The following is a 54,911-nucleotide window of genomic DNA, read 5'->3' on the forward strand; positions in this document are numbered from 1 at the left end:
TCGCCCTCGTGGAAGACCGCAGCTGGGAGGTGCTCTCGGCCGACCCCGCTGAGAGCCAGATCGAGGCCATTGCGCGCAGCCGCCTCTTCGGCTTCGAGGATGAGGTAGCGATCCGTGTCACCGAAACCGATACCGGAACCCGCATCGACATGCGCTCGCGCTCGCGCCTCGGCCAGATCGACCGCGGCGCCAATGCCCGGCGCATCGAGGCGTATCTCGCCGATCTCGAAACGCGCACCCCGAACTGAGGACCGACGATGAAACACCTGATCCTCCTGAACGACCCACCCTACGGCACCGAGCGCAGCTTCAACGGCCTGCGCATGACCCACGCACTGACCAAGAATGACCCTGAAGCGGAGATCACGGTCTTCCTGATGGCCGACGCGGTGCTCTGCGCCAAGGCGGGGCAGAAGACGCCCGATGGCTACTACAATCTCGAGCGCATGCTCCGCCGTGTCCTGTCCGCCAAGGGGCGCGTCCTGATGTGCGGCACCTGCATGGATGCGCGCGGCCTTGCAGAGGGCGACATGATGGAGGGAGCGACCCGCTCCACCATGGACGAGCTTGCCCAGGCGACGCTCGCCGCCGACAAGGTGCTGGTGTTCTGATGGCTAAGATGCTGACGCTCGCCGCCCTCGCGGCCGACCCGGATCGCTTCCACCTCATCGACGTCCGCGACTCTGAAGACTACGCCGCTGCCCACGTGACGGGCGCCGTGCATATCCCGCTGGCCGAACTCGAAGACCGGGCGGGCGAACTCCCTGCCGGCAAGTCGCCGGTGACCATCTGCGGCAAAGGCGGCGGCCGCTCCGCCGAGGGCGCGGACATCCTGAACAGGCTCGGCCACCCGGACGCCCTTTGGCTCGAAGGCGGCACGACCGGCTGGCTCGCGCAGAACACGTGAACACCAAGAAACCGGAACGGAGGAAACCCCGGATGAAACTGAAACACCTTCTCGCGGCAACGACCGTCGCGCTCAGCGTCTATGCGGTGCCCGTCCTGGCGCAGGACGCGGCCATCGATGCCATGCAGGAATACATGATGTTCTCGGACTACGAGGCTGGCATCATCCTGCCCCAGCAACTCGACCAGACGGTTTTCGAGACCGCGCTCTTCGTCGACACCCGCGACGCGGGCCAGTTCGAGGAGGGCACGATTCCCGGCGCCGTCAACATCGAGTGGCGCGAAGTCCTCGACCGCATCGACGAAATCCCCGAGGATCGGATGACCATTCTCTTCTGCAACACCGGCAGCCTGTCGGCGCAGGCCGCCTTCGCGCTGCGCGTAGCGGGGCGCTCGAACGTCGTTGTCATGCAGACCGGCTACACCGGCTGGCAGCAGGACGCGGCATACAAGCCCTGACCCGGGCAGAGCGACAACGGACGGGAGGCAGGGGCATGCGCGACATCTATCTGGACTTCAACGCCAGCACCCCGGTCGCCACCGAGGTCGCAGAGATCATGCGCCATGCCCTGGAGACGGGGCATGGCAATCCGTCCAGCGGCCACTGGGCCGGGGCTCCCGCCCGCCAGATGGTGGAGGACGCCAGGACCCGTGTCGCGGATCTTCTCGGCTGCGCGCCGCAGGAGATCGTGTTCACGAGCGGCGGCAGCGAAGCGAACAACCACGCTCTGAAGGGCGTGTACTTCGCCAGCGGCAAAGACCGGCCGCATTTCGTCACGTCGAGCGCCGAGCATCCGGCCATAGTGGCGCCGCTTCGGTTCCTCGAACGCCTCGGCGCGCTGGTGACATTGTTGCCGGTCGATGGCACCGGTCTGGTCGATCCCGACGACCTGCGGCGCGCGATCACCACCGATACCGTGCTCGTCACCATCATGCACGCCAACAACGAGACGGGGACAATCCAGCCCATCGCGGAGTGCGCGGCGATTGCGCGAGAACACGGCGTTCGCTTCCACACTGACGCCGCGCAGTCGGTCGGCAAGATCTCGACCCGGGTGGACGACCTCGGCGTCGATCTGCTGACGATGGCCGGGCACAAGTTCCATGCCCCCAAGGGCGTCGGCGCGCTCTTCATCCGCGACGGCCTGCAGCTGGAACCGTTCATCCACGGCGCCGGGCATGAGTGCGGTCGGCGCGCTGGCACCGAAAGTGCAATGCTCACAGCCGCGCTCGGCGTGGCCGCCAGTCTCTCCGCCGACCTGGGGCCGATGGAGCCAGTCCAGGCGTTGCGAGATCGTTTCTGGGCCGCGCTCAAGGATGCGTTCGGCGACGGTGTCGTTCTCAACGGCCATCCCGAGCGCCGCCTGCCCAACACGCTCAACGTCGCCTTCGTCGGCCGCGTGGGCGCGGAAATCCTCGCGGCTATGCCGGAGGTTGCGGCCTCGACCGGCTCTGCCTGCCATTCGGGGCGCGTCGAGCTGTCTCCGGTGCTGGAGGCGATGGGTGTCGCGCCGCAGGTCGGCATGGGCGCGATCCGGTTCAGCCTCGGCCGCAAGACCACCGTGGACGAGGTCGATCACGTCGTGGCGCGCCTGCGCCGGGTGCTGAATTGACGGAAGCGGAGCGGCCCGTCCCGGATGCGAGCGCGGCCGACCCCGCGCTCGAAGGTCTTCCCGACGCTTATGCCGACTGGCGCCGCAGCACGCTCGGCCGGATCACGGACACGCTCGAGGAGCGTCTCCTGATTGACCGGATCGGCACGGTCCGCGGCCTGCGCATCCTCGATGTCGGCTGCGGCGACGGCGTGCTGGCCACCCGGCTCGCACAGGACGGCGCACGTGTTACTGGCCTCGATGCCTCGGCCGACATGATCGCCGCCGCGCGCCGCCGGGCGAAAGCCGCGGGTGTCGAGATCGATCTGGTGGAAGGGGATGCTGGCGGCCTTCCATTCCCCGCAGGGTACTTCGACTGCGTCGTGTCTGTCGCTACTCTCTGCTTCGTCGACGATCCTCGCCCGGCGATCCGGGACATGGTGCGCGTCCTCAAGCCCGGCGGTCGGCTGATCCTCGGCGAGCTCGGTCGCTGGAACCTCTGGGCGGCTCAGCGCCGCGTGAAGGGCTGGCTCGGTTCGAAGCTCTGGAGTGCTGCGCATTTCCGGAGCCGGGGCAATCTGATCGACCTGGCGATCGAAGCGAGGCTCACGGACACCACCGTCACCGGCGCCGTCTTCTACCCGCCGTTCGGATGGGCGGCGAGAGCCATGGCGCCGATCGATCCCTGGTTCGGGCTCTGGACAACGTTGGGCGCGGCCTTTCTGGTCCTGAACGCATTGAAACCCCTCGATTCTATTACCGTTACGGAGCAGCCATGAACGACCGCGAAGGCCAGACGCCGCCGATCCTGTCGGAGAAGCATCACGACGCGCCATCGGCTTTCACGCCCGAAAGCCTGCTGCGCGAGGCGCGCCGCCAGAAAGGTGCCGATGCCGTTGAGGTGCCGAAGGTCTGTCTGTCAACCAGCACGGAAACGGGACCCCCTATCGGCGTCGAAAAGGGACTCTGACTCACATTCGGTGCAGCTGGCGGTCATCATGCGGCGCCAAGGAGCCGGGCCGTGAGGAGATCGAGCTTTGCTCGGCCGTACATCTGACGCTTGACGAGCTTGAGCTTGGTGATCTGTCCCTCGGTCTGGCCGTTGGACCACGGCAGCGTCAGAGCCGCCGCGACGGCGTGTCGATCGTCGCGGAGCCCGCGGGCGAACGACGTCGTCGGCCCGGAAGATGCGTCCTCGAGCCAGGCATCGAGCCCGGACGCGTCCCGCTGTCGGATCATCGCCTGGAAGCGCTCGAGTAGGTGGCGCGCGGCGGCAAGGACGGGGACGGCGGCTTCGATGATCGCGACGGTCATGGCATCCTCCCTGGTGAGATGGGCACGCTTCCGGGTCAGCATCATCGCGATCTTTCGGGCCGATGGACATTTCCGACCGTGCTTCCTTCGCAGGCCAATCAATCCAGCCGCAGTTCACGTGTGAGCCGCCGGTCGATAAGCACGCACCCGATCGTCAAAACGAGGCACCAGGCGCCCATGAACAGGCTCTGGGTGGGAAAGTCTATTCCGCCGTCGATCAGCAGGCCGGTGATACCTGGTCCGATGGCCGTCGCGATGACCATGACGGTCGTTGCAAGGGATCGGATCGAGCCCAGGTGCCGCGTCCCGTAGGCGACCGGTAGCAGCACGCCCCAAAGGGCGCTCGCTGTGCCCTGCGTGATGCCGATAATACCAAGCGCGACCCACCACATGACAAACTCGTGGGCAGGGCCGATCAAGGTAATCCCGATGCCCATCGGTATCAGAAGAAACGACAGAAGCCGCTGGGCCCCGAACCGGTCGGCCGCCCATCCTGCTGCAAAAGCCGAGGCGACGGTCGCCGTCGCGAAAGCCGAATATCCCGGTGCCATCTGCACCAGCGTCCAGCCCTTCACTTCGGCGATATGAACCTGTTGGAAGAACACGACCGTGCTTATGAAACCCGGCGTGAGCAGAACCGGGAGAAGCGCCGGAAGAAGCCAGTGGTGCGCGGCGTCTCGCCGCCGCCAGTGACGGCCCGACAGGCCGGGAACTGTCGTTCCGCCGGTAAGTCCCTGCGGCGAACGATCATCCCCTAGCAGGATCCAAAGCGTCGGCGCGATGATCATGACGAGGATCGCGGCAACGACAAGCCAGGTTGGTCTCCAGCCGATTGCCGCGATGGATAGAACGGTCAGAATGGGCACGACGACTTCGCCGGCCGGGTGGCCGAGGTTGGTGATCGAAACGGCCTGGCCGCGCCGGGCCTCGAACCACCGACCCATGGCGGTCATTGCAATATGGCTGAACATGCCTTGTCCGCAGAATCGCAGCAGGAACAGCGAGAGGCCCAGCAGCCAGACGGATCCGGCAAATGCCATCGCAAGGCTGGCCAACGCGAACGCACCGGCCATGATCGGTGCCAGCCGCGACAGCCGGACCGTGTCTGCAGCAGCGCCGCGCCAGAACATCAGACCCGCAGCGCTGAGGGTGGCGACCGTATAGAGGCTGCCCCAGGTACCGTCGGTCAGCCCGTACTCGGACTTGATCGCTCCGGCGAACAGCGAAATGAACCATGTCTGCCCGAAGGCCGAGGCGAAGGTCAGCAGGATGCCGGCAGCCAGCCAGCGCAGGTTCGTTCGAAGAAAATCTATCATTCCTGGCACGTCGTGGCGAATAGCCAGCGGACGCACCGGGTCGGATTTGGGTCCGATCCGTCGAAGCCGCTGTGGGTGGTCATCTAGGAGACGCCACGCAGGACAGTTCGTGTCATCTAAGCGCGACGACGAGACCATATGGCGAGAACGCTCTGAGTAGTGTCACAGGCTCGACCTGGCTGCAAGGCGGCGGCTAAACCTGAACTTCAGGATGCCGCCCAGCGTCTGCTCGGCCCCGGCTCGGCTGGGAGCGACGACCGGAACAGCGCTTCGGCCGACAGGTCGCCCTGTCAGCCCGCACAGTCCCGACACCGGATCACAGTCGGCTCAAGCTCGAGTCGACGGAGGCCGATGAACCCGCCGCAATCGTCGCACCAGCCGAACTCCCCGCCGTCGATCCGCCGGATGGCCGCCTCGAGTGCCCGTACCCTTCCATGCCGTCGCGTTTCCTGAGCCGCTGCCATGGCCCGTTGCTGCATCGCGTCCATGCGGCTGAGCCGGCCAACGCTTTGCTGATCAAGCTCGACGGGCCTGCGGTCTGCAGCCGTCTGCATGGACGCGGCCCGCAGGCTCTGCAGCTCGTCCTGAAGCCGTGGCAGAAACTTTGCCTTCAGTTCCTCGGAGGTGGGGTCTGTCATGGCGATCACCGCATCAGGACAACGGGCACCTTGCAGGAGCGCACCATTTCGGTCGTGGTGGATCCAATCACGAGGCTGCGGATGCGGCTGTGACCATAGGCGCCCATGACCACCATGCCGAAGCGTTCCTCCTCGACCAACTTGCCCAGTTCTGTTTCCGGCTGCCCTTGCACGATCCGCGTCTCCACGTCGATGTTCGCGGCCTTCAACAGCGCCTTCGCGTCCGCGAGGCCCTTCTCGATCTCGGGCGTCTCGCTGCCGATAGTCACGACGGTGATGGCCAGCTGCGCGAAGAGTGGGCTGCGCGAGATGTGGTCCACTGCCTTCATCGCGGACGATCCACCGTCATAGGCCACCAGCACGCTGTCGATGGGCTTGAAGGCGCGTGAAGCGACGAATACGGGCCGATGCGCCGCGCGCACGATCCGTTCGAGATTGGAGCCCAGATGCCCCTTTGCGAAATTCGCCGCCTCGCCGCGCTTGCCGATGACGATAACGCGGGCGTCGCGCTCGACCTCGCCGATGGTCTCGACGATGTCGCCATGGCGCAGGCGGGTGGTGATCTCGGTCACGCCATCCTGATCGACGATGGCGCGCGCGTCCTCGAGGATCGCTCGGCCGCGATGGCTGACAAGCTTCGCACGCTGCGCATCCAACTCGGCCAGCTCGTTCAGCAGCTTTGTCCGCGCCCCAAGCCGTATCGCGCCGGAAAGGTCGGTTGTCTCCGGTGCCTCGCGCCGGCCCAGCACATGGATCAGCTCGACAGGCGCAGCCGTGCGCTGCGCGATCCAGGCGGCGTGGTGGCACACGCTTTCGGAATAGATCGAGCCATCCACCAAGGCGATGATCTTGTCTGTCACGGTTCTCTCCTCCCTCAATGCGCTGTCAGCTCGTCAATGGCGCCGGGTTTGTCGTGGATGGCAAGCCGGTCGACCAGGGTCTCGGTCGCTTCGTTCATGCCCACGACCTCAACCTCGGCCCCATCGCGACGGAACTTCAGGATCGCCATGTCGAGCGCCTGCACGGAACTGATATCCCAGATATGCGCCGCACCCACGTCGATCACGACACGCTCGGGCGCCTCCTTGAAGTCGAAGGCGTCCATGAAATCCTCGACCGAGCCGTAGAAGAGCTGGCCCTCGACACGGTAGGTCCGCACGCGTCCATCGTCGCTGATCTCCGACGTCACGCGGAACAGCTGCGCGATCTTGCCCGCGAAGAAGATCCCCGAGAGAAGCACGCCCACCAGCACGCCAATGGCGAGATTATGGGTGTAGACGACGGCCGCGACTGTGGCGATCATCACGATGGAGGATGAGCGCGGATGCACGGTGAGGGCCTTGATCGAGGACCATGAAAAGGTACCGATTGAGACCATGATCATGATGGCCACGAGCGCGGCCATGGGGATGATGCTCACCAGATCGCCCAGAACGACGACCATGAACAGCAGTTAGACCCCAGCCGCAAACGACGAGAGCCGCCCGCGGCCACCGGACTTCACGTTGATGATAGACTGGCCGATCATGGCGCAACCCGCCATGCCCCCGATGAAACCAGTGGCGGTATTGGCAACGCCCTGGCCGATGCACTCCTGGTTGCGGTTCGACTTGGTGTCGGTCAGGTCGTCGACGATGTTTTGCGTCATCAGGCTTTCGAGCAAACCTACGACGGCCACAGCCACCGAATAGGGCAGGATGACCATCAGCGTCTCAAAGGTGAGCGGGATCTGCGGGATCAGGAAGACTGGAAGCGTGTCAGGCAGTTCGCCCATGTCGCCGACCGTCCGCACATCGAGTCCCAGCGCGAAAACCAACGCCGTCAGGACGACAATGGTGACGAGCGGAGAGGGAATCGCTGTCGTCACAAGCGGCAAGAGGTAGATAATCCCGAGTGCCGCCCCGACCAGCGCATAGGTCAACCACGTGACCTGACGCGGATCGAGTTCGGGGAGCTGCGCCATGAAGATCAGGATGGCAAGCGCATTAACAAAGCCGGTCATGACCGACTTGGAGACGTAGCGCATGATGAAGCCGAGCTTCAGCACGCCCGCGCCGATCTGCAACAGACCGGCCAGCACTGTGGCGGCCAGCAGATACTGAAGCCCGTGGTCGCGCACCAAGGTCACCATCAGGACCGCCGTCGCGGCGGTCGCAGCCGAGATCATGCCGGGCCGCCCCCCGGTGATCGCGATGATGACGGCGATCGAGAAGGACGCATAGAGGCCAACCTTCGGGTCGACCCCGGCGATGATGGAAAAGGCGATCGCCTCGGGGATGAGGGCCAGCGCGACAACGAGACCAGCCAGCAGGTCGCCGCGAATGTTGCCGAGCCACTGGCTGCGGTATGCGTCGAGTGAGATCATGAATGTGTTATCCAATACCGGTCCTGCGCGGCTCGCGCGAGATCGGCGTGCAAGTGCACCGTTCTTGTGAGTTGTCCGGCGGATCGGCGGCCGGAAGAGCCACCCGGAATCGCTTCCAGGTCCAAGTTTGCTGTAGTGTCGCTTAAGGGGTTATTGGGTAAAGGGCAACACGATATGGAGTTGTGCGTGCATTGGCTTGACGATCAAGGCAGGGCCTGAGTCAGCTGCTCGAGAGGCATCTACAGATCATACAGCGGCTTCTTCGGGCCGGTGGGGGGGGGGACTGCTCGGTCATTTTCTCGCCGCCAAAACAACAATGATACATTAGAATCAATTGCTTACGAATCAGAGAAGGTTCGACGTCAGGCCCCTCCCCTCCGCCATTTTTCATTGATTTCACTGGGTAAATTGGCGATTGGACAATCACGCCCATAAACTACCCACGGGATTTTCAGGGTTTTTAATAGGCGATACGGGGCGTGAGGACTCGCAAAAAAAACGTGAACATAGCGCGGCAACCACGCTACGCTACGCTGTACGGGCATTCCGATGTCATTTCCTTAAGCTTGCCCTAGCACGACGACTTTACCCACCCTATCTTAGCACTAGATACAGTCCCCAGTTGCGAGGTAAGGCACCACACATGTCCAATAAATTTCAACTCGGCGATATTGTTCAACTGAAATCCGGTGGTCCCGCGATGACAGTTTCCAAAGTTCCGAAAATCAGCGGCCATATGACGAAACAGAAATATGTTTGCCAATGGTTCAGGGGTGCTTCGAACGTGAGTGGCGACTTTGGTGAGGAAGAGTTGCAGTTTTACGTTGCGCCGAAAAAGGCATGACAGAGGACGAAGCTGTACACTGGATGCTGGCCGAGTTTGAGCACGACTGCTTCCTGTATCAGTAAGCGGTCGCGAGCCATTTTTTCCACTTGCACGACGAAACCTTGGCATATTTTGACAAATCGTCGAACCTCTGCGTGGGCAAGGGCGTAGTTAAGGTTTTCAACACGCTTGCCCCAGGTGCAGTTTACGAACGCTCTGGAAAGTTGTGGCGATCTCGTTTGTAAACTGACCAATGGGGACGCCAACAATAGTCAAAATAACTGGTTTGCGTCGGTGGACCCAAATCGGAGTTCAGTTTCCCTTGGCGCTTAGGGAGGGGGCATCAGGCGGTGACGGTGCAGGATGCGCGGCATACCTCTTGCGCCCGGCTGCGGTCCTTGGCCGTGACGGCATACAGGGGTCAGAACAAGGCGACGGTTTTGGCCAAACCCAGCGCCAAAGCCGTTGGTGGAAAGGGCTGTGTTCATGGATTGCGACGGCGATGTGATGCCCACAGTAACGACGCGGGGCAGGTCGCACCGGCTTTCAGGAACGTCGTGCAAAGATGTGATGCAGCCGGTCGCTTAAGGTTACCGAATGACCACACCTGCTGAGGACATCCGCTTTTCAGCGCCTTCTGTCGGTGCAGCTGAGAGGGTTCCGTCCTTGACGACGGTCACGTCATAGCCGCGGTTTCGGGCCGCCAGCGCCGTTTTTTGCACACAGTAATTGAGGTCCAGCCCAACAAGGCGCAGCTTGCCCACATCAAGGCGCTTCAGAAGCGCATCCAGTTCACCGGTTTCAAATGCGTCCTGCACGCGTTTGACAATGATCTGGTCAGGAAGTGACAAGAAGGGCGCGGCCAGTTCGGTCCCCTCACTGCCGGCGATTGCCTGCCCATTCATCAGAAGCCGCGCCACCGCCCTTGTGGACGGGATTGACCATTCCTGACGGATCGCAATGACGGGGTGGTTTTGCGCCCGCGCCGCGCGGATTTCCTTGAAAATGACGGCGGCGGCGCTTTCTTTTGCGGCGTCCGGGTAGGCGTCGCTGTCCCAGAAAACCGATTGCAGATCAATCAGCAGAAGGGCAGAGGCATCCCGGTTGCGGATCGGTTCCCCGACGCTGACCGCGCCGATGCGCCTGACACCGTTGCCGAGCCAAAGGATGAGGGCAAGGGCCGCGACGCCCATGATGATGCCGAAGGTCATGCGCTGTCTCCTGTCTGGTTTTTCAGGCGGTCCATCACGGTCATGACGACCCGAAGCGCCGTTGCGATGTCCTGGCTGCTCAGTGTCGCACCAATGTCGTCCATGAGGGTCATTTCCCTCGAAATGATGTCTTCGATGAGGGTGCGACCGTGATCGGTCAGCGCCAGGATCGGCGAGCGTTTGTGGCGCGGGTTCGCGCGTTGCCCGACGAAACCGGATGCCAGCGTTTCATTGCACATGATCTGGACATATTGCCGTTTGATGTCGAGCCTTGCCGCGATCTCGGGGACGGTCTGATCGCCATATTGGTGGAGGATCTCAAGCACCGCGCGCATCCGCACTGTCAGGCCGGTCCCGGCCAGACCGGCGTCAACGCGGGCCTCTGCCGCTTGCATAAGGGGGCGTGACATCCAGATCAGTCGATGAAGGTGTTCCGATTTCATATTGGCATTATACATGTCAAAACGACAAGCGCAATGTCAATTTGCGCGCGGGGACGCGGTCTTCCTGCCGAATCGGGGGCTGAAGCGGTGATGCCGCAGCAGGCTGTGTCCCTCTGAAGGCCCGCGCCGACGTATCAACCCGATCGGCCAGACTGACGCTTGCTATCGGGTAATAACACGACAGCGCGATCGCCCCGTCCCGCCACGCCCGAACCTTCCAGCGATATGCTGGATCAGTCTGGGTTCCCCCTTGCGGATGGGCGCAATGGACCGTCCACGCTGGCAACCCTGATCGAACGCATCCGCTGCGCAGGGCGGGGCTGCCGGGGGCCTCTGCCGTAAGGGCATTGCCAATTTTACAGCCGGGCTTGCCAGCTTGTTCATGTGTGCAGTGTGTCATGACCGAGAGAGGCCACCGCCGATAATGTGCCGGAACTTGCCACAAGGCGCCTGTGACAGACATCGGTGGCGAAGGCTGCGGCAAACCCTGCCAGCAAGCGCCAGCCGTCGACGTGGCCTTTGCGATACCAGCTGTCACCATCGCGATCGCACAGCCAGAAACCGCGTCGGCCGGATTGCATCAGGGCAGGGCCGCAATGCCTGTGGTGCAGCGGGTCTCGCTCCCCGGCCAGACGTGCGGGCCTTGCTGAGCATCCTGCCAGATGCTGACGGGCTGTCCGGGGATCAGGTTCTTAAAGCGATGCCTGGTCCGTGGCGTCATGTTAAAGCCGCGCAAGATTGAGCATACCGTTCACGGCAAGTCGCGGGGAATAGGCCAAGGGCACCCAAACCTTCAAGGCGTATCCGGCGAAAAGAAAGAGCACAGTGGCTGGGGGGGCTTGGCTAATTCTTTTTTTGATGACGTCGGCGGCAGGGAATGAAGCCAGTTCCATCAAGGCATGAAGATATCCAAAATCACCCGCAGTGCTTATCCAACACTTTGGCATATGAATAAAAAAATTCCAAAGCCCCCCCCGGCCGGTGGCTGAGGCTGTGGCTGATATGACGGGGCTGATGGCCCCTCAGGCTGTTGTCAGCCTGTCGTCAGCCTGTAACCGATGCCAGGCTCGTTATGGATCAGCTGTGGGGCGGCTGCGTTGTCGCCCAGTTTTTCGCGCAAATGGGCGATGGCGACACGGACATAGTGGGTGTCCGTGGCATGGGCCCGCCCCCAGACCGTGCGCAGCAGGGTCTCATGCGTGACAAGCCGACCCGGCGTCGCCGCCAAAAGGGCAAGGACGTCGAACTCCTTGCGGGTCAGTCGGATCGGGTCAGCATTTCGGCTCACGCTTCGGTTGGCAAGGTCGATCCGCAAGCCGCCAATGTCGATGACCGGATCAATGGCGGTTCCTGACGCGCGCCGCGTCAGCGCCCGGAGCCGTGCCAGCAATTCCCCCGAGGCAAAGGGCTTGGTGACGTAATCATCGGCGCCTGCATCCAGTGCGGCGATGATCTCGGTTTCGGCTGCGCGGACAGACACGACCATGATCGGCACCGATGACCATTCGCGGATTGCCGCAACCACGTCCTTTCCGTCCAGATCCGGCAGCCCCAGGTCAACCAGCACAACCGAGGGCGCACCGGTCGCGGCGCGTTCGATCCCTTCGCGCCCGCGCGCAGCCTCGGTCATGCTGTAGCCCGCAGCTTCCAGAATGACACGCAGAAAGCGGCGGATCGGGGCTTCGTCCTCGATGACCAGAATGCAGGCGGGGTCTTCGGACATGGTCACTCCTTCAGGTCAGCAGGGGGCGGGGCAGCGGGCAGGATCATGCGGATCGCGGCGCCACAGCCCTGCGGCGGGTCAATGGCTGAAACGCTGCCGCCATGCGCCTCGACCATCCCCTTGACGATGGCAAGGCCAAGGCCGGTGCCGGCGGGCTGGCCATCGCCCTGAACGGCGCGATGGAACAGGTCGAATATCCGGGTGCGTTCGTCCGGCGCAATGCCGGGGCCATGATCGCGGACCGTGACCGCGACAGCCCCGTCCAGCGGCGTGGCGTCAATGATGATGGGGCTGTGGTCAGGCGCATATTTGCTGGCGTTTTCCAGCAGATTGGCAATGGCCTGACCGATCAGCAGCGGATCAACCAACAGCGGCGGGGTTGTCGGTGCAATGCGGACCTGCACCTCGAAGCCATCCAGAACCCGCGAAAGGTCGTTCTGTGCAGTGGTGATCAGCTCGCGCAGGTCGACCGCCCGGACACGGGGCACCATGGCACCGTGACCCAGCCGGGTCATGCTGAGAAGATTGCCGATAAAGCGGTCCAGACGCCGCGCCTCGGCCAGGGCTTGGGCCGTCAGCTGGCGGTTCTGATCGGGCGGCAATGTGCCATCCTCGACCGCAGACAGCGCCCCGATCACCGTGACCAAAGGGGTGCGCAGATCATGGCTGACGCTGTTCAGAAGCGCGGCGCGCAGCTTTTCCGTCTCGCTGTTCAGCCGCGCGCGTTCGAGGTCGCTTTCGATCTTGATACGCTCGACCGCCACGGCCACCTGATCCTCGACCGCCGTCAGCAGGCGCCGGGTCTCGGGGTCCATCCGCCGCGCCGGATCGGTAAAACGCAGACCGATCACCCCCATCGGCGCGCCCTGCGTGGCCAGCGGCATGAACAGCCATTCGGCGGCGGGCAATGTGTCTGTGTCACGTCCGGCGGGCTGGTTGCGCTGAAACGCCCAAAGCGCCGCGGCCTGACTGATCGGGTCGAGCGCGTCCTCGATCGCCGGAAAGCCCTGCACCTGCGCCAGCTGCCCGTCCGGCCCCGGCATCAGGATCAGCGAATGACCTTGCAGCGCGCGGGCGATATGCGCCGCCGCCGCCCACAGCACGTCATCGGTGGTGCTGGCCGAGGCGATCTTGCGGGCGAAATCGTAAAGCGTCTCGGTGCGGGCCTGCGCGTCGCGCATGAATTCGACCTGCCGCTTCAGCCGCCCGGCCAGCGTGCCGGTGAACAGCGCCGAGATGGTAAAGACCAGCAGCGCAATCACCGATTCCTCGGCCGAGACGGCAAAGGAATAATAAGGCTGGGTGAAGAAAAAATTATAGGCCATGAAGCTGGTCACGCTGGCCACCACCGCCGCCAGCGCGCCCAGACGCATCCCCACCGCCAGCACGCCCACCAGATAGATCACCGCCAGCGAGGCCACCGGCAGGACATGCCAGAACGGCCAGGCCAGCGCCGTGCCCGCCGCAGCGGCCAGCCCCGATTCCAGCGCGATGCGCGGCCATTTGCGGCGCGAAAGCCGCAGCCCCGGCGCGGGGGAACTGCGATCGCCGGGCGGCGACAGCAAGGTGACCTCGAAGGTGTCGCTCATGCCGATCAGCCTGTCGGTCATCGACGGGCGCAACCGCGCAAGCCACGCCCGCAGCCCGGTCCGGCGCGCGGGACGGGCCAGCACCAGCCGGGTGACATTCAATTCGCGCGCGGCCCCCAGAAAAGCGGTGGGGCTGTCGCCCTCGGCGCGCAATGTGCGGGTGTCGGCCCCCAGCCGTTCCGCCAGCGCCAGCGCATCGGACATTGCCCCCGATGCGGCACTGCCGCGCGATTCGATGGCCGGGGTCAGCACATGGGCCACAACCCACGGGATGCGGGCGCGGTCGGTCATGCGACGGCCTGCGCGCACCAGCCCCTTGGCGCTTGACGGATCATCCAGACAGACCATCAGCCGATTCTGCGCTGCGGGCCGCCCGCCACGCGTCAGCGCCAGCATGTCGGCATCGACACGGCTGGCCGCGGTGCGCAGCGATAATTCCCGCAGCGCGGTCAGGTTGGGCTTGGAAAAGAAATTCGCCAGCGCCCGCCCGGCCTCGGCAGGCATATAGACCTTGCCTTCGCGCAGCCGGGCGATCAGGTCGTCGGGTGGCAGGTCGATCAGCTTGATCTCGTCGGCCATCTGCAACACCGCGTCAGGCACGGTTTCGTGGACCTGAACGCCAGTAATGCGCGCCACCACGTCATTCAGGCTTTCAACATGCTGGATATTCAGTGTGGTATAGACGTCGATCCCCGCTGCCAGCACCTCGTCGACATCCTGCCAGCGCTTGGGGTGGCGCGAGCCGGGCGCATTGGTATGCGCCAGTTCGTCGATCAGGGCCAGCGCGGGCTGCCGCGCCAGCAGCGCGTCCAGATCCATCTCGGTCAGGCGGCGGTCGCGATAGGAAATCTCGCGCCGGGGGATCTGGTCGATGCGCGCCAGCAGCCGCGCGGTTTCCGCCCGGCCATGCGTTTCCACCAGCGCCGCGACCACATCGGTGCCGTCGCGGCGCCGCGCGGCGGCCTCTTCCAGCATGGCATAGGTCTTGCCGACACCGGGCGAGGCCCCCAGAAAGATCTTCAGCCGCCCCCGCTTTGATGCGCCTGCGGCGTCCTCGGCATTGGCCTCGGGCAGGAAGGCTTCGGGATCGGGGCGGCTGTCGTCAGTCATGGCGCAACCTTACGCCCCCGCCGCGTCAAGCGCGAGGTTGGTTTGCAGCACATTGACGATGGGATCGCCCACAAAGCCAAAAGCGGGGCCGGTGGTGGCGGCGTCGATGGCGGCGCGGATGGCGGATTCGTCCAGCCCACGCGCGGCGGCGATGCGCGGCACCTGCGCAAGTGCGGCGGCACGGCTGATATGCGGGTCCAGCCCCGAGGCCGAGGCCGTCGCCATGTCGGACGGGGCGGGCGGCGCGTCAAACGCCGCCGCCCGGTCGCGGACCTGCGCCAGCAGTTCGGCGCTGGACGGCCCGAGGTTCGACCCGCCCGAGTTCGCCGCGTCATAATCGACCGCCGAAGGCCGGGGGTGCAGGTATTCGGGGCGGGTAAACCTTTGCCCGATCAGCGCCGACCCCAGGGTCACGCCATCGCGCGCAATCAGCGAACCATTCGCCTGTGCCGGCATGACCGCCTGCGCGATACCGGTGATCGCCAGCGGATAGCCCAGCCCAAGAACCGCCGAGAAGGCGCCAATCAGTGTCAGCGCGGGGCGAAGTTGCGAAAACATGATGAAAACTCCTTATGCCAGATGCAGCGTATCGACGATGATGTCGATCAGCTTGATGCCGATAAAAGGCGCGACCAGCCCGCCGACGCCGTAAATCAGCAGGTTGCGCGACAACAGCGCACCCGCCGATGCGGGGCGGTATTTCACCCCTTTCAGCGCCAGTGGGATCAGCCCGACAATGACCAGCGCGTTAAAGATGATCGCCGACAGGATCGCCGATTGCGGTGTGCCAAGGCCCATTACGTCCAGTGCGGCAAGGCCGGGATAGGCGGCGACGAACAGCGCCGGCAGAATGGCAAAATACTTGGCCACATCATTGGCGATGCTGAAGGTCGTCAGCGCCCCGCGCGAGATCAGAAGCTGTTTGCCGACCATGACGATCTCGATCAGCTTGGTCGGGTCGCTGTCCAGATCGACCAGGTTCCCGGCCTCTTTCGCGGCGGGTGTGCCGCTGTTCATCGCCACCCCCACATCGGCCTGTGCCAGCGCGGGCGCATCGTTCGACCCGTCGCCGCACATCGCCACCAGCTTGCCCGAGGCCTGTTCGGCGCGGATCAGCTCCAGCTTCCTTTCCGGGGTGGCTTCGGCCAGAAAGTCATCGACCCCGGATTCGGCGGCAATCGCGGCGGCGGTCAGCGGGTTGTCGCCGGTGATCATCACCGTGCGGATGCCCATGCGGCGCAATTCGGCAAAGCGGTCCCGGATGCCGGGTTTGACCACGTCTTTCAGGTGGATGACCCCAAGGATCCGCCCATTGCGCGCCACCACCAGCGGCGTGCCGCCCGACATGGCGATCTGGCGCACGATGGGGTCTGCCGCCGCGGCGCCACCATCCGGGAAGGCGCGGGCCATGGCATCGGCCGCGCCTTTGCGGATTTGCGTGCCGTCGGCCAGATCGACGCCCGACATCCGGGTCTGCGCGGTAAAGGGCACAAAGGTCGCGCCCTGCCGCCATGTGCCCGCGCTGAGACCGTGGCGTTTTGCAGCCAGATCGAGGGTCGATTTCCCCTCGGGCGTGTCGTCGGCCAGACTGCCGATGAAGGCGGCCTGCGCCACATCGCGTTCGCTGACGCCCGGCACCGGCAGGAACGCGTCGGCCATGCGGTTGCCAAAGGTGATGGTGCCGGTCTTGTCCAGCAAAAGCACGTCGATATCGCCCGCCGCCTCGACCGCGCGGCCGGATTTGGCGATGACATTGGCCTTGACCAGCCGGTCCATCCCCGCGATCCCGATGGCCGAAAGCAGCCCGCCAATGGTCGTCGGGATCAGGGTGATGAACAGCGCGGACAGCCAGATCACCGGGATCGCCACACCCGACCACCCGGCAAAGACCGGAAGCGTGCTGACCACCAGCAGGAAGACCAGCGACAAGCCCGCCAGCAGGATGTCCAGCGCGATTTCGTTGGGGGTTTTGGCGCGTTTTGCCCCCTCGACCAGCGAAATCATCTTGTCCAGAAAGGTCTCGCCGGGTCTGGCGGTGATGCGCACCACCAGCCAGTCGCTGACCAGCCTTGTGCCGCCGGTCAGGCTGGACCGGTCGCCGCCCGATTCGCGGATGACAGGCGCGGATTCACCGGTAATGGCCGATTCATCGACAGATGCGACCCCCTCGATCACCTCGCCATCGGTGGGGACGATATCGCCGGCCTCGACCAGAATCACCTCGCCGGGTTCAAGGTCACAGACATCGCGCATGTCATAGATCTCGCGGTTGCCGGCAGACAGCAGCAGCTTGGCCTGCGCCGTGCTTTTCGTGGCACGGAAAGCATCGGCGCGGGCCTTGCCGCGCCCCTCGGCCACGGCTTCGGCGAAATTGGCAAACAGCACCGTTGCCCACAGCCACAAGACAATCTGCAGCGTGACCCCGCGCCCCGGTTCGCCCCAGTGCAGGACCGCCAGAACGGTGGTCACGGCGGCCACCATGGCGGTGGCAAAGATGACCGGGTTGCGCACCAGCTTGCGCGGGTTCAGCTTGCCGATCGCCGCGATGGCCGCAGGCCGCAGGATTTCCGGCGCGAAAAGACCGGTTTCAGGTTTTGCGTGTTTGGACATGAGAACCTCAGAACGTGTGCCCGGCGACGATCGAGACATGCTCGGCAATCGGACCAAGGGCCAGAACGGGAAGGAAGGTCAGCGCGCCGACAATCAGGATCGTGGCGACCAGCAGAACGGTGAAGGCCAGACCATGGGTCGGAAAGGTGCCCGCCGTGGCCTGCGCGCGCGGCTTGGCGGCCAGCGATCCGGCAATGGCCAGAACCGGGATGATATAGCCCCAGCGGCCAAGCATCATCGCCAGCCCGATCATGGTGTTATGCCATGCCGTATTGGCCCCGAACCCGGCAAAGGCGCTGCCGTTATTGGCCGTGCCCGAGGTATAGGCATAGATCAGTTCCGACAGGCCGTGGGGGCCTGCATCCTGCACCGCCGCCTGCGCAGTCCCGGCCAGGACCGACGCGGCGGCCAGCACCAGCACCCCCAGCGGCATGACCAGCAGGGTCAGCGCGGCCAGCTTCATTTCGCGGGCCTCGATCTTTTTGCCCAGCCATTCGGGGGTGCGCCCGACCATCAGTCCGGCCAGAAACACCGTCAGCACGACATACAGCACCATGCCGTAAAAGCCTGCACCGACACCGCCAAAGATGATTTCGCCCAACAGCATGTTGAACAGCGGGATCATGCCGCCAAGCGCCGACAGGCTGTCATGCATGGCGTTCACTGCGCCACAGGACGCCACTGTCGTCGCCACCTCGAACAGCACGGTCTGGGCAAGGCCGAACCGGACCTCTTTCCCCTCCATGCCCGGACCTTCGGTGATGCCGGCATAAAGCGGGTTTGGCTGGCTTTCCGCGAAATAGGCGGCCAGCAGCACGCCGACAAACATCACCGTCATCGCGGCAAAAATCGCCCAGCCCTGACGGCGGTCGCCCACCATGCGGCCGAAGAAAAACGGAAACGCCGCCGGGATGATCAGAATCGCGAAGATCTGCACAAGGTTGGTCAGCGCGGTGGCATTTTCGTAAGGATGGCTGGCATTGACGTTGAAAAACCCGCCGCCATTGGTGCCCAGCATCTTGATCGCGGCTTGCGAAGCGACCGGCCCCTGGGCGATGGTCTGTTGCGCGCCTTCCATGGTGGTCGCGGTGACCGCGCCGGCCAGCGTCTGTGGCATCCCCTGCCAGACCAGAACCAGCGCAATCAGAACCGCACCGGGCAGCAAAAGATACAGCACCGTCCGTGTCAGATCGACCCAGAAATTGCCCAGATCGCGCCCCGAGCGCGCCGCCAGCCCACGCACCACAGCCACCGCAACCGCAATGCCGGTTGCCGCCGAGACAAAGTTCTGCACCGTCAGCCCGAACATCTGGGTGAAATGTGACAGCGTTGTCTCGCCGCCATAGCTTTGCCAGTTGGTGTTGGTCATGAAACTGACGGCGGTGTTGAAGGCCTGATCCGGCGCCATCGCGCCAAATCCCTGCGGGTTCAGGGGCAGCCAGCCTTGCACCCGAAGAACCAGATAAAGCAGCACGAACCCGGCTGCGTTAAACGCCAGAACGCTGGCCGCATAGACAGGCCAGCGCTGCGCGGTGCCATCCGTTCCGGCGATACGCAGCAACGGGCGCTCGATCAGGGCCAGAAACCGGATGCGCCCGGAAAACACCCCCGCCATATAAGGCCCCAACGCCATCCCCGCTGCCGTCAGGGCCAGAAGGAACAGCGCGAAAAACATCAGATCGAAGACCATGTCAGAACCTTTCAGGTGCGAAAAGCGCGATCAGGAAATAGATCAGCAGGCACAGGACCAGCCCGCCGCCAAGGATCAGCTCGGTCGTCATCTCAGCGCTCCAGTCGTTGGATGAAAGTGATGGCCAGCCGGGCCAGCGCGAACAGCGCCAGACCGAAGGCCGGGAAGATGAGGTCAGGGAAGGGCATCTGCACCTCCATTTTGTTGCCAGATGGTGAAAATCTGGCGTCAGCGACCGTAAAGCCTCCATATGAAGGGCGCTGGTTAGCGTTAAATCTGTGTAAAAAACGCGTCGTCACCGGTGATCAGCCAGCGCCGTGTATCACCGCCTGACCCGCCTGTTGGGCGGGCAGGGGCGGCGCGACCATCACCGCCCCAAACACTGCTGGATCGCCGCCATGCTTCACGGCACTGTGCGTCATCGGCGCCGCCGCCCCGGTCCCCGGCTGGGCCAAGGGCTGCTGGCAGCGCCCGCGTCAGAACCGCTTGCGCAGCGAGACTCCGATCTTGCGCGGCTCGCCGCGGAAGTTGAACACTGGGGTGCCGCCGACGCGGGTATAGTAATTCTTGTCCAGCAGGTTCGACACCGACAGCGTCAGATCCGCACCCTGACCGATGGCGCGTCTGGCCGACATATCGACCACGCCGTAACCCGGCGCGGCGATTTTCGTCCCGCGCGAGACCGACGAAAAGGACGAGACCGCCCGCAACTGGGAACCAAAGGTCCAGCCCGCGACCGGGCCGTCGGTCACGTCATAGGCGACCGCCAGCTTCAGCATGTGGCGCGGGGTATAGGTCGAAAACACCGCGCCTTCATTGTCGCCGTTCAGATATTCGCTGTCGGTATAGGTATATCCGGCCGCGACATGCCAGTTGTCGCCAATTTCACCGGCGGCCTCGGCCTCGAACCCCTGCACGCGGACCTTTCCTTTGGCGACGGACCATGTCTCGCCCGGCACGCTTTGGGCGCGGTTGACCTGATCCAGCCGGAACAGCGCCGCCGACACATCCAGCCCGCCGGCCAGTTGCGCCTTGGCGCCCAGTTCGAATTGGCGGCCTTCCATCGGGGCCAGCAATTCGCCGTTTTGATCCAGCGCGTCCTGCGGCTGGAAAATCTCGGTATACGACGCATAGATCGTGGTATCGGGCCGCACGTCCCAGGTGATCCCGGCATAGGGGGTCAGGTGACCATTTTCCTCGACGGTGCTGGCAACGCCCCTCAATGACAGCGCGTCGATCCGCTGCCATGACAGCCGTGCGCCGCCAAGCAGGGTCAGCCCGGCGGCGGGCTTGACACGCAACTGGGCATAGAAGCCCTTGCTGTCGGTTTCAATACGGTCGGGGTTGCCATAGGTCACATCGGGCCGGGCCACGTCCGACACGTCCCAGTCATCCAGATTCCAGCTGCCCGGAATGCGCCCGGCCACACCTGCCACGCGACTGTCGGTTTTCTGCATGTCGGCACCGATGATCGCCATGCCCTCGATGCCGGCAACCGCAAAGGGCAGCTCGGCATGGGCGTCCAGCGCCAGATTGTCATGGCTGAAATCGCGCGAGATCCATGCCAGCGCGGAAATGCTGTTATCCGGCGCAGCAGGCGATCCGGCAAAGGCATAAGTGAAATCACCGCTTTGGCGCGACTTGCGCAGGCTGAATTTCGCCCGCGCGCCATTGCCGAAATGATGTTCCACGCCGGCGACCAGATCATCGACCCTGTTGTCGAAATCATTCCAGTCGGCCGCTGTCGTGGCTGACGGATCGGTCCAGATCAGGCTGCCATCGGCATAGCTCGGCAGGCCGTTGAAGGGCGCGATGTCGCGCTGCATATGCGAAAATGACAGCGTCGCCGTGGTGTCGGGTGTCGCGTCCCAGGCCAATGCGCCATAGAACTGGCGCAAGCCGTTGGTCTGTTTGTCGACCGACCCGTCGCCACCCGCATAGGCCAGAACGGTCCGACCGCGCAGGCTGGCATCCGCGTTCAGCGGTGCGCCGTAATCCAGTTCGACCCGCGCATGGCCGTTGCTGTCGGCGGTGGCGGTCGCATAGCCGCGCGGTGTGTCTGCATTGGCCTGTTTCAGCCGCATGTTTATGGCACCCGCGGGCGATCCGGTCCCGATAAACAGGCCCGACGGCCCCTTCAGCACCTCGACATGGTCCATGATCGACAGGTCGGGCTGGGTGCCATAGATGGAACTGACCGGCGCGGGCAGACCGTCATAGTAAAGATAGTCGAATTCAAACCCGCGCGAAAAGATTGACGAGCGCCCGACATCGTTGTTCAGGATCAGCAGTCCCGGCGTGTTGTCCAGCGCGGTTTCCAGCGCGGTATAGCCGCCATCCTCGATCTGCTTGCGGGTGACGACGCTGGTCGATTGCGGCACCTCGCGCGGGGACATGGTGGCCTTTTCACCGACGCTGATCAAATCGGTTGACCAGCTGTCCGTGCCTTCGGTCTGGTAGCTGGCGCCGTAAAGCGTGATCTGATCCAGCGTGATCGTGTCAGCATCCTGCGCAAAGACCGGCGGGACGAGGGCGGTCGATGCCGCCAGGGCAAGGTGAAGTCGGGTCATCGGTGTGTTCCTGTATATCTGATTGATTTACTGGTCTGATAAGGACGGGGTCGCGGCGTATTCCTGCCGCGTCAGCTGCGCGACCAGCCCGGCCCCGGCCCGTGGCGCGTGTATCCGGGCCATGCCGCGATGGTCGGGCCGGTCGTAATCGTCGCTGTCCCCGAACAGCCAGCACTGGCCGCGCATGTTGGCGGGGCTTTCGGCCAGCATGTGGGCAAGGGCAGGACAGGTGGTCTTACCCTTGCCGATCAGCAGGTGCTTGCCCCGTGGCACAGCGCCCCCGTCCGGCCCGTTAAGCCCGACCCGTGTCCCCGGTTCAGCCCTGCGCGCCCGGTCGCAGACCCGCCCGCCGGCATGGACAAAGGCGTCGATGTCCTGCCCGCCGGCCTCGACGCGCAGCAGCGACCTGATCTGCCCAAGGGGCAGGGCGGGCAGGGCGCCTTCGGCCTGATGGGCGGGCAGCGGAACTTGCCTCATGCCAGTGTCTTTTCCGTGTTGCGGGCAAAGATGGCCAGCGCGACGATCAGCAAGCCGATGCAAAGCGCAAAGAACAGCCCATAGCCGGCATATTGCGCGATCAGCCCGGCAATGACGCCCAAAACCATGCTGATGGCACCGTCAAGGCATTGAAATAACGTGAAATCCACGCCGCCCTGATCGGGATCGGCCCAGTGCATGAACTGCGCATACATGGCGGTAAAGCCGATGGCCAGCAGCGCCGAGCCACCCAGCAACGCAGCCGCCAGCATCAGGGGCAGGGGCACATTCACCCCTGCCGCGCGGGCCGCCAGCGGGGTCAGCAGGATCGCCTGACCGGCCAGCGCGGTGATCAGAATAGCGTGCAGGCCAAAGCGGCGCACCAGCCCGCCGCCCAGCACCGCCCCGGCCAGCCCCAGCGTCAGGCTGGCCCCGCCCGACAGCAGGCCGATCGTGGCAAGCGACAGCCCCTGATCCACCAGATACGGCCCGATCATCCCCAGTGGTGCCTTTTGCGCGATCACGAAAACAGCTGTCATGCCAAGCCCGGCGCGGATTTCGGGCCGCGCCAGGGCCGTGCGCAGGCTGGGCGGGGGCGCGTCTGCGGCGACCGGCGCGGCGGTCCCGCGCGTGCTGGCGGCAAAGCCCAACAGCAGCAGCGCCACCAGCGCCGCCATGGACCAGACGCCAGCGCCCCAGCCTGCGCGCGCCACGATGAGCAGCAGCAGACCGCCGCCAATCGCCGCCCCGACATAGGCCCCGCCAACCTGCGCCGCATTCGCCCAGCCATGCCGGTCGGGCGCAACGGCGCCGACGGCATGACCGTCGACCGCAATGTCAACCGTCGCCGTGGCAATCGCCACCAGCATCAGGCAGGCCAGAGCCGGCAGCAACGGCTGCAACCCAAGCGCCCCGGTCAGGGCCAGCCCGGCCACGGCCACCGCCCCGCCCGCCAGCGCCAGCGGGCCGCTGCGCGGCACGGCGCCGCGCGGCAGGCGCCAGCGCTCGACAGCCGGGGACCACAGGAATTTCAGCGCCCATGGCGCCACCAGCAGCGACAGCAGGCCGATCTGGTCCAGTGCCAGCCCCTGTTCGCGCATCACCGCGGGCAAGCCGCCCCAGGTCAGCCCGCCGATGACGCTTTGGGCGATATAGGCCGCCCAAAGCCCCCCCATCACGCGCATCTGCGCAGCCATCAGAAGCGCCGTGTCAGGCTGGCGGTCCAGACCCGGCCTTCATTGCGATAGCAATAGCCGACATCGCAGATCGTGCCGTCCTGATCGAACAGGTTCTTGATATTCACCTGCGCACGCACGCCCGGCATCGCGGGCGGGTCAAAGCTGATTTCGGCATCCACAAAGCTGCGCGCATCATTGCGCAGGGCGTCGGTATTGGCATCGTCGCCATAGCTTTCACCGACATAGCGAAGACCAAGGCCGACAGCCAACCCCTCGGCCCGGCCGCTTTGGAATTCGTATTTGCCCCAAAGCGACAGGATGTTGTCAGGCGCGCCCGAAACCCGGTTGCCTTCGGTGCCGGTTGCGCCGCGCTCGATCACGACGCGCTGATGGCTGAAGCTGGCAATGGTGGACCAGCCATTGTCCCAGTTGGCCATCGCCTCCAGCTCGATCCCGCGGCTGTTCATATCCTGCTGGCGCTGGCGGTTGGTGCCGCCATAGGCCTCGAACACCACGCCGTCGCGCTGGTCGATGTCAAACAGCGCCGCCGACAGCAGCATGTCGGTCCCCTCGGGTGCGTATTTCAGCCCGACCTCGCGTTGCGTTGCTTGTGTCGGGCGCGCCGCGCGGGCCGAACTGTCATCGGCAACAACATCATAAACCACGCCAAGATTGGGCGCGAACGAGGTCGACACATTGCCATAGGCGACCAGCCCGTTATCCCAGCGATAGCTTAGCCCGACGCGGCCAGAGCGACCGGATTCGTCAATCCGGGTCAGGGTGCGGGCCATATCGGTATCGTCGGTTTTCACCCTGTCATAGCGCCCGCTGACAAAGGCCCGCCAGTTGCCCCAGCTAAGCTGGTCGTGCAGATAAATCCCGGTTTGCCGCGTGTCCTGCGACCGGAAAAACACCATCGGCCCCGCCGCTGCCGCTGCCGCCGAAACCGGGCTGCCGCCCACACGGCTGGTGTAATCGGCCATGGTCAGGTCGATGCCGGCAAGGATTTCATGCTGCACCGCGCCCGTGGTGGCGAAGGCGCTGATCCCGGTGTCGATGCTGGTGGTGTTCAGCTTTTCGCCAAACCGTTCCCAGGGCTGGCCCAAGGCCCCGCCGTAACGCGCCTCGACATCGACCGAGGAAATCCGCGCTGTATGGCGCAGGGTCACGCTGTCGTTCAGGTCATGCTCGACCTCATAGCCAAGGCGGAACTGCTCGCGCTCAAGCCGGTTCCAGTCGGGGTCGGTCAGGAAGGTATCGGTGACTGTGCCATTCGGGCCATTAAGGTAAAAAGTCGATCCGCCGGTGACGTTTTTCTGTGCCTCGCCCAGCAGGGTCACGCGCGTCGTGCCATTGTCGTAACGCAGCGCCGGGGCGAAAAACCCCAAGTCGTCGGCATAGCCCGGAAAGACCGAGTTCGCCTTGCGCAGGCGCCCGGTCAGGCGATAGCTGAACGGGCTGCCGCTGGCCAGCGGACCACTGAAATCGGCGCTGATCTGGGCGCGATCATCGGACCCGGTTTCAACCGCCAGTTCGTGAAACGGCTTGTCCTTGGGACGCTTGGTCACCAGATTGACAAGCCCGCCCGCACCGCTGACCCCGTAAAGCGACGAGGCCGGGCCTTTCAGGATCGCGATGCCTTCCAGCCCGTAAGGCTCGGGCCGGTGGATCGCGAAAGGCGCATTATACTGGCGCAGGCCGTCCCGGAACATGCCGTTATAAAAGGCCGGGAACCCACGCAGCGTAAAGGCGTCAAAACGCGTATCGAAACCGTATTTGTTGGGATTGGCCGCGGCGGAATAGGTCAGTGCCTCGTTCAGCGTGCGCGGCGCCTGATCCTCGATCTGGTCCTGCGTGATGATGGTGATCGCCTGCGGGATTTCGGCAACCGGCGTGTCCAGCCGCGTCGCCTGACGCGAGGTTTTGGCGACATAGCCGTTCTGCGTCAGGGTCAGGCCGCTTTCAGCCTGAAGGGTGATTTCAGGCAGGACAAGATCGTCCTGCGCCAGGGCAGGGACGGCAACGGTGCAGGCCAGCATTGCCAAAACGCAACGAGTGGTCATCGGCTGGTTTCCTTTGTGGACGGGTATGGGACATGACGGGTCTGCGGCAACCTGCGGGACCGGCGGCCCGTTGCCACCGGGCGCCATGCGATCGGCACCGCGCAGGCGGGGAAAACAGGGGGGTTCGGCATGGCCCGACCTTTCAGCACGCATGACACACGGGCGCTGGCGTAAGGCTGGCGACCGTGGCTGGGTATATAAGGCTATCAATTCTGTCAAGAATTTCCTGTGATTCGCGTTATTGCACGACCGGTTTCTGACCCCGTTCCCGGCTCGCGGTGACAAGTTGCAGCGCGCAGGCTTGATCAAAGTCAATATCTGATAGAATTTATCGTCTATTGACGGCCGAACAGATAGGAGTTCCCTGCCATGACCTGCACCCCCTCTCGCCGTGATCTGATGCTGGGCTGCATTGCCGGCGGTGCCGCTTTGGCGGTGCCGGGCATTTTGCGCGCGGCCCCGATGTTGGAAAGGCTTGCGCTGTTCGGACCGCCCGCCGGGCCGACGATCACCCTTGCCCATGCGGTCGCGACGGGCGCGCTGGATGGGGTGGCGGGCGATGTCAGCCTGACCGCATGGCGCGACCCGGATGAGCTGCGCGCGGGGCTGACCTCGGGGCGGATGCAGGTGGTGATCCTGCCCGCGAACGCGGCGGCCAACCTGTATAACAAGGGGTTGGGGCTGCGGATGGTCAATGCGATGACCAACGGGCTGAACTATGTCGTGACCCGCGATCCGGCGGTCAGGGGCACGGCCGATCTGGCCGGGCGGGCGGTGGCGCTGCCGTTCCGCAATGACACGCCCGACATTCTGCTGCGCCGGATTCTGGCCGCCGCAGGCGTCGCCGGGGATGCCGTGACCATCGTACCCGCCGGGACCCCGATCGAGGCCGTGCAGCTGCTGCTGTCGGGCAAGGCCGATTGTGCCGTGCTGCCCGAACCCGCCACGACCATGGCCGAGATGCGCGCCCTGCAGGCCGGTCAACAGGTCACCCGTGCCATCGACATTCAGGCCGAATGGGGCAAGCTGACGGGCCTTGGCCCGGTGGTGCCGCAGGCCGGTCTGGGGGTGATGGAGGCCTTTGACACCGCCCATCCGGGCGCGGTCGAGGCCATTCAGGACGCCATTGCGGCGACCCTGCCCAAGGTGCTGGCCGATCCCGGGGCTGCGGCGAAATCGGCGTCCCGGACGCTGGGGATGCCCGCGCCGGTTCTGGCCAAATCGATCCCGCATTCGGCGCTGGTTGCCACCCCCGCGCGCAAGGCCCGCCCGGCCTTTGAGGCGATGTTCAGCGCCGTCAGCGAGGTCGATCCGCGCGCCATTGGCGGCAAGCTGCCCGATGACGGGTTTTACCGGCTGTGAACGCGGCGCTTGACAGGCTGGGTCGCGCCGGGCGGTTCCTGTGGGGCGGCTGGGCCGGTCTGGCGGCGCTGGCGCTGCTGGCGGCGCTGTGGCAGGCCGGGCATGAAGCCTGGGGCAACCTGATCCTGCCCGCACCGCTGGCCACCGCGCAGGCGGCGGGCGCCATCCTGACCGAGCCTGCGAACTGGACGATCATCGCGGCAACGCTGCGCCGCGCCGTGCAGGGATTTGCGCTGTCGGCGCTGATCGGCGGGATTGCCGGGCTGATCGCGGGCTATTCCCCGGCGGTCATGCGGTTGGCGCGGCCCTTGCTGACCGTGGTGCTGGGGGTGCCGCCGATTGCCTGGCTGGTGGTGGCGCTGATCTGGTTCGGGTCATCGGATGCCATGGTCGTGGCGACGATCCTTGTCTCGGTCGTGCCGCTGGTCTTTGCCGGCACTGCCGAGGGTGTGGCCACGCGCGACCGCGGCCTTGATGCCATGGCGCAGGTGTTTGGCGCCGGGCCGCTGCGCCGGTTGTGGTCGGTGGGGCTGCGCCAGATGCTGGCCTATCTGTTTCCGGCGCTGGTGCTGGGGCTGGCCACCGCCATCAAGGTCGCGGTGATGATCGAGGTTCTGGCCTCGGTCGGCGGCATCGGGAACGAGCTGGCCCGCGCCCGGCAATATCTGGATGTGACCGAGGCCCTGGCCTGGATCGGCATTGCGGTCGCCGGGCTGATCGCGGTGGAATACGGCCTTGTCCATCCGATCCGGGCCGAATTTGAACGCTGGCGCGACGCCGCCCGCCCCTGGGGGGTCAAACGATGAGCACCGCGCAAGGCGCAGCGCTGGCGTTGACCCGTATCACCCATGCCTTTCTGGGCCGCGAGGTGCTGACCCGCATCGGCCTGCGCGTCGATCCCGGTGAGGTTCTGGCGCTGGTCGGGCCGTCGGGCTGCGGAAAATCGACGCTGATCCACATCGCCGCCGGGCTGATCGCCCCGCGCGAGGGGCGCATCACCCGCGCCTATCGCCGCCATGCCATGGTGTTCCAGGACCCCCGGCTGATGCCCTGGGCCACCGCGCAGGACAACATCGCCTTTGCCGCGCGGCTGGCCGGTCAGCCCCGCCGCAAGGCCTGGGCCGCCGCCGCCCGCGCCGCAGGGGCCGCGCATTTCGCGCCCGAAGATCTGACGAAATACCCGGTCGAGCTGTCTGGCGGGATGCGCCAGCGCATCGCCATCGCCCGCGCGCTGGTCGTCGACCCCGATTTCGTCTTTTTTGACGAGCCCTTTACCGCGCTGGATGCCGCGCTGAAACGCCGGATGCAGGATCTGGTGATCGCGGCCAGCGGCGCGGGCCGTTTCGGCGCGATCTTTGTCACCCATGATCTGGCCGAGGCCGCCCGCGTCGCCCATCGGATCGCGGTGATGCATCCGACCGGGCGCGGGATCATCGGCGAGCGGCGCATCCCCGGCAGCCCCGGGACGCGCGACGATGCCGCGATCTTTGCGCTGACGCAGGGCTGGCAGACCGGCGATCCGCTGTTTCGCCATATCCACGATGTCGATGAAAGGCGCATCGCATGAGCGCGCCGCAGCCCCCGCTGCTGCGCGGCCAGCCCGCGCCTGGCCCGCCGCCGCCGCCGCCCTGGCACCGCGTGATCAGCGACGAGGGCTTTCGGCTGTTCTTTCCGCTGGCCGCGATCCATGCCGCGCTGTGGCCGTTTCTGTGGATCGCCGTGCAGGGCTATGGGCTGATCGGCGCCACCGGAATCGCGCCCTCGGTCTGGCATATGCACGAGATGGTGGTGGGCGCCTTCGGGGCCGCGCTGATCGGGTTTCTGACCACCGCATTTCCGGAATGGACGGACACGCCGCCGCTGAAGGGCCGCGCCCTGTGGGGGCTGGCGGGCCTGTGGGGCGTGGCGCGGGTCATCGGGCTGGTCGGCTGGGATGCGCTGGCGCCGCTGGCCGGGCTGGCCGATCTGGGCTGGATCGCGGCGCTGACCGCCTATGCGCTGCGGATTTCATGGCAGCGCCGGACCGACCGGCTGTTGGTCTTTGCCGGCTGGCTGGCGGCGTTCTGGATTGCCGTTGCGGTGACGCGGTGGCAGATGATCGCGGGCGACAGCTGTCTGGCGGGCGAGGCGGTCAAGACCACAGGCTTGATCTTTCTGGGTTTTCTGGGGCTGGCGCTGGCGCGGATCACACCGCCGGTGACCAATCTGGTGCTGGACCCAAGCGAGGAGACCTCGCCCTACCGGCCGCATCCCGGTCGGATGAATCTGGCGCCCGGACTGGTCGCGCTGGTGATAATGGCGCGGGCTTTCGGCCTGTCCGATGCGGTGACCGGCTGGCTGTTGATCGCGGCGGGCGCGGGTTTTATCGACCGTATCGCGGAATCCTTTATCGGCCCCGAGGCCCTGCGTGCCGAGATCGTCGCGCTGGCGCTGACCTCGGCATTGTCCGGGGCCGGGCTGATCTGGTTGGGCGCGGTGGGGCTGGGTGCGCCGCTGCCGCCCGCCGGCGGCTGGCATCTTGCGCTGATGGGGGGGCTGGGTGTGGCGGTGCTGGCGGTTCAGTCCATCGCCGGGCTGTTCCATTCTGGCAGGACGCTGCCGGTTTCCGCCGCAGTCAGGCTGGCGCTTGCGGCGCTGCTGGGTGCCACCGCGCTGCGCCTTTTGCCCGAACTGGGGCTGGCCGATCCGGTACTGGCGCATGTGGCGGCCTCGATCCTGTGGGCCGCAGGGTTCGGGATCTGGCTGTGGCGATACTGGCCGCTGCTCAGCGATCCCGCGACCCTTGGACAACATGAGGGGTGCTGAGATGCCCGACATGATTTCGTATCGGACCCTGATGCTGATAGCAAAGGGAAGCGCTTCGATATTGAGGCGCTGAGGCGCGACCGGGACCAGATATGGGCCGAAGCGGCGGCAGCCGCGGCCAAGGGCGAGGCGATCCGGCTTGACCCTGCGCTCGGGGATGCTGCGGCTCGGCTTCGAGCCTGACCGAAGCTGAACGCGCGCAAGCCAACTTGATCTTGCCGGGGGCGCTGCACGATGCTTGACGGCGCAACTCTCGTGGACGTTCGGCGCACTGACTGCGCCATCACCTTCTTCTGGTCAGATCAGCCCACCGGCTACCAACGCAAGGTGGCCGAGGATGCGAACCCATCGAACGGCCTGCGCGTCAGCCATTCCTGGCCGGGACCGCGCGACGAAGGCGCTCCCGGCGCATACCGGATCACCGGGGGCCAAGCCGTTTTGACAAAGCGCACGGTCAAGACCTTCCAGGAACGCCCCCTCGACCACATCATCGAGAGCGAGACGGTGGATTATGACAACCTCTCCTTCGCCTTCTCGGTGTTCGGCCACGAAGACCCGGCCATCGTCACCGTGATCATCGGGAAGGAGCAACGCACCCTGTCCCGTGATGCCCACACCGAAGGCTTCACCCGCCTGCTCGACGCCATCAAGCGCGTGCCGCCCGCACGCTGAAAGGACCGAATATGAAACACCCGAACCCCTATGCCGACTTCTGGCTCGCCAACACCCATGCCTGGACGGTCGAACCAGGCGAGCAGGCGCAGGTCTTCTCCTCCGGCGAGGATGCCCTGACCCCTTGGGCGACCGACGACGGCACGCTGCTCCTCGTCTACACATCGACCCGGAACGAACTCGTCGCCCTGCACAACGCCTCCGTGGGTGGTGCGGACGCCCTGCGCGCCTGCGATCTGCCCGGCTGGCCGTGGCGCATCCTGCTCGACGATCTGCCGCCCGCTGCATCGGCCAACCGCGCGCCGTTCACGTTCCCAGTCAAGCAGCAATCAGACGAAGCTGCCTGACGGCATAACCGAGTTATACAAGGAGCAGACCGCCATGATGAACAATCACCTGGACCTTCGATCTCGGTCGCGTTCTGCGTCGATGCCTGCGATGATCAGGGCGAGCGGTTTTGCTCTCTCCTCCTTGGTTGCATTCAGTCAGGCGGGCTTTCCTTCGGGAGGGTTCGCCTGATGCGCTATTCCTCAGGCCGAAAGACGGGCAAGCCGACCAAGTCGAAGGACGAGTTGTCCGAACGCATGGACGCCAAGCTGCGGGAATTGCGCCTGCACGCGGGCAACGAAGAATTCGACCCCGTGGTGCTCATGGCGATTATCGGCGCGGAGGCCTACGACAAAGGCGATACCTTCGTGGCACTGGCCGCCATGAAGGAAGTCGCCCAGTACGTCCGACCCAAGCTGTCGTCCGTGAACTTCGAGGGCAAGGTCGAGGCCGAAGCGGTCGACTCCCGGATCAAGACAATCGAGATGGCTCGCCGCATGGGTGTGCCCGTCGATGGGATGATCCAGCAGCTTGCCAAGGAACGCGGCATGACCCTGGCCGAGGCGTGGGAAGCCGTGGACAACGTAGCCATCCCCTCTCTGACGGTCGAATGATGAACGCGGACCTGGACGCAGCCCTCGCGCTCGCGATGATGGTCGCACTCGTCTGCGTCGCTATGCGGTAAGCGCCCCGGCAAAGCGCCCGAGCGAAGGCGATTCCCGCGATCCTCTGACACTCGGTAGGGGCTGACCCCAAACCGCCTTCACGCCTAAGCTCTGCAAGGTGGCGGAAATCTCCCAAGGTCTCACCTGAAACACCTCGTTGCGTTCTGGAACCAGATCGCGCACGCGCACGCACCGCGCGCTCGCACATGTCGCACGCGCGAGGCCTCGGTTCGACCAAGCGGCGGTTGCGTGTCGCAGCGCATCATTTGCAGCACTTCCTGTATGATCACCCAGGAATGAAACTCTGGTTCGCGCGCGTGCGCACGCGTGCTTTCTCGTGGCAAGTGATCATCCATCAAGACGGTTCGCCTGCGATTGCCGATGGTTGGCAGCACGAGCGCCACGAGCTTGATGGCGTCTTGACCGCAGCACCTCATTTTCCCGCCCGTTGCCAGTCCTGGACCTCAAACACCGGATGGTCGTCTCGGGCTGTCTCGCCGCATCGTCACGCCAGCCCAAGCACCGCTCAAGGACAGGTCTGGGCTTGGGTTGCGGTTGCTCCTTCCTGCGACGAACCGGGCCTGTCCGCCCAACCAGAGGAACGAAGAATGCCCGATCCGCTCTACATCGCCAAATCCGAAGCCGACCGAGGCTCCGACTTGTTCAAGCGGACGGTCTGCCAACCTTTCGGCAGGCCGATGCCGTCGCCTGCGGCGTCAATCACCATCGGGTGCAACGTGACAGGCACTTCCTTCTTCGCCACCGCATAGTTGAACAGCACCTGGACAGCCATGAAGAACATCTGGGCCGTCCTGCGCCCGCGCGTGCGGTTCAGGTTGCGCCACGTCGTCGAGCAGAGTTCAGGGGTGATGTCCGTGATGGGGCGATCCCACCAGCCTTTCGGCCATTCGAGCGAGGAGGCATAGGGGCCGTCTTTGCCGTAGGTCTCTGCGCCCCCGAGATAGCGCCGCTGCTGGGTGATATGGGTTTCTGCCCGACGTGCCTTCTCCGGGCCTTGCTCCTCAAGGATCGAGGCGCGCTTATACTCCTCATACATCGCCCAGACCCGGCCGACCGTCAGTTCGTCCGCGCGCCGCTTCGCCTTGCCGCGAATGATGCGCCGCGCCATCTGGTCTGAAAGGTCTTCGGGACGTGCCTCGCGAATGCCGGCGAGGATACGCGCATAGGCCTGGTCGTCGTCAGATAGCTGCTTTGCGCGCGGATCGACGCCGCGACGGATTTCCGGCAGCAGCACGTCACGCGCGACGGCGCGCGCTTCGTTCGCCTTCGTCACATCGGCGCGGCCGATCTTCACGCGGATGAAGCGGTTCCCGTGCTCGCCTGCGGCGTAGTAGGTTTTCGTGCGCTGACCAATGGACAGGTTGAACCCGGCGAGTTCCGTGTCGTGGACCCAGAGCGTCCCTGAATCCTGGTAGGGCAGGCCGTCAACAAGCGCCTGCGTGATCTTCTGGTGTGGCATGGCCGACCCCTGCGTTTGACCGATTTTTGACCGCTAAGTCAAACGTGTTGTCGGATCTGCACGGGTGAATGCTCAACCGAGCATTTGAGGTAGGATGTTGATTTTATTGGGATTAGTCATGATCTTGCCCGCAATCGTAGCGGTATGGGCAATATATATGGCTCCGGCGGTAGCGGCCATGTTACATTCCCGGTGGTTCCGGTGTCGTCTTACGTTAACATTTAGAGTCAAGGGGTTAACGTGAATATCCTTCCCGGTAACTCTTGCAAAATCCCGATGGCTCTACGATATTTCGTTAGTAGAAATTGAGTAGGGAATTGGCGACATAGCATATGACAAGGGGCGGTTGAACGCAAAGCAGGTCGAAGCAATGACCAAGCCGGGGCACTATGCCGACGGCAAGGGGCTATACCTACAAGTGTCGAAGTGGGGCACGAAATCTTGGGTGTTTAAGTTCACGCTTGGCAAGCGCAAGAACAAGCGGGGGGAGTTGGTTCCTAACACCCGTGGCATGGGGCTTGGTCCGGTTGACGAACTTTCGTTGAAGAAGGCACGCGAAGAAGCCGAACGGCTGCGCGTCATGGTGCGCGAAGGCCGCGACCCCATCGAAGAACGCGCCGAACTACGCCGCAAGGTGAGCGCGAAGTATGAGGATCAAAGCGCAATCATCTTGTTCAATGACGCAATCGCCAAGGCACATGCCCGTAAGGAAAGCGAATTCAGCAACGAAAAGCACCGCAAAGACTGGCGTAGCAGCTTGGACACATACGCGGTGCCGATGCTTGGCGACATGGACGTGCGGCGACTGCCACGACCGAATTCATGCCAAGGGCGACCACGAAGCCTTGGTGGCCGGTTGCAGCGGTTGCCGTCACGCTAGCCGGGGCCATTACTGCCGCCTCTACGACGTGCCCATGGTCACGGCCCTAGAAGCAGACGAACTTTGCACGCTGGACCGCGACGGATTTGAGCCTGCGAACTGACCCGCAGGCCGTCGCCGGGTGTGACACGCGGTCACGTCTTCGTGAGCGAAAGCGGGGCCGACCCGCCCTTACCAACCAACGCCAAAGCAATAGTAGGTTGTTAGTAAGGATGGTGTCACGCCAATTTTCCCAATAAAATCAAGGGTGATTGGCTCCGGCGGTAGGGATCGAACCTACGACCAATTGATTAACAGTCAACTGCTCTACCGCTGAGCTACGCCGGAACACGGGGCGGTGTATAGCTTTGGGTTTCGGGGCCGTCCAGAGGGCTGCGACGTTTTTTTGATGTTTTTTGAAAAAAATCTTTCAATACTTTGATAATGCTATATAAATCGACTCGAACCGGTCATCCGGGCCGCCGGGGCCGGGGGTGGTGATGGCGCCGATATCCTGCAAGGCCACCAGATGCGCAAAGACATTGCGTGTCGCGGCGGGCAGCAGCGGGGGCGGGACGTCATAGATGCGGGTCGCCAGCTCGGCTGCGGTGCCGGGCTGGTGGCGCAGGGCTGACAGGATCTGGGCGGTGCGCATCCGGCGATGGGCGGCCAGTTCGTTCAGCCGCGGGGCAACGGCGTCGATCGCGTCGCCATGGGCGGGAATCAGGCGCTGCGGCGCGTGGTGGTGCAGCCGGTCGAGGCTGCGGAAATAATCCGACAGATCGCCATCGGGCGGCGACACCAGCGTCGAGGACCAGCCCATCACCAGATCGCCGCAAAACACCGCATCATCCAGCGCAAAGGACAGGTGGTTGCCCATGTGGCCGGGGGTGTGGATGGCGCGCAGGGTCCAGTCCGGGGTCTCGACCGCGTCGCCGTCGCGCAGCAGCAGGTCGGGGGTGAAATCCAGATCCAGACCCTCGCCGCCGCCGGCCAGACCTTCGGCGGCCAGACGGGTCATGCGGGCGGAACGGCCCTCGGTCGCGGTGCCAAAGGCCAGAATCGGGGCACCGGTTTCACGGGCCAGCGCGGCGGCGCCCTCGGAATGGTCCAGATGGGCGTGGGTGACGAAAATGTGACTGATCCGCCCGCCCGAGGCCGCAAGGATCGCGGCGCGGTGGCTGGCAATGTCGGGGCCGGGGTCGATCACCGCGACATGGCGCTGACCCAGCAGGAAGGTATTGGTGCCCGGACCGGTCAGGGCCGAGGGGTTGGGGGCCAGAATGCGGGTCAGCACGGTCTTTTCCTTTCGCGCGATTGCGGTCAGATTGGCGCGGAAAGGAAGGTGGCATGGATTTCGCCTGGCTGAAAGCACTGATGCCGCGCGGCATCTATGGGCGCGCGGCGCTGATCCTGTTTCTGCCGGTCACGGTGGTGACGCTGGTGGTGACGGTGATGTTCCTGCAACGCCATTTCGAAGGCGTGACCCGGCAGATGACCGAAAGCCTGTCGCGCGAACTGGTGGTGGTGGCGCGGCGCATCGACCAGGCCAATGACCGGGCCACGGCGCAACTGGCGGGGCGGGCACTGGCCGGGCCGCTGGGGCTGTCGCTGCACCTGCCCGCCGCGCCTGCGCGCGACGACCACCGCCACCCGCTGGACCTGTCGGGCCGGGTGGTGATCGCCACGCTGCATGAACAGGTGCCGCAGGTGCGCGCTGTCGATCTGCGCGACATGCGCCGCGTCGTAGTGGCGATGCAGGGGCGCTGGGGGCCATACAGCCTGGGCTTTGACCGCCGGCTGGTCAGCGCCACCAACCCGCATCAGCTGCTGGTGCTGATGGTGGGGACATCGCTGCTGATGACGGTGATTTCGACCATTTTCCTGCGCAACCAGCTGCGCCCCATCCGGCGTCTGGCCCGCGCCGCCGAGGATTACGGGCGGGGCCGGGTAACGCCTTACCGCCCCTCTGGCGCCAGCGAGGTGCGCAGCGCCGGCACCGCCTTTCTGGACATGCGCAACCGGATCGAGCGTCAGAACGAACAGCGCAAGCTGATGCTGTCGGGGGTCAGCCACGACCTGCGCACACCGCTGACCCGGTTGCGTCTGGGGTTGTCGATGCTGACCCCGGACATGCCCCCCGACGCCGCCGATATCGACGCGATGGCGCGGGACGTGGATGAAATGGGCGCCATGATCGACGCGTTTCTGGAACTGGCGCGCGATGACGCGCAATCGGCACCGCCGCGCCCGGTCAGGGCGATCCCTTTCCTGCGCGACATCGTGGCCGACGCGCAACGCGCCGGTCAGGCGGTGGTTCTGGGGCGGGTTCAGGGCGATGCAGAGGCGCAGGTCACCTTCCGCGAAACCGCCCTGCGCCGTGCGGTTCAGAACCTGATTGGCAATGCCGTGCGCTATGGCAATCACGCGCAGGTCGAACTTGTGCTGGGGGGGGGCGCGCTGACCATCTCTGTCGAGGATGACGGGCCGGGCATCCCGGAGAGCCGCCGTGACGAGGCCATGCGCCCCTTTACCCGGCTTGACCCGGCGCGCAATCAGGACAAGGGGCAGGGGGTCGGTCTGGGGCTGGCCATTGCCGCCGATATCGCCCGCGCCCATGGCGGCAGCCTGCGTCTGGGCCGGGGGCGGGCGCTTGGCGGGTTGCTGGCCCAGATCGTCATTCCGCGCTGATCGGTTAACCGTGAACGCATCGCGAACGACGGCGGCCATTGAACCGGCGCGGCAGCGCGCCTAGATTGGACCGACAGGCAGAATCCGCGCGCTGCCGCTTTGGGGCGCGCAGGGTTCGGGCAGAAAGGACCGAAAGATGACCCAGACCACGACCCAGACGCATCCCGTGCTGCCGCTGCGCGACATCGTTGTCTTTCCGCATATGATCGTGCCGCTTTTCGTCGGCCGCGACCGGTCGGTGCGGGCACTGGAAGCGGTGATGGAGGCTGACCGCCCCATCCTGCTGGCGGCACAGAAAGACGCCTCGGTGGACGAACCCGAGGCCGAAGGCATTTACCGCACCGGCGTTCTGGCCAATGTGCTGCAACTGCTCAAGCTGCCCGATGGCACCGTCAAGGTGCTGGTCGAGGGGCGCGAACGTGTGCGCATCACCGAATTTGTCGACAACCCCGATTATTTCGAGGCCGGTGCCGAGGCACTGGCGGAAACCCCCGGTGACGAGGCCGCCGCGACCGCGCTGCTGCGCGCCGTCGCGGAGGAGTTCGAGCGTTACGTCAAGGTGCGCAAGAATATCCCCGAAGAGGTCGTGACCACCGTGGCCGAAACCCGCGACCCCGCGCGTCTGGCCGATCTGGTCAGCGGCCATCTGGGGATCGAGGTGGCCGACAAGCAGGCCCTGCTTGAGGAACTGGACGTGGCCGAGCGTCTGGAACGGCTTTACGGGTTGATGCAGGGCGAATTGTCCGTCCTTCAGGTCGAGAAAAAGATCAAGTCGCGCGTCAAGTCACAGATGGAAAAGACCCAGCGCGAATATTACCTGAATGAGCAGATGAAGGCCATTCAGAAGGAACTTGGCGACGACGCCGAAGGTGCGGGCGAACTGGCCGAGCTGGAAGAAAAGATCGCCGCCACCAAATTCAGCAAAGAGGCCCGCGACAAGGCCGAGGCCGAGCTGAAAAAGCTGAAATCCATGTCGCCCATGTCGGCCGAGGCGACTGTCAGCCGCAATTACCTCGACTGGCTGCTGGCCCTGCCCTGGGGCGTGAAATCGCGCACCCGCAAGGATTTGTCGCGCGCCGAACAGATTCTGGATGCCGATCACTATGGTCTGGAAAAGGTCAAGGAACGTATCGTCGAATATCTGGCCGTGCAGACCCGCAGCCAAAAGCTGAAAGGCCCGATCCTGTGCCTTGTCGGCCCGCCGGGTGTCGGCAAGACCAGCCTTGGGCGCTCGGTCGCCAAGGCGACGGGGCGCGAATTCATCCGCATCTCGCTTGGCGGGGTGCGCGACGAATCCGAGATCCGCGGCCACCGGCGCACCTATATCGGGTCCATGCCCGGCAAGATCATTCAGGCGCTGAAAAAGGCCAAGACCACCAACCCGCTGATCCTGCTGGATGAAATCGACAAGATGGGGCAGGATTTCCGCGGCGATCCGGCATCCGCCATGCTGGAGGTTCTGGACCCCGAACAGAACGCAAGTTTTGTCGATCACTACCTTGAGGTGGAATATGACCTGTCCAATGTCATGTTCCTGACCACGGCCAACAGCTATAACATGCCCGGCCCGCTGCTGGACCGGATGGAGATTATCCCCCTGTCCGGCTATACCGAGGATGAAAAGCGCGAGATCGCCCGCCAGCACCTGCTGCCCAAACAGATCGCCGCGAATGGTCTGAAAAAGGGCGAATTCAGCGTCACCGATGACGCGCTGACCCATGTCATCCGCTATTACACGCGCGAGGCCGGGGTGCGGTCGCTGGAACGCGAAATCGCCAAACTGGCCCGCAAGGCCGTGACCGAGATCCTGAAAGGCAAGGCGAAATCCGTCGAGGTGACGCCCGACAAGGCCGGGGAATATCTGGGCGTTCGCCGTCACCGTTACGGTCTGGCGGAAAAGGACGATCAGGTCGGTGTTGTCACCGGTCTGGCCTGGACGCAGGTCGGCGGCGATCTGTTGCAGATCGAGGCGCTGAAACTGCCCGGCAAGGGCCGGATGAAGACCACCGGCAAGCTGGGGGATGTGATGAAGGAATCCATTGACGCGGCCTCGTCTTTCGTGCGCTCGGTGGCGCCGGAACTGGGGATCAGGCCGCCGGAATTCGACAAGCGTGACATCCATGTCCACGTCCCCGAGGGTGCCACGCCCAAGGACGGCCCCTCGGCCGGTCTGGCGATGGTGACCAGCGTGGTGTCGGTGATGACCGGCATCCCGGTGCGCAAGGATGTGGCGATGACCGGCGAGGTCACGCTGCGCGGCAATGCGCTGGCCATCGGCGGGCTGAAGGAAAAGCTGTTGGCGGCGCTGCGGGGCGGCATCAAGACCGTGCTGATCCCCAAGGATAACGAAAAGGATCTGGCCGAAATCCCCGCCAATGTGAAAGAGGGCCTGACCATTATTCCGGTCGAAAATGTCCGTGAGGTGCTGAAACATGCGCTGGTGCGGATGCCCGATCCGGTCGAATGGGACGAGGCTGCGCATGAAGCCGCCGAAGCCGCCCGTCAGGCCGCCCTTCGCGGCGCACCGGCGCCAGACAGCCTTGCACATTGACGGGGCTTGTGGAAAGGACAGCAAAGCGCGGCGTAAGCCGCGCTTTGTTTTTGGGTCGGGGCCGGCCATCGGTCTGCGACGGTGATTGCGTTTCAGGTTCTGGCGACAGTTGACCTTTCGGTCGAAAAATGAACGATCCCGCTCCGACACTGGCCAAAGAGGAGAGAGATGCCCAAGGATCAGGCCAAAAAGGCCGCTGCACCGCGCAAGAAACAGCCCCCGCGCAAACCCGCGATGGCCGAGCCGACGCCGGTGAAGATCGTGCAAAAGCGCGAATTTCTGGACCGTGTGGCCACCGCTGCCGGGGTGCGCAAGACCGATGCCCGCGCCGTGGTCGAGGCCACGCTGGCCGAATTGGGCAAGGCTTTTGCCGAAGGGGAAAGCCTGTCGGTCGAACCCTTTGGCAAGGCCCGCGTGAACCGCCAGAAAGACGTCAATGGTGGCGAGGTCATCATTCTGCGTCTGCGCCGCAAGCAAGCCGTTGGCAGCCCCCGGCAGGTGTGATTTTTCTGCGAATGGCCCCTTGCATCCCAGGCGCGGGGGCGCTATCTCGCTCGGACCGGGTGATTAGCTCAGCGGTAGAGCGCTTCGTTCACATCGAAGATGTCAGGAGTTCAAATCTCTTATCACCCACCATTATTTCAACGGGTGTGCCAGTGATGGCGCACCCGTTCTTTTTATTTGGCAGGGGGGACAGGACATGACCCCTTTTCCGCCCGCCCCGGTTCCCGAATTATGGCTGATGCGGCATGGCGAAACCCACTGGAACAGGCTGGGGCGCTTGCAGGGCGCGCTTGATTCGCCGCTGACGCGGCGCGGCCGCGAACAGGCAGCTGCGCAGGCGCGGCTGCTGGCGCCGGTGCTGGCCCGGCCCGGCCTGCGCCGCCTGTCCAGCCCGCAGGGACGCGCCTGTCAGACGGCCCGGATCGTCTTTGGCGCGGCCGGGTTCGACACCGATGCGCGGCTGTCCGAGATCGGCATGGGCGATTTCACCGGCGCCTTTCTGGACGATCTGCGCCGCGCCGATCCGGCGCTGTTTGGCGCCGGCGGTCTGGGCTGGTATGACCGCGTTCCGGGGGGCGAACATCTGACCCCGCTGGCGACGCGGCTGCGGGGTTTTCTGGCCGGTCTGACCGGCCCGGCTGTCATCGTCACCCATGGCGTGACCTTGCAGGTGCTGCGGCTGCTGGCGCTGGGGCAGGATCTGTCGCAACTGGATGCGCTGGCGCAGGAACAGGGCGCGGTCTATCACATTCGCGACCGGGTGCACCGCCGCTTGCCGGCTTAATCCGGGGCCGGGCGCAGGGCGGCGATGGCCTGTTCGATCAGGCCGGTTTCATCGCGCGGCGCGCGGCCCGGCGCGTTGCGGCCTTGCAGGCCATACAGCCGGGAAAGCGTGGTGTCGTTTTCGAACAGGCGGTTGAACACCTCGATCACGAAGGGCGCGGCGGGGCTGTCGGTGGTGGTGACCCGCTCGATCCGGTTCAGCAGGTTGTCGATCATCTCGCCCTTGCCGATCCAATAGCTGATCATCCCGTCAAACAGCGGCCCGCCCTGACGAAAGCTGGCCTGTGGCGGCCAGGGAATACGGGGGGCAAAGACGCGGCGCTCGGTCTCGGCCAGCTTGACCAGATTGGCGGTGACCGATCCGGTCATGGCCAGCGCCCGGTCCTCGGGGGTGGTGCCGATATCCATCAGCGTGTCACAGACCGATGCCAGCCAGCGCAGGTTGATGCCCTGTGCGGCATCCGCGCCATGTTCGGCGGTGATGCGGTGAAACAGCGCCTGCGCCTGTGGCTGCTGCGGGTCGCGGCGCAGCACCACGATGGTGCAGGCCAGCAGATGCCCCAGCCGGGGGCGGGCGGCAAATTCGGGTTCAAGCGCGCGGAAATGGCTGATCAGGTTGCGGGTCCGGCCTGCCCATGTCGGGGCCGGATCGCCGGGAATGATGTCGCGGGCAAAGACCGACAAATCAACATCGGCCTGTGGCAGCGCCGCGCTTGCATCCGGTCCCGGCTGGCGGCTTTCGCGGCTGCCAGCGGCGGGCGCCGGGGCGCTGAAATAGGCCGGCCACAGCGCGGCACAGCCGCTTGCATCGGGCGCCGGGGTCATTCCGGCGGTCCGATGGTCAGGCTGACCGGCGCCAGACCGGGAATGCGCCCGCACAGCCGGTCGCCCGGCGCAACCGGACCCACCCCCGCCGGCGTGCCGGTCAGGATCAGGTCGCCCGGCGCCAGATGCACCCAGCGCGACAGATCGGCAATCAGTGCGGGCACCGCCCAGACCATGTCGGACAGCACCCCGTCCTGCCGGATCTGGTCATTCACGCTAAGCGCGATGCGCTGTCCTGCGGGGGTAAAGCCCGCCGCCGGGGTGATGGGGCCGATGACCGCGCTGCCCTCGCCATCCTTGGCCATGTCCCACGGATGGCCCCTGGACTTGGCCAGCGCCTGAACGTCACGGCGGGTCATGTCCAGACCGACGCCATAGCCAAAAACCGCCTCCATCGCCGCATCCGCCGCCAGCCGGAAGCCGGGCTTGCCGATGGCCACCACCAGTTCGACCTCGTGGTGGTAATCCTGCGTCATGGGCGGATAGGGCAGGCTGCGTCCCGAAGGCACCACCGCCAGCGCGGATTTGGTGAAATAGAACGGGGCGTCTGCCTGAACCTGCGCGCCCATTTCGGCGGCATGGGCCGCGTAATTGCGGCCCACGCAGAACACCCGCCGCACCGGCAGCCGGGCATCGCTGTCCAGAACCGGCAGGGTGGGCCAGTCCGGTGCGGGAAAGCTCAGCACCGTCATGGCGCGGTTTTTCCGGCGGGCTGATGGGCCGCGATCATGGCGCGGGCATCGTCCAGCAGCGCCTGCCCGTCATGACCCCGCGCATCCATATCCGCGACCCACTGGTCGATTACCGGCTGCGCGGCGGCTTTCCACGGGCCAAGCTGATCCTCGGGGATGACGGTGACGTCGTGACCGGCGTCTATGGCCTGCTGGCGGATCTCGGCCTCGATGCCGTCATACACCGCCGAGGCATGATCGGCCAGCGCCCGCCCGGCATTGCGGTCGATGATCTGGCGCAGGTCTTCGGGCAGCCCGTCATAGGTGGGCTTGTTCATCACCAGCGCAAAGACCGAGGTATAAAGCCCGTTCGGCCCGCCAAATTCGGTGTGATAGCGGGTGATATCGGCCAGTTTCAGATCCGGCGTGACCTCCCACGGGACCAGCGCGCCGTCGATCACCCCGGTGGTCAGCGCCATCGGGATTTCCGGCACCGGCATCCCCACCGGGTTGGCCCCCAGCGCCGCCAGACCCTGCGTCATGATGCGCGAGGGCGCGCGCAGCTTCAGCCCTTTCAGATCATCAAGGCTGGCCACCGGCCCATTGCGGAAATGAAATTTGCCCGGCGCCCCCACATGCAGCAGCAGCGGGTGAATATCGGACATTTCCTGCGCCAGATACTTGTCCTGAAAATCCTGCAAGGCGGCATTGGTCGCCGCCGCCGATGACGCGACAAAGGGCAGTTCGAACGTTTCCGCCAGCGGAAAGCGGCCCGGTGTGTAACCCAGCAATGTCCAGGCGACCTCGACCACGCCGTCGCGGGCCTGATCCATCAGCTGTGGTGGTTTGCCGCCAAGCTGCATCATCGGATAGATCTGCACGTCGATGCGTCCGCCGGACTGTTCCTCGACCGCCCTGGCCCATGGCTCGATCAGCTGGACCTGAACCGTGGTGGTGGGGGGCAGAAAGTGATGCACCTTCAGCGTGACCTCGGCTGCGCTGGCGGGCAGGGCAAGGCTGGCGGTCAGGGCGACAAGGGAAAATATGTGTTTCATAAGCATCCGTGGCTGGGTTGTTCTGCCCCTTGCTGCCAGCCCGCGCGCCCCAAGACAAGCCCGCTTGCCCGCGCGGGCCGGTTTCGTTACCTGTGGCGGGCAAGGAAAAGGAAACCCGCGCCATGGCCGAAGATCTTGTCAACAGCTTCATGAACGGTCCCGACGAACAGGGGCGGTTCGGCATTTATGGCGGCCGTTTCGTCAGTGAAACGCTGATGCCGCTGATCCTGTCGCTTCAGGCGGAATATGAACGCGCCAAAACCGACCCGGCCTTTCAGTCGGAAATGGCCGATCTGTGGCAATATTACGTTGGCCGCCCCAGCCCCCTGTATTTCGCGCCGCGCCTGACCGAGCATCTGGGGGGCGCGAAAATCTTCCTCAAGCGCGAGGAACTGAACCACACCGGCAGCCACAAGATCAACAATGTGCTGGGGCAAATCCTGCTGGCGCGGCGGATGGGGAAAAAGCGTATCATCGCGGAAACCGGGGCCGGTCAGCATGGCGTGGCCACGGCGACGGTCTGTGCCCGGTTCGGCCTGAAATGCGTGGTCTATATGGGCGCCCATGATGTCGAACGTCAGCAGCCCAACGTGTTTCGGATGCGCCTGCTGGGGGCCGAGGTGGTGCCCGTCACCAGCGGTCGCGGCACGCTGAAGGACGCGATGAATGACGCGCTGCGCGACTGGGTGACCAATGTCGCGGACACGTTCTATTGCATCGGCACGGTGGCGGGGCCGCATCCCTATCCGGCGATGGTGCGCGATTTCCAGTCGATCATCGGCCGCGAAACCCGCGATCAGATCATGGCACAGGAAGGCCGTCTGCCCGACAGCATTGTCGCCTGTATCGGCGGCGGGTCGAACGCGATGGGCCTGTTTCACCCCTTCCTTGACGATCCGTCGGTGCGCATCATCGGGGTCGAGGCCGGCGGTCGCGGGGTCGATGACACCATGCAGCATTGCGCCAGCCTGACCGGTGGCCGCCCCGGCGTCTTGCATGGCAACCGCACCTATCTGTTGCAGGACGATGACGGCCAGATCCTTGAGGGCCATTCCATCAGTGCCGGGCTGGATTACCCCGGCATCGGTCCTGAACATGCCTGGCTGAAGGATCAGGGCCGCGCGGAATATGTCAATATCACCGATGACCAGGCTTTGGCTGCCTTCCAGTTGCTGTGCCAGACCGAGGGCATCATTCCCGCGCTGGAACCCAGCCACGCGCTGGCCCATGTCGCCAAAATCGCGCCGGATCTGCCCGCAGATCACCTGATGGTGGTCAATCTGTCCGGGCGCGGCGACAAGGATATCTTTACCGTGGCGCGGCATCTGGGGGTGCAGATCGACGGCTGATCGTGCCGGATGCGGGCGGGCAGGGAACCTTTCGGGCAGGATACGGCGTTAGGTCGGCATCCTGTGTAAGAGGTTACCATGTTCAACAAGACCCTGAAGGCCGGCCTGATTGCCGGCAAGATCGCCGCCCTGACCGCCATTGGCAGCACCGTGGCGATGGCGCAAAGCGGCGCCGTCGTCACCCCCTCGCCAATGGCCGAAACCGCGGTCATTCCCGCCGATGCGCTGAAAAAGGAAGCCCCCGTCGGTCAGGCCGCCTATACCGGCTTCCCCAGCTTTGACCAGCAGATGAACGATCAGGCGGTGGCCGATACCCTGCTGGCGCAGGGGTTCAGCGATATCCATATCCTCCGCGACGGCACGCTGATGACCGTCACCGCACAGCGCGACGGCAAGGACATCGAATTGCTGTATAACCTGGTCGAGGGGCGCCTGATCAAGGTCAATGGCGAACGTGTCGACATCGAAAAAGGCGCCGGTCCCGATGGCGGCAGCAGCACGCCTGGCGTCGGTGGGACACAGCCCACCGCGCCGGGTGATAGCGATGACGGCATGGATGACGGTGATGCGTCGGATGACGGCGCCCCGGATGGCGATACCGGTTCGGATGATGCCGGGGGGGACGACACCGACACCGGCACTGACACCGGCGACAATGATACGGATGACAGCGGTTCTGGCAGCGCCTCGGATTCGTCGGATGATGCCGGTTCGGATGACAGCGGTTCTGACAGCGACAGCGGCTCGGATGACAGCAACGGCTGACCGCCGCGCCAATTTACCGAATACGAAGGGCCGCCGATGGGGCGGCCCTTTTGCTTATTTGTCGAACACAAGGTCGCGCAGCCCCAGCGCCAGTTCGGGCCAGAAGATCAGCAGCCCCGACATGGCCAGCAGAATGGCAATAAAGGGCGGCGTGCCGCGAATGACCTCGCCATAGGATCGCCGGAACACCGCCATGGCGGTGAAAATATCGCATCCGAAGGGCGGCGTGGCCGACCCGATGGCCACCTGCAAGGTGATCAGCGTGCCCACCAGCACCGGGTCCAGACCGACCTGACCGACCACCGGCGCAAAGATCGGCACCAGCACCAGAATGACCACGATCGGGTCGACGAACATGCAGCCAATGAAAAACGCGATGGCAATGGTTATCAGCACCCCGGTCTGGCCCATTTCGGCAATGCCGATGGCGGTCAGGATGGCCTGCGGGATCTGGGCAAAACTGATCACCCATGAAAACGCCGCCCCCGCCGCCACCAGAATGAACACCACCGCCGTGATCAGCCCGGTCGATTTCGCCGTGGCCCACAGATCGGTCAGCGAGACCTCGCGGAAGATCAGCATTTCAAGGATCAGCGCATACAGCACGCAGGCCGCCGCTGCCTCGGTCGGGGAAAACACGCCGCCATAGATGCCGCCGACGATGATCAGCGGAAAGCCCATCGGCCAGATCGCCCGCCGCATCGCGCGCAGGCGGTGCGACCATGTTGCGCGCGGCCCGGTCGGGACGTTGTTGCGCAGGGCATAGACCCAGCTATAGGCCGAAAACGCCGCCAACAGCGCCAGACCGGGACCAATCCCGGCGATGAACAGTTCGGATATCGAGGTGTTCGAGACCACGCCATAGATGATCATCCCGATCGAGGGCGGGATCAGAAACGCAATGTCGCTGGCATTCACGATCAGCGCCAGAACAAAGCTGTCCTTATACCCCGCCTGCAACATCCGTGGCCGCAACGGCCCGCCGACCGCCACCACCGTGGCCTGGGTCGACCCCGACACCGCCCCGAAAAGGGTGCAGGCCGCCGCCGTCGACACCGCCAGCCCGCCGCGCAAATGCCCGACAAAGGACATTACAAGGTCGATCAGCCGGTCCGCCGACTGGCCCCGCGTCATGATATCGGCGGCAAAGATGAACAGCGGCACCGCGATCAGGCTGGTGGGGCGGATGCCGGTCAGCATCTGCTGGATCAGCGTCTCCATCTGCGACAGATCGCCAAACAGCATCACAAAGCCGACGCCCGCCCCGACGATCAGCGGGATCATCATCGGAAAACCGATCAGCAACAGCACCACCATGACGGTGAAAATGATCCATCCCATGGTTCAGCCCCCGTCCTTGCGCGACCGTTCCGGCACCATCACCGACATCCAGATCCGGTCGCTGATGACATTGCGCGCCGCCGCCAGCAGATAGATCACCCCGGTCAGCGCAAAGCCTACCGGCACCCAGACCAGCGTCCACCAGACAGGAATATCCATCGCCGGCAGCACCCGCCCGCGCGCCGCCATGGTCTGGACATATCCCAGCGAAAACCATGCCAGTGCCAGCATCACCAGACCGCTCACCACGGCAATGGCCATGACCACTGGCTTGCGGATGCGGCGGGGAAACATTTCCAGAAACGCCGCCATGCGGATGTGGCGGGCATTGCGCGCGGCATAGGATAGCCCGGCAAAGGTGATCAGCACGATCAGCACGCGGTTCAGTTCCTCGGAAAAGAACAGGCTGCTGTTGAACACATAGCGCCCGACGACATTCGCCATGGTATTGGCCGCCATCGCCAGCACGCCGGCGCCCAGAATAAACGCCTCGAGCCGGGCGATGCCCTGATCAAGCCAGCCAAGCGCGCCGGGCAGGGCGCTGCGATAGGCGGTGTTGGCCGCATCACCGGGACTGTCGTCGCGGCCATCGGGCGATGCGGTGGGGGTCTGGTCCGGGGTCATGCCCCCGGGTGCCAACCTGTCAGTCATCTGAGATGTTCCTGATGATGGAAAAAAAAGGGCAGGCGGGGGTGCCGCCTGCCCGAAACCGGCCCCACGGGCCTGACGGCTCAGTTCGCGGCCGTGTCGCTGGCCGCCGCATCCGGCGCGGTCGCGGCGGGCGTTTGGGCATCGGCGCTGGTCGCGGATTTCGCGGCCTCAAGATCGGCCTTCATCTGGTCAAGGATTGCCTGTGCCTGATCGCCGCCGATCTCCAGAAACTTTGCCTCGACCTCGGGGGCGGCATCGCGGAAGGGCTGGCGCTGTTCCTCGGTCAGGGTGGTGATGGTGATCGAGGGCTTGGCGGCCTTGATTTCCTCAAGCGATTTTTCGGTCAGCCCCTCCTGATAGGTCAGGATCTCGTCAAAGGCGGCCTTGATGGCCTGATCGACAAGCTGTTTGTCGGCCTCGGGCAGCCCGTCATAGAAAGCCTTGTTGGCCATCACGGCGGTGGTAAAGCTGTTATGCCCGGCAAAGGTGATGTGGTCGGTCACCTCATAGGATTTCTGGCTGTTCAGGTAAAAAGCAGGGTTTTCCTGACCCTGAATGATGTTGGTCTGAAGCCCGCCGTACACCTCGCCCCAGGGCAGCGGGGTGGGGGTGGCGCCAAAGGCCTTATAGGCCTCGACCAGCAGCGGGTTGGTCATGACCCGGAACTTGACCTCTTTCAGGTCGGCGGGGCTTTCCACTTTGGACTTGGTGTTCATCGCCACCTCGCCCTCGGGGAACATGGTCAGCAATTCCAGCCCCTGTTCGGCGTAAAGCGGGGGGAACAGATCATGGATGGCTTTGGAATCGCGGAAAAACGCGTTCAGCTGGCCGCTGTCGGTGGGCAGCAGATAGGGGACGAAAAACACCTGCGCCTCGGGGATCAGGGCGCCGGTAAAACCGGGCGACTGATCGACGAATTGCAAGATGCCCGATTGCGCCTGTTCCATGATATCGGCGCTTTCCCCCAGCGTGCCAAAGGGGAAAAGCTGGACCTGATGGTCCGAATTGGCTTCGATTTCCTGCTTGAATTTCTGTGCGAAAACGCCCTGAACCTCGTCCATGGATTCTTCGAACGCATAACGCCAGGTATCGGCCTGTGCGGCACCGGCCAACAGGGCCAGCGCGGTGGACATGGTCAGAAAACTGCTGCGCAAAGACATGCTATCTCCTTTTTCTCAACGGTTGTGCCGAATGATTGGGGAGTCGTGATAAAGGCCCTATCGACAAGTGATGTCACATGGCGAACCCGCCATGCGGATTTCGCATGAACCATGCCAAAGCCATGCATGGATTGCAAACCGATTGGCCGTAAAAACCTGTATCACCTTGTTTTAAGGCGAAAGTTTGGCGTCAGGGGGTGACGGTTATGCCCGCTGGCCCATCCCCGACATGGCCGATCACCGCCGCCCGGTCAAAGCCCGCATCCCGGATGCGCGCCAGAACCGCATCCGCCGCCGCAGGCTGGCAGGACACCAGCAACCCGCCCGAGGTCTGGGGGTCGGTCAGGATCGCGCGCTGCCAGTCCGGCAGATCAGGCGGCAGCGTCACCGCCCCCTGAACGGCGGCCCAGTTGCGCCCCGACGCGCCGGTGATACAGCCCGCCTGCGCCAGCGCCCCGGCCTGTTGCAACAGCGGCAGGGCGCCGGCCCGCAGCACCAGCGCCAGCCCCGCCCCCCGCGACAGTTCCAGCCCATGCCCCAGCACCCCAAAGCCGGTCACATCGGTGATGGCATGAACCGCAGGGTCCAGCGCCAGATCCTGTCCCACCCGGTTCAGTTGCGTGGTCGAGGCCACCATCTCGGCCAGCCCCGCCGCGTCCAGCATCCCCTTCTTGATGGCCGAGGAATAGATCCCCACCCCCAGCCCCTTGGTCAGGATCAGCACATCCCCCGCCCGCGCGGCATCGTTGCGCCGGATCTGGTCGGGATGGGCCAGCCCGATCACCGCCAGCCCGTAAATCGGCTCGGGCGCGTCGATGGAATGGCCGCCCGCGACGGGAATGCCCGCCTGCGCACAAATCTCGGCCCCGCCTGACAGGATCTCGCGGATGGTGGCGGCGGGCAGCTTGTCGATCGGCATCCCCAGAATGGCCAGCGCCATGATCGGGCGGCCGCCCATGGCATAAATGTCGGAAATCGCGTTGGTGGCGGCAATGCGCCCGAAATCGCGCGGATCGTCGACCATCGGCATGAAGAAATCGGTGGTGGCGATCACCGCCGTCTGCGCATCCACCTGCCAGACCGCCGCGTCATCGGCGGTGTCATTGCCAACCAGCAGCTGCGGAAAAGCCTGCGCCAGAGGCTGTTGCGCCAGCAATTCGGCCAGCACCGCCGGGCCGATCTTGCAGCCACAGCCGCCGCCATGGGCCAGTTTGGTCAGTTTGGGATGGGACATGGCGGACCTCCTGTGCCGTGTTGCCCCGTTGTGGACCCGCGCGTCGCTGACCGCAATGTGTCTTTGCGGGACTTCTTCGTTGTCCAAATACCCGATCCCGACCCGACAGGCAGGCGTCGCGCGCAAGGGGGCTTGCGGCGGGGGGCGGGCTTGGGCTATGCCCATTGCATGATGACGCAAGCCAAAACCTGCTGCTGCATTACCGGCTGACAATTCAGGCGGGGTGCGCGCGCGTCATCAGGTTACGACCGGCCCCGCGAACGGGGCGCAAGCCCGATACCAGACAGGGCGCAAGCCCGCCAAGACAGGGCAAGGACGAATGGTCGAAATCAGGCTGACAAACAGCAAAACCCGCCACAAAGAGGTATTTTTCCCCCGCGATGCCGCGCGCATCGGGGTGTATTGCTGTGGTCCCACGGTCTATGACCGCGCGCATCTGGGCAATGCCCGCCCGGCGGTGGTGTTTGACGTTCTGGTGCGGCTGCTGCGGCAGGTTTATGGCGCGAAATCCGTAACCTATGTGCGCAACCTCACCGATGTCGATGACAAGATCAACGCCCGCGCCGCCGCCACCGGCCGCCCGATCCGCGACATCACCGAGGAAACCGTCGGCTGGTATCACGATGACATGGACGCGCTGGGGGTGGCGCGGCCCGATATCGAACCCCGCGCCACCGAACATATCGCGGAAATGATCGCGATGATCGACAGGCTGGTGGCGGGCGGCCATGCCTATGCCGCCGAAGGTCACGTGCTGTTTGATGTGCGCAGCTATGCCGATTACGGGCGGCTGTCGGGACGTTCGGTCGATGACATGATCGCCGGCGCGCGGGTCGAGGTTGCGCCCTTCAAGCGCGACCCGATGGATTTCGTGCTGTGGAAACCCTCGGATGCCGACACCCCCGGCTGGGACAGCCCCTGGGGCTGGGGCCGGCCCGGCTGGCATATCGAATGCTCGGCCATGTCGGAAAAGCATCTGGGGACCGATTTCGACATTCATTGCGGCGGCATCGACCTGATGTTCCCGCATCACGAAAACGAGGTCGCCCAAAGCTGCTGCGCCCATCCCGGCAGCGGCTTTGCCCAAATCTGGCTGCATAACGAGATGTTGCAGATCGAGGGCCGGAAAATGTCCAAGTCGCTTGGCAATTTCTTTACCGTGCGCGACCTGCTGGATCAGGGCATTCCCGGCGAAGTGATCCGCTTCGTCCTGCTGATGACGCATTACCGCAAGCCGATGGACTGGACCGCCGAAAAGGCCCGCGAGGCCGAGGCCACCTTGCGCAAATGGCGTGCCCTGACCGATGGCGTGATGGCGGGGGCGCCCGATGCGGGGTTTCTGGCGGTGCTGGCGGATGATCTGAACACCGCAGGCAGCATCGGCGTGCTGCACGATCTGGCACGGCAGGGCGATGCCGCCGCGCTGAAAGGCTCGGCCGCGCTGTTGGGGCTGTTGGGTGATGATCTGGGGGCGTGGGCGGCGCAGGGGCCTGATTTGTCAGCCCTGGCGGCCCGGATGCAGGACTTGCGGCAGGCGGCGAAGGCCAGCAAGGATTTCGCGGCCGTGGATGCCTTGCGGGCCGAATTGCAGGCCGCCGGGGTTGAAATGCGCGTCACCGCAGCCGGGGTCGAACTTGTGCCCGCGGCGGGCTATGCGCCTGAAAAGCTGGCGCATCTGTTGTAAGACGGCCCGCGGGGGGCTGTCTGCCCCCCGCACCCCCCGAAGGTATTTGGACAACGAAGAAGGGCCAGCCATGCGCCAGCGTCTTTATCTGTATGACACGACCCTGCGCGACGGGCAGCAGACGCAGGGGGTGCAGTTTTCAGGTCCCGAAAAGGTTCAGATCTGTGCCATGCTGGATGAATTGGGGGTTGATTACATCGAGGGCGGCTGGCCCGGTGCGAACCCCACCGACAGCGAATTTTTCGCCAGCGCCCCGACCACCCGCGCCTGTCTGACGGCCTTTGGCATGACCAAGCGGGCCGGGCGATCGGCCAGCAATGACGACGTTCTGGCGGCGGTTCTGGATGCGGGAACACGGGCGGTCTGTCTGGTCGGCAAGGCGCATGACCTGCATGTGCGTCAGGCGTTGGGGATCTCGCTTGAGGAAAATCTGGCCGGCATTCGGGATTCGGTCGCCCATGTCGTCGCAAAGGGCCGCGAGGCGCTGTTTGACGCCGAACATTTCTTTGACGGCTATGCCGATAACCCGGACTATGCGCTGGATTGTCTGCGCGCGGCGCTGGCGGCGGGGGCGCGCTGGCTGGTGCTGTGCGATACCAATGGCGGCACCTTGCCCGACCGCGTGGCCGAAGTGGTGCGTGCTGTCATTGCCGCCGGTGTTCCGGGTGACCGGCTGGGGATTCACGCCCATGACGATACCGGCAATGCCGTGGCCTGTTCGCTGGCCGCCATTGCCGCCGGGGTGCGGCAGGTTCAGGGCACGCTGAACGGTCTGGGCGAGCGTTGCGGCAATGCCAATCTGACCAGCCTGATCCCGACCCTGTTGCTGAAACAGCCCTTCGCCAGCCAGCTCGAGATCGCCACCACCCCGCAGGCCCTGTCGCGTCTGACCGCGATTTCGCGCCGCCTGGACGAGATATTGAACCGCGTGCCGACGCGCGGCGCACCTTATGTCGGCGGCTCGGCCTTTGTGCATAAGGCGGGGCTTCATGCCAGCGCCATTCTGAAGAACCCGGCCACATATGAACATATCGACCCGGCCTGTGTCGGCAATGCGCGGGTGGTGCCGATGTCCAATCAGGCCGGCCAGTCGAACCTGCGCGCGCGTCTGCATGATGCCGGGATCGCGGTCGAACCCGGTAATGCGGCCTTGGCGCGGATTCTGGATCTGGTCAAGCAGCGCGAGGATCAGGGCTATGCCTATGACAATGCGCAGGCCAGTTTCGAATTGCTGGCCCGGTCCGAGCTGGGACAGCTGCCGCGCTTTTTCGAGGTTGAACGATACCGCGTCACCGTTGAGCGACGTCTGAATGCGCTTGGCGAACAGATCTCGGTGTCCGAGGCCGTGGTGGTGGTGCGTCTGGCCGGACAGCGGGTGATGTCGGTCTCGGAATCCGAAGGGGCCAGCGGCGCCGATGCCGGGCCTGTCAACGCGCTGTGGCGCGCGCTGGCCAAGGATCTGGGACCGTATCAGGCGGCGATTGATGCCATGGTGCTGACCGATTTCCGCGTCCGCATCACCGGCGCCGGCACCGAGGCCGTCACCCGTGTCACCATCGACAGCGCCGACGATGCCGGCACCAGCTGGAGCACGGTCGGCGTCAGCGCCAATATCGTCGATGCCAGTTTCGAGGCGTTGACCGAGGCGATTCGCTGGAAGCTGGTGCATGACAAGGTGGTCCCGGCATGACGTCCCCTGCCGATAACCCGGCCCTGACCCGCGTGATTGCCGATCTGCGCCGCGCCGATCCCGACCGGTTCGGGGCCTCGCTGCTGGCGCCCCCGGCGCTGCGGCCCCGGCTGTGGGCGCTGTATGCGCTGAACCTTCAGGCCGCCGCCGCGCCCTTTGCCACCGCCGAACCGATGCTGGCCGAGATGCGTCTGCAATACTGGCTGGACCAGCTGGACGATCTGGGGGCCGGTCGCAGGGTGGACCGCCATGACGTGCTGGATCTGCTGGCCGCGCATTGGGGGCAGGATGCTGCGGCGCTGCGCGATCTGGTCGCGGCCCGGTTGCAGGATTGCCAGCCGCGCCCCTTTCTGGATGCCAGCGGCGTGGTCGATTACGTCGATGCCACGGCCGGGGCGGTGATGCGCCATGCCGCGCAGGTCTTGGGGGCCGGGGGCGATGAACCGGCGATTGCGGCACAGGCACGCGGTGCCGGTCTGGCGGCCTGGCTGGTGGCGCATCCGGCCTTGCAGGCGCAGGGGCGGGGGCTGTATGGCGCCGATGCGGAACGACTGGCGGGGCTGGCCGGTCAGGGTCTGGCGGCGCTGGATGCGGCGCGCGCGGCGCGGCGGTCAATGCCTCGCAGCGCGGCGCCGGCGCTGTTTGCCGGCAGCGCCCGGCAGGTGCTGCGCGCCCATCTGACCGCGCCGCTGGCGCCTGATCTTCCCTCGGATTCGCGGCGAAGATTAAAACTTGCGCTATTTTCGCTGCATGGACGGTGGTGAAATTTTCCTTTGTTAACCGCCTGTTCAGGTTTTCATGGCATCACTGTGCTGTCGAAAGGAATCGGAGTGGGGGTGCAGATGGCAAAGCGACACGGCAGGCAGGCAGGGGATCGCTCATGACGGTTCGGGTGCTGATCGTTGACGATTCGGGGACGATGCGCCGGTTATTGCGTCTGTCACTGTCACGCGAACCGGGGATTGAGGTGGTGGGCGAGGCGGCTGACGCCGCTCAGGCGGCGCAGCGCATTCGTGACCTGCGCCCCGATGTCCTGACCCTTGATGTCGAGATGCCGGGCACCAGCGGGCTTGAATTTCTGGCACAGCTGATGGCGCAGCGCCCGATGCCGGTGGTGATGGTTTCGTCCGAGACACGCGCCGGCAGCACCGCCGCGGTCGAGGCCCTGTCGCTGGGGGCGGTCGATTGCATTGGCAAGCCCGCCGGCCCATCGGGGACGGATGATTTTGCCCGGCTGCCCTCGGTGGTGCTGGCGGCGGCGACCGCCAACCTGCGCCCTTCGGGTTCGGGTTCGGGGTCGGGTACGGGGACGACGGCGGAAAGATTGCCTTCCCCATCCGCACCCGTCACGTCTGTTCATGCCCCACAACATCCGACGTCGCGACCGCTCGGCGGTAACGGCAAAGCCCGAAGTCCCCAGCCAACCGGCCCGCGCCCCTATGTCTGGAACGGCAAAATCGTGCTGATCGGGGCCTCGACTGGCGGGGTCGAGGCGTTGGAGCGTGTGCTTGAGGTCTTTCCCGCAAATGGCCCGCCCACCCTGATCACCCAGCACATGCCCGAAAGCTTTCTGGCCAGCTTCGCGCAGCGGCTGGACAATCGCATTGCGCCCGGCGTCGCGCTGGCCCGCGATGGCGAGGTTCTGGAACAGGGTCGTGTTTATTTGGCGCCGGGGGGCGACAGCCATTTGCGGCTGGCACCGGGGCTGCATCTGGCGTGCCAGTTGCACCGTGGTCCCAAGCGCAGTTCGCACCGGCCTTCGGTGGATGAATTATTCGAATCGGCGCAGGGCGTCGCTGCCGGGATGGTGGCGGTGATGCTGACCGGAATGGGACGCGACGGGGCCGAGGGGATGCTGGGTCTGAAACGCGCCGGCAGCTATTGCATTGCGCAGGATCAGGCCAGTTCTGTGGTCTGGGGGATGCCCCGCGTTGCGGCGGAACTGGGCGCCGTTGACGAGGTTTTGCCCCTGTCGCGGATCGGTGACGCGGTGCTGGAACAGACCAGCCGTGGCCGTGCCCGGCAACGCCGTCTTGGTTGACTGGGGGCGGCAAACAGGCTTGTGGCGCCAGAAGGGATCGCGCAATTACCCTGCGCCCTGCGCCCTGCGCCCTGCGCCCTGCGCCCTGCGCCCTGCGCCCTGCGCCCTGCGCCCTGCGCCCTGCG

The 54,911-nt window shown here is 64.8% G+C and carries 50 protein-coding genes, 2 tRNA genes, 3 pseudogenes and 1 other annotated feature (1 of these 56 running past the window's edge); of the genes and pseudogenes, 28 read left to right on the plus strand and 27 right to left on the minus strand.

The annotated features are described in order from the left end of the window. The 7 genes in view from ACFXP9_RS12470 to ACFXP9_RS12500 are tightly spaced (at most 35 nt apart) and all read left to right on the plus strand, a layout consistent with a single transcriptional unit that may run on beyond the window. On the plus strand, nucleotides 1–248 hold the 3' end of the coding sequence (locus tag ACFXP9_RS12470) for a DUF1499 domain-containing protein (protein ID WP_397205037.1). 472 nt of this gene lie to the left of the window's left edge; the window shows 248 of its 720 coding nt (coding positions 473–720); its start codon lies beyond the left edge, outside the window; its stop codon occupies nucleotides 246–248. 9 nt (nucleotides 249–257) lie between these two features. Next, nucleotides 258–611, plus strand: a complete 354-nt coding sequence (locus tag ACFXP9_RS12475; RefSeq protein ID WP_397205036.1) for a DsrE/DsrF/TusD sulfur relay family protein — start codon at nucleotides 258–260, stop codon at nucleotides 609–611. Beyond that, the gene (locus tag ACFXP9_RS12480) at nucleotides 611–907 is read left to right on the plus strand and encodes a rhodanese-like domain-containing protein (protein ID WP_397205034.1); all 297 of its coding nucleotides are present in this window, start codon (nucleotides 611–613) and stop codon (nucleotides 905–907) included. Before ACFXP9_RS12475 ends, ACFXP9_RS12480 begins: the two co-directional genes overlap by 1 nt. A gap of 32 nt (nucleotides 908–939) precedes the next feature. Continuing rightward, complete coding sequence (locus ACFXP9_RS12485) at nucleotides 940–1,365, plus strand: rhodanese-like domain-containing protein (RefSeq protein ID WP_397205032.1); 426 nt, start codon at nucleotides 940–942, stop codon at nucleotides 1,363–1,365. Between the two features lie 35 nt (nucleotides 1,366–1,400). Further along, a complete protein-coding gene (locus tag ACFXP9_RS12490) occupies nucleotides 1,401–2,519 on the plus strand; it encodes a cysteine desulfurase family protein (RefSeq protein WP_397205030.1) in 1,119 nt (372 codons plus the stop codon). Further along, a complete protein-coding gene (locus ACFXP9_RS12495) occupies nucleotides 2,516–3,277 on the plus strand; it encodes a class I SAM-dependent methyltransferase (RefSeq protein ID WP_397205028.1) in 762 nt (253 codons plus the stop codon). The genes ACFXP9_RS12490 and ACFXP9_RS12495 overlap by 4 nt, the downstream gene beginning before the upstream one ends. Next, on the plus strand, nucleotides 3,274–3,468 hold the full coding sequence (locus tag ACFXP9_RS12500; protein ID WP_397205026.1) for a hypothetical protein: 195 nt from the start codon (nucleotides 3,274–3,276) through the stop codon (nucleotides 3,466–3,468). Before ACFXP9_RS12495 ends, ACFXP9_RS12500 begins: the two co-directional genes overlap by 4 nt. Before the next feature lie 26 nt (nucleotides 3,469–3,494). Here ACFXP9_RS12500 and ACFXP9_RS12505 read toward each other — a convergent pair. The 5 genes and pseudogenes from ACFXP9_RS12505 to ACFXP9_RS12525 all read right to left on the minus strand — a co-directional run. Next, nucleotides 3,495–3,902 (minus strand): annotated as a pseudogene (locus ACFXP9_RS12505) (ISL3 family transposase); the annotation flags it as partial. Between the two features lie 8 nt (nucleotides 3,903–3,910). Next, nucleotides 3,911–5,128, minus strand: coding sequence for an MFS transporter (locus tag ACFXP9_RS12510; RefSeq protein WP_397205024.1), 1,218 nt, complete (start codon nucleotides 5,126–5,128; stop codon nucleotides 3,911–3,913). Nucleotides 5,129–5,418: 290 nt separating this feature from the next. After that, the gene (locus ACFXP9_RS12515; RefSeq protein ID WP_397205022.1) at nucleotides 5,419–5,766 is read right to left on the minus strand and encodes a TraR/DksA family transcriptional regulator; all 348 of its coding nucleotides are present in this window, start codon (nucleotides 5,764–5,766) and stop codon (nucleotides 5,419–5,421) included. Nucleotides 5,767–5,771: 5 nt separating this feature from the next. Further along, a complete protein-coding gene (locus ACFXP9_RS12520) occupies nucleotides 5,772–6,626 on the minus strand; it encodes a universal stress protein (RefSeq protein ID WP_397210255.1) in 855 nt (284 codons plus the stop codon). Between the two features lie 14 nt (nucleotides 6,627–6,640). Beyond that, nucleotides 6,641–8,131 (minus strand): annotated as a pseudogene (locus ACFXP9_RS12525) (SulP family inorganic anion transporter). 69 nt (nucleotides 8,132–8,200) lie between these two features. Beyond that, nucleotides 8,201–8,257 (minus strand) — a sequence feature (sul1 is cis-regulatory element that is thought to sense ions involved in sulfur or methionine metabolism; They are found in Alphaproteobacteria). 517 nt (nucleotides 8,258–8,774) lie between these two features. On the opposite strand from ACFXP9_RS12525, the gene ACFXP9_RS12530 reads away from it, so the two are divergent. Beyond that, the gene (locus tag ACFXP9_RS12530) at nucleotides 8,775–8,975 is read left to right on the plus strand and encodes a YodC family protein (RefSeq protein ID WP_397205018.1); all 201 of its coding nucleotides are present in this window, start codon (nucleotides 8,775–8,777) and stop codon (nucleotides 8,973–8,975) included. An 80-nt stretch (nucleotides 8,976–9,055) separates the two neighbouring features. Further along, a pseudogene (locus tag ACFXP9_RS12535) lies at nucleotides 9,056–9,202 on the plus strand (DUF6953 family protein); the annotation flags it as partial. Nucleotides 9,203–9,547: 345 nt separating this feature from the next. Here ACFXP9_RS12535 and ACFXP9_RS12540 read toward each other — a convergent pair. The 12 genes from ACFXP9_RS12540 to ACFXP9_RS12595 form a co-directional block, all read right to left on the minus strand. Then, nucleotides 9,548–10,168 carry a cysteine hydrolase family protein gene (locus tag ACFXP9_RS12540; RefSeq protein WP_397205016.1) on the minus strand — a complete coding sequence of 207 codons (621 nt, stop codon included), beginning with the start codon at nucleotides 10,166–10,168 and terminating at the stop codon, nucleotides 9,548–9,550. After that, nucleotides 10,165–10,626 (minus strand): MarR family winged helix-turn-helix transcriptional regulator, encoded by a 462-nt coding sequence (locus ACFXP9_RS12545; protein ID WP_397210257.1) that lies wholly within the window; start codon nucleotides 10,624–10,626, stop codon nucleotides 10,165–10,167. The genes ACFXP9_RS12540 and ACFXP9_RS12545 overlap by 4 nt, the downstream gene beginning before the upstream one ends. A 1,018-nt stretch (nucleotides 10,627–11,644) precedes the next feature. Next, a complete protein-coding gene (locus tag ACFXP9_RS12550) occupies nucleotides 11,645–12,334 on the minus strand; it encodes a response regulator (protein ID WP_397205014.1) in 690 nt (229 codons plus the stop codon). A 2-nt stretch (nucleotides 12,335–12,336) separates the two neighbouring features. Further along, entirely contained in the window at nucleotides 12,337–15,033 is a 2,697-nt protein-coding gene (locus ACFXP9_RS12555; RefSeq protein ID WP_397205012.1) for a DUF4118 domain-containing protein, read from the minus strand. A gap of 9 nt (nucleotides 15,034–15,042) precedes the next feature. Next, the gene (kdpC, locus tag ACFXP9_RS12560; protein WP_397205010.1) at nucleotides 15,043–15,591 is read right to left on the minus strand and encodes a potassium-transporting ATPase subunit KdpC; all 549 of its coding nucleotides are present in this window, start codon (nucleotides 15,589–15,591) and stop codon (nucleotides 15,043–15,045) included. Between the two features lie 12 nt (nucleotides 15,592–15,603). Further along, the gene (kdpB, locus tag ACFXP9_RS12565) at nucleotides 15,604–17,643 is read right to left on the minus strand and encodes a potassium-transporting ATPase subunit KdpB (protein ID WP_397205008.1); all 2,040 of its coding nucleotides are present in this window, start codon (nucleotides 17,641–17,643) and stop codon (nucleotides 15,604–15,606) included. A 7-nt stretch (nucleotides 17,644–17,650) separates the two neighbouring features. Beyond that, nucleotides 17,651–19,333 (minus strand): potassium-transporting ATPase subunit KdpA, encoded by a 1,683-nt coding sequence (kdpA, locus tag ACFXP9_RS12570; protein ID WP_397205006.1) that lies wholly within the window; start codon nucleotides 19,331–19,333, stop codon nucleotides 17,651–17,653. Between the two features lies 1 nt (nucleotide 19,334). Then, entirely contained in the window at nucleotides 19,335–19,424 is a 90-nt protein-coding gene (locus ACFXP9_RS12575; protein ID WP_397205004.1) for a potassium-transporting ATPase subunit F, read from the minus strand. Between the two features lie 385 nt (nucleotides 19,425–19,809). Further along, entirely contained in the window at nucleotides 19,810–21,903 is a 2,094-nt protein-coding gene (locus tag ACFXP9_RS12580) for a TonB-dependent siderophore receptor (protein WP_397205002.1), read from the minus strand. Between the two features lie 27 nt (nucleotides 21,904–21,930). Next, nucleotides 21,931–22,380, minus strand: a complete 450-nt coding sequence (locus tag ACFXP9_RS12585; protein WP_397205000.1) for a ferredoxin reductase domain-containing protein — start codon at nucleotides 22,378–22,380, stop codon at nucleotides 21,931–21,933. Further along, entirely contained in the window at nucleotides 22,377–23,576 is a 1,200-nt protein-coding gene (locus ACFXP9_RS12590; RefSeq protein ID WP_397210259.1) for an MFS transporter, read from the minus strand. The genes ACFXP9_RS12585 and ACFXP9_RS12590 overlap by 4 nt, the downstream gene beginning before the upstream one ends. After that, the gene (locus tag ACFXP9_RS12595; protein ID WP_397204998.1) at nucleotides 23,576–25,621 is read right to left on the minus strand and encodes a TonB-dependent siderophore receptor; all 2,046 of its coding nucleotides are present in this window, start codon (nucleotides 25,619–25,621) and stop codon (nucleotides 23,576–23,578) included. The genes ACFXP9_RS12590 and ACFXP9_RS12595 overlap by 1 nt, the downstream gene beginning before the upstream one ends. Nucleotides 25,622–25,990: 369 nt before the next feature. On the opposite strand from ACFXP9_RS12595, the gene ACFXP9_RS12600 reads away from it, so the two are divergent. The 7 genes from ACFXP9_RS12600 (at nucleotide 25,991) to ACFXP9_RS12630 (ending at nucleotide 31,401) form a co-directional block, all read left to right on the plus strand. Further along, complete coding sequence (locus ACFXP9_RS12600) at nucleotides 25,991–26,983, plus strand: ABC transporter substrate-binding protein (protein WP_397204996.1); 993 nt, start codon at nucleotides 25,991–25,993, stop codon at nucleotides 26,981–26,983. Then, on the plus strand, nucleotides 26,980–27,789 hold the full coding sequence (locus ACFXP9_RS12605) for an ABC transporter permease (RefSeq protein ID WP_397204994.1): 810 nt from the start codon (nucleotides 26,980–26,982) through the stop codon (nucleotides 27,787–27,789). The genes ACFXP9_RS12600 and ACFXP9_RS12605 overlap by 4 nt, the downstream gene beginning before the upstream one ends. Continuing rightward, nucleotides 27,786–28,550, plus strand: coding sequence for an ABC transporter ATP-binding protein (locus tag ACFXP9_RS12610; RefSeq protein WP_397204992.1), 765 nt, complete (start codon nucleotides 27,786–27,788; stop codon nucleotides 28,548–28,550). The genes ACFXP9_RS12605 and ACFXP9_RS12610 overlap by 4 nt, the downstream gene beginning before the upstream one ends. Next, a complete protein-coding gene (locus ACFXP9_RS12615; protein WP_397204990.1) occupies nucleotides 28,547–29,788 on the plus strand; it encodes an NnrS family protein in 1,242 nt (413 codons plus the stop codon). Before ACFXP9_RS12610 ends, ACFXP9_RS12615 begins: the two co-directional genes overlap by 4 nt. A 234-nt stretch (nucleotides 29,789–30,022) precedes the next feature. Further along, nucleotides 30,023–30,460 (plus strand): hypothetical protein, encoded by a 438-nt coding sequence (locus ACFXP9_RS12620; RefSeq protein WP_397204988.1) that lies wholly within the window; start codon nucleotides 30,023–30,025, stop codon nucleotides 30,458–30,460. A gap of 11 nt (nucleotides 30,461–30,471) precedes the next feature. After that, nucleotides 30,472–30,807: a hypothetical protein gene (locus ACFXP9_RS12625; protein WP_397204986.1), complete on the plus strand. Its 336-nt coding sequence runs from the start codon at nucleotides 30,472–30,474 to the stop codon at nucleotides 30,805–30,807. A gap of 171 nt (nucleotides 30,808–30,978) precedes the next feature. Then, nucleotides 30,979–31,401 (plus strand): hypothetical protein, encoded by a 423-nt coding sequence (locus ACFXP9_RS12630; RefSeq protein ID WP_397204984.1) that lies wholly within the window; start codon nucleotides 30,979–30,981, stop codon nucleotides 31,399–31,401. Nucleotides 31,402–32,074: 673 nt separating this feature from the next. Here ACFXP9_RS12630 and ACFXP9_RS12635 read toward each other — a convergent pair. Continuing rightward, a complete protein-coding gene (locus tag ACFXP9_RS12635) occupies nucleotides 32,075–32,932 on the minus strand; it encodes a hypothetical protein (protein ID WP_397204982.1) in 858 nt (285 codons plus the stop codon). Nucleotides 32,933–33,278: 346 nt separating this feature from the next. Between ACFXP9_RS12635 and ACFXP9_RS12640 the strand changes: the two genes are divergently transcribed. Continuing rightward, nucleotides 33,279–33,812 carry an Arm DNA-binding domain-containing protein gene (locus ACFXP9_RS12640; RefSeq protein ID WP_397204980.1) on the plus strand — a complete coding sequence of 178 codons (534 nt, stop codon included), beginning with the start codon at nucleotides 33,279–33,281 and terminating at the stop codon, nucleotides 33,810–33,812. Between the two features lie 252 nt (nucleotides 33,813–34,064). On the opposite strand, the gene ACFXP9_RS12645 is transcribed toward ACFXP9_RS12640, so the two are convergent. Together ACFXP9_RS12645 and ACFXP9_RS12650 are read right to left on the minus strand one after the other, a co-directional pair. After that, nucleotides 34,065–34,139: transfer RNA gene (locus tag ACFXP9_RS12645), tRNA-Asn, on the minus strand. A gap of 82 nt (nucleotides 34,140–34,221) precedes the next feature. Next, nucleotides 34,222–35,088: an MBL fold metallo-hydrolase gene (locus ACFXP9_RS12650; protein ID WP_397204978.1), complete on the minus strand. Its 867-nt coding sequence runs from the start codon at nucleotides 35,086–35,088 to the stop codon at nucleotides 34,222–34,224. A gap of 53 nt (nucleotides 35,089–35,141) precedes the next feature. Between ACFXP9_RS12650 and ACFXP9_RS12655 the strand changes: the two genes are divergently transcribed. From ACFXP9_RS12655 to ACFXP9_RS12675, 5 genes are all read left to right on the plus strand, one after another. After that, nucleotides 35,142–36,482 carry an ATP-binding protein gene (locus ACFXP9_RS12655; RefSeq protein ID WP_397204976.1) on the plus strand — a complete coding sequence of 447 codons (1,341 nt, stop codon included), beginning with the start codon at nucleotides 35,142–35,144 and terminating at the stop codon, nucleotides 36,480–36,482. Between the two features lie 136 nt (nucleotides 36,483–36,618). Then, the gene (gene lon, locus ACFXP9_RS12660) at nucleotides 36,619–39,033 is read left to right on the plus strand and encodes an endopeptidase La (RefSeq protein WP_397204974.1); all 2,415 of its coding nucleotides are present in this window, start codon (nucleotides 36,619–36,621) and stop codon (nucleotides 39,031–39,033) included. Between the two features lie 168 nt (nucleotides 39,034–39,201). Further along, on the plus strand, nucleotides 39,202–39,537 hold the full coding sequence (locus ACFXP9_RS12665; RefSeq protein WP_397204972.1) for an HU family DNA-binding protein: 336 nt from the start codon (nucleotides 39,202–39,204) through the stop codon (nucleotides 39,535–39,537). Nucleotides 39,538–39,594: 57 nt separating this feature from the next. Further along, a tRNA-Val gene (locus tag ACFXP9_RS12670) sits at nucleotides 39,595–39,669 on the plus strand. A 64-nt stretch (nucleotides 39,670–39,733) separates the two neighbouring features. Then, nucleotides 39,734–40,321 (plus strand): histidine phosphatase family protein, encoded by a 588-nt coding sequence (locus ACFXP9_RS12675; protein WP_397204970.1) that lies wholly within the window; start codon nucleotides 39,734–39,736, stop codon nucleotides 40,319–40,321. Here ACFXP9_RS12675 and ACFXP9_RS12680 read toward each other — a convergent pair. The 3 genes from ACFXP9_RS12680 to ACFXP9_RS12690 are packed head-to-tail and all read right to left on the minus strand — an operon-like array spanning nucleotide 40,318 to nucleotide 42,871. After that, nucleotides 40,318–41,145 carry a hypothetical protein gene (locus tag ACFXP9_RS12680; RefSeq protein ID WP_397204968.1) on the minus strand — a complete coding sequence of 276 codons (828 nt, stop codon included), beginning with the start codon at nucleotides 41,143–41,145 and terminating at the stop codon, nucleotides 40,318–40,320. The genes ACFXP9_RS12675 and ACFXP9_RS12680 overlap by 4 nt on opposite strands. Continuing rightward, nucleotides 41,142–41,837 carry a fumarylacetoacetate hydrolase family protein gene (locus tag ACFXP9_RS12685; protein ID WP_397204966.1) on the minus strand — a complete coding sequence of 232 codons (696 nt, stop codon included), beginning with the start codon at nucleotides 41,835–41,837 and terminating at the stop codon, nucleotides 41,142–41,144. Before ACFXP9_RS12685 ends, ACFXP9_RS12680 begins: the two co-directional genes overlap by 4 nt. After that, entirely contained in the window at nucleotides 41,834–42,871 is a 1,038-nt protein-coding gene (locus ACFXP9_RS12690; RefSeq protein WP_397204964.1) for a TRAP transporter substrate-binding protein, read from the minus strand. The genes ACFXP9_RS12685 and ACFXP9_RS12690 overlap by 4 nt, the downstream gene beginning before the upstream one ends. Nucleotides 42,872–42,993: 122 nt before the next feature. On the opposite strand from ACFXP9_RS12690, the gene trpB reads away from it, so the two are divergent. Together trpB and ACFXP9_RS12700 are read left to right on the plus strand one after the other, a co-directional pair. Next, complete coding sequence (gene trpB, locus ACFXP9_RS12695) at nucleotides 42,994–44,220, plus strand: tryptophan synthase subunit beta (RefSeq protein WP_397204962.1); 1,227 nt, start codon at nucleotides 42,994–42,996, stop codon at nucleotides 44,218–44,220. A gap of 78 nt (nucleotides 44,221–44,298) precedes the next feature. Beyond that, nucleotides 44,299–44,985 (plus strand): hypothetical protein, encoded by a 687-nt coding sequence (locus ACFXP9_RS12700; RefSeq protein ID WP_397204960.1) that lies wholly within the window; start codon nucleotides 44,299–44,301, stop codon nucleotides 44,983–44,985. 54 nt (nucleotides 44,986–45,039) lie between these two features. Here the strand turns inward: ACFXP9_RS12700 and ACFXP9_RS12705 are convergent, their stop codons facing one another. The 4 genes from ACFXP9_RS12705 to selD form a co-directional block, all read right to left on the minus strand. Then, complete coding sequence (locus ACFXP9_RS12705; RefSeq protein ID WP_397204958.1) at nucleotides 45,040–46,326, minus strand: TRAP transporter large permease; 1,287 nt, start codon at nucleotides 46,324–46,326, stop codon at nucleotides 45,040–45,042. A gap of 3 nt (nucleotides 46,327–46,329) precedes the next feature. Continuing rightward, entirely contained in the window at nucleotides 46,330–46,977 is a 648-nt protein-coding gene (locus ACFXP9_RS12710; RefSeq protein WP_397204956.1) for a TRAP transporter small permease, read from the minus strand. Between the two features lie 80 nt (nucleotides 46,978–47,057). Further along, complete coding sequence (locus ACFXP9_RS12715; RefSeq protein WP_397204954.1) at nucleotides 47,058–48,137, minus strand: TRAP transporter substrate-binding protein; 1,080 nt, start codon at nucleotides 48,135–48,137, stop codon at nucleotides 47,058–47,060. 190 nt (nucleotides 48,138–48,327) lie between these two features. After that, a complete protein-coding gene (gene selD, locus ACFXP9_RS12720; protein WP_397204952.1) occupies nucleotides 48,328–49,371 on the minus strand; it encodes a selenide, water dikinase SelD in 1,044 nt (347 codons plus the stop codon). Between the two features lie 319 nt (nucleotides 49,372–49,690). Between selD and cysS the strand changes: the two genes are divergently transcribed. The 4 genes from cysS to cheB all read left to right on the plus strand — a co-directional run bounded on the left by cysS (nucleotide 49,691) and on the right by cheB (nucleotide 54,786). After that, on the plus strand, nucleotides 49,691–51,055 hold the full coding sequence (cysS, locus tag ACFXP9_RS12725) for a cysteine--tRNA ligase (protein WP_397204950.1): 1,365 nt from the start codon (nucleotides 49,691–49,693) through the stop codon (nucleotides 51,053–51,055). A gap of 70 nt (nucleotides 51,056–51,125) precedes the next feature. Beyond that, on the plus strand, nucleotides 51,126–52,745 hold the full coding sequence (cimA, locus tag ACFXP9_RS12730; protein WP_397204948.1) for a citramalate synthase: 1,620 nt from the start codon (nucleotides 51,126–51,128) through the stop codon (nucleotides 52,743–52,745). Continuing rightward, nucleotides 52,742–53,509: a squalene/phytoene synthase family protein gene (locus tag ACFXP9_RS12735; RefSeq protein WP_397204946.1), complete on the plus strand. Its 768-nt coding sequence runs from the start codon at nucleotides 52,742–52,744 to the stop codon at nucleotides 53,507–53,509. Before cimA ends, ACFXP9_RS12735 begins: the two co-directional genes overlap by 4 nt. Before the next feature lie 116 nt (nucleotides 53,510–53,625). After that, nucleotides 53,626–54,786 carry a chemotaxis-specific protein-glutamate methyltransferase CheB gene (gene cheB / locus ACFXP9_RS12740; RefSeq protein WP_397204945.1) on the plus strand — a complete coding sequence of 387 codons (1,161 nt, stop codon included), beginning with the start codon at nucleotides 53,626–53,628 and terminating at the stop codon, nucleotides 54,784–54,786. Nucleotides 54,787–54,911 lie beyond the last annotated feature (125 nt).

The sequence above is a fragment of the Paracoccus jiaweipingae genome (assembly GCF_044335505.1).
Taxonomy (GTDB): domain Bacteria; phylum Pseudomonadota; class Alphaproteobacteria; order Rhodobacterales; family Rhodobacteraceae; genus Paracoccus.

Bases quoted from the DNA above. Each gene is read 5' to 3' on its own strand.
- ACFXP9_RS12475 (WP_397205036.1), top strand. From the start codon at position 258: ATGAAACACCTGATCCTCCTGAACGACCCACCCTACGGCACCGAGCGC.
- ACFXP9_RS12480 (WP_397205034.1), top strand. From the start codon at position 611: ATGGCTAAGATGCTGACGCTCGCCGCCCTCGCGGCCGACCCGGATCGC.
- ACFXP9_RS12485 (WP_397205032.1), top strand. From the start codon at position 940: ATGAAACTGAAACACCTTCTCGCGGCAACGACCGTCGCGCTCAGCGTC.
- ACFXP9_RS12490 (WP_397205030.1), top strand. From the start codon at position 1,401: ATGCGCGACATCTATCTGGACTTCAACGCCAGCACCCCGGTCGCCACC.
- ACFXP9_RS12500 (WP_397205026.1), top strand. From the start codon at position 3,274: ATGAACGACCGCGAAGGCCAGACGCCGCCGATCCTGTCGGAGAAGCAT.
- ACFXP9_RS12510 (WP_397205024.1), bottom strand. From the start codon at position 5,128: ATGATAGATTTTCTTCGAACGAACCTGCGCTGGCTGGCTGCCGGCATC.
- ACFXP9_RS12515 (WP_397205022.1), bottom strand. From the start codon at position 5,766: ATGACAGACCCCACCTCCGAGGAACTGAAGGCAAAGTTTCTGCCACGG.
- ACFXP9_RS12530 (WP_397205018.1), top strand. From the start codon at position 8,775: ATGTCCAATAAATTTCAACTCGGCGATATTGTTCAACTGAAATCCGGT.
- ACFXP9_RS12540 (WP_397205016.1), bottom strand. From the start codon at position 10,168: ATGACCTTCGGCATCATCATGGGCGTCGCGGCCCTTGCCCTCATCCTT.
- ACFXP9_RS12545 (WP_397210257.1), bottom strand. From the start codon at position 10,626: ATGTATAATGCCAATATGAAATCGGAACACCTTCATCGACTGATCTGG.
- ACFXP9_RS12550 (WP_397205014.1), bottom strand. From the start codon at position 12,334: ATGTCCGAAGACCCCGCCTGCATTCTGGTCATCGAGGACGAAGCCCCG.
- ACFXP9_RS12555 (WP_397205012.1), bottom strand. From the start codon at position 15,033: ATGACTGACGACAGCCGCCCCGATCCCGAAGCCTTCCTGCCCGAGGCC.
- kdpC (WP_397205010.1), bottom strand. From the start codon at position 15,591: ATGTTTTCGCAACTTCGCCCCGCGCTGACACTGATTGGCGCCTTCTCG.
- kdpB (WP_397205008.1), bottom strand. From the start codon at position 17,643: ATGTCCAAACACGCAAAACCTGAAACCGGTCTTTTCGCGCCGGAAATC.
- kdpA (WP_397205006.1), bottom strand. From the start codon at position 19,333: ATGGTCTTCGATCTGATGTTTTTCGCGCTGTTCCTTCTGGCCCTGACG.
- ACFXP9_RS12575 (WP_397205004.1), bottom strand. From the start codon at position 19,424: ATGACGACCGAGCTGATCCTTGGCGGCGGGCTGGTCCTGTGCCTGCTG.
- ACFXP9_RS12580 (WP_397205002.1), bottom strand. From the start codon at position 21,903: ATGACCCGACTTCACCTTGCCCTGGCGGCATCGACCGCCCTCGTCCCG.
- ACFXP9_RS12585 (WP_397205000.1), bottom strand. From the start codon at position 22,380: ATGAGGCAAGTTCCGCTGCCCGCCCATCAGGCCGAAGGCGCCCTGCCC.
- ACFXP9_RS12590 (WP_397210259.1), bottom strand. From the start codon at position 23,576: ATGGCTGCGCAGATGCGCGTGATGGGGGGGCTTTGGGCGGCCTATATC.
- ACFXP9_RS12595 (WP_397204998.1), bottom strand. From the start codon at position 25,621: ATGACCACTCGTTGCGTTTTGGCAATGCTGGCCTGCACCGTTGCCGTC.
- ACFXP9_RS12600 (WP_397204996.1), top strand. From the start codon at position 25,991: ATGACCTGCACCCCCTCTCGCCGTGATCTGATGCTGGGCTGCATTGCC.
- ACFXP9_RS12610 (WP_397204992.1), top strand. From the start codon at position 27,786: ATGAGCACCGCGCAAGGCGCAGCGCTGGCGTTGACCCGTATCACCCAT.
- ACFXP9_RS12615 (WP_397204990.1), top strand. From the start codon at position 28,547: ATGAGCGCGCCGCAGCCCCCGCTGCTGCGCGGCCAGCCCGCGCCTGGC.
- ACFXP9_RS12620 (WP_397204988.1), top strand. From the start codon at position 30,023: ATGCTTGACGGCGCAACTCTCGTGGACGTTCGGCGCACTGACTGCGCC.
- ACFXP9_RS12625 (WP_397204986.1), top strand. From the start codon at position 30,472: ATGAAACACCCGAACCCCTATGCCGACTTCTGGCTCGCCAACACCCAT.
- ACFXP9_RS12630 (WP_397204984.1), top strand. From the start codon at position 30,979: ATGCGCTATTCCTCAGGCCGAAAGACGGGCAAGCCGACCAAGTCGAAG.
- ACFXP9_RS12635 (WP_397204982.1), bottom strand. From the start codon at position 32,932: ATGCCACACCAGAAGATCACGCAGGCGCTTGTTGACGGCCTGCCCTAC.
- ACFXP9_RS12655 (WP_397204976.1), top strand. From the start codon at position 35,142: ATGGATTTCGCCTGGCTGAAAGCACTGATGCCGCGCGGCATCTATGGG.
- lon (WP_397204974.1), top strand. From the start codon at position 36,619: ATGACCCAGACCACGACCCAGACGCATCCCGTGCTGCCGCTGCGCGAC.
- ACFXP9_RS12665 (WP_397204972.1), top strand. From the start codon at position 39,202: ATGCCCAAGGATCAGGCCAAAAAGGCCGCTGCACCGCGCAAGAAACAG.
- ACFXP9_RS12675 (WP_397204970.1), top strand. From the start codon at position 39,734: ATGACCCCTTTTCCGCCCGCCCCGGTTCCCGAATTATGGCTGATGCGG.
- ACFXP9_RS12680 (WP_397204968.1), bottom strand. From the start codon at position 41,145: ATGACCCCGGCGCCCGATGCAAGCGGCTGTGCCGCGCTGTGGCCGGCC.
- ACFXP9_RS12685 (WP_397204966.1), bottom strand. From the start codon at position 41,837: ATGACGGTGCTGAGCTTTCCCGCACCGGACTGGCCCACCCTGCCGGTT.
- ACFXP9_RS12690 (WP_397204964.1), bottom strand. From the start codon at position 42,871: ATGAAACACATATTTTCCCTTGTCGCCCTGACCGCCAGCCTTGCCCTG.
- trpB (WP_397204962.1), top strand. From the start codon at position 42,994: ATGGCCGAAGATCTTGTCAACAGCTTCATGAACGGTCCCGACGAACAG.
- ACFXP9_RS12700 (WP_397204960.1), top strand. From the start codon at position 44,299: ATGTTCAACAAGACCCTGAAGGCCGGCCTGATTGCCGGCAAGATCGCC.
- ACFXP9_RS12705 (WP_397204958.1), bottom strand. From the start codon at position 46,326: ATGGGATGGATCATTTTCACCGTCATGGTGGTGCTGTTGCTGATCGGT.
- ACFXP9_RS12710 (WP_397204956.1), bottom strand. From the start codon at position 46,977: ATGACTGACAGGTTGGCACCCGGGGGCATGACCCCGGACCAGACCCCC.
- ACFXP9_RS12715 (WP_397204954.1), bottom strand. From the start codon at position 48,137: ATGTCTTTGCGCAGCAGTTTTCTGACCATGTCCACCGCGCTGGCCCTG.
- selD (WP_397204952.1), bottom strand. From the start codon at position 49,371: ATGTCCCATCCCAAACTGACCAAACTGGCCCATGGCGGCGGCTGTGGC.
- cysS (WP_397204950.1), top strand. From the start codon at position 49,691: ATGGTCGAAATCAGGCTGACAAACAGCAAAACCCGCCACAAAGAGGTA.
- cimA (WP_397204948.1), top strand. From the start codon at position 51,126: ATGCGCCAGCGTCTTTATCTGTATGACACGACCCTGCGCGACGGGCAG.
- ACFXP9_RS12735 (WP_397204946.1), top strand. From the start codon at position 52,742: ATGACGTCCCCTGCCGATAACCCGGCCCTGACCCGCGTGATTGCCGAT.
- cheB (WP_397204945.1), top strand. From the start codon at position 53,626: ATGACGGTTCGGGTGCTGATCGTTGACGATTCGGGGACGATGCGCCGG.